Origin of the sequence: Streptomyces candidus (genome assembly GCF_014207445.1) — a bacterium.
In the GTDB taxonomy this organism is placed as follows: Bacteria; Actinomycetota; Actinomycetes; order Streptomycetales; family Streptomycetaceae; genus Streptomyces; species Streptomyces candidus.
This window is the reverse complement of sequence record NZ_JACHEM010000003.1, coordinates 393,047-449,007: the sequence shown is the minus strand read 5'-3', so window position 1 is coordinate 449,007 and position 55,961 is coordinate 393,047. Positions and strand designations below refer to the sequence as shown.

At 70.4% G+C, this 55,961-nt stretch carries 55 protein-coding genes and 1 pseudogene (2 of these 56 running past the window's edge); 31 read left to right on the top strand and 25 right to left on the bottom strand.

Going from position 1 to position 55,961, the window contains the following annotated elements; genetic code table 11:
• The 3 genes from HNQ79_RS08040 to HNQ79_RS08030 all read left to right on the top strand — a co-directional run.
• Positions 1-1,176, top strand: the 3' portion of a protein-coding gene (locus HNQ79_RS08040; protein WP_185028430.1) for a hypothetical protein. It extends 567 nt beyond the left edge of the window; 1,176 of the gene's 1,743 nt are visible here — the last part of the coding sequence; its start codon lies off the left edge, out of view; it ends in the stop codon at positions 1,174-1,176.
• Between the two features lie 301 nt (positions 1,177-1,477).
• Positions 1,478-2,689 (top strand): pyridoxal phosphate-dependent aminotransferase, encoded by a 1,212-nt coding sequence (locus tag HNQ79_RS08035; protein ID WP_185028428.1) that lies wholly within the window; start codon positions 1,478-1,480, stop codon positions 2,687-2,689.
• 106 nt (positions 2,690-2,795) lie between these two features.
• Positions 2,796-3,191 carry an SCO4983 family protein gene (locus HNQ79_RS08030; protein WP_185028426.1) on the top strand — a complete coding sequence of 132 codons (396 nt, stop codon included), beginning with the start codon at positions 2,796-2,798 and terminating at the stop codon, positions 3,189-3,191.
• A 244-nt stretch (positions 3,192-3,435) separates the two neighbouring features.
• Here the strand turns inward: HNQ79_RS08030 and HNQ79_RS08025 are convergent, their stop codons facing one another.
• Entirely contained in the window at positions 3,436-5,271 is a 1,836-nt protein-coding gene (locus HNQ79_RS08025) for a phosphoenolpyruvate carboxykinase (GTP) (protein ID WP_185028424.1), read from the bottom strand.
• A 253-nt stretch (positions 5,272-5,524) separates the two neighbouring features.
• Between HNQ79_RS08025 and trhA the strand changes: the two genes are divergently transcribed.
• Together trhA and HNQ79_RS08015 are read left to right on the top strand one after the other, a co-directional pair.
• Positions 5,525-6,205, top strand: coding sequence for a PAQR family membrane homeostasis protein TrhA (trhA, locus tag HNQ79_RS08020; RefSeq protein WP_185028421.1), 681 nt, complete (start codon positions 5,525-5,527; stop codon positions 6,203-6,205).
• 329 nt (positions 6,206-6,534) lie between these two features.
• Positions 6,535-7,173, top strand: coding sequence for an acyl-CoA-like ligand-binding transcription factor (locus HNQ79_RS08015; RefSeq protein WP_185028419.1), 639 nt, complete (start codon positions 6,535-6,537; stop codon positions 7,171-7,173).
• A gap of 39 nt (positions 7,174-7,212) precedes the next feature.
• Here HNQ79_RS08015 and HNQ79_RS08010 read toward each other — a convergent pair whose 3' ends face one another.
• From HNQ79_RS08010 to HNQ79_RS07975, 8 genes are all read right to left on the bottom strand, one after another.
• Positions 7,213-9,234, bottom strand: coding sequence for a thioredoxin domain-containing protein (locus HNQ79_RS08010; protein ID WP_185028417.1), 2,022 nt, complete (start codon positions 9,232-9,234; stop codon positions 7,213-7,215).
• A 96-nt stretch (positions 9,235-9,330) separates the two neighbouring features.
• Positions 9,331-10,371, bottom strand: a complete 1,041-nt coding sequence (locus HNQ79_RS08005) for a DMT family transporter (RefSeq protein WP_185028415.1) — start codon at positions 10,369-10,371, stop codon at positions 9,331-9,333.
• Complete coding sequence (locus HNQ79_RS08000; protein ID WP_185028413.1) at positions 10,368-11,486, bottom strand: arginine deiminase family protein; 1,119 nt, start codon at positions 11,484-11,486, stop codon at positions 10,368-10,370. The genes HNQ79_RS08005 and HNQ79_RS08000 overlap by 4 nt, the downstream gene beginning before the upstream one ends.
• Positions 11,483-12,679: an ATP-grasp domain-containing protein gene (locus HNQ79_RS07995; protein ID WP_185028411.1), complete on the bottom strand. Its 1,197-nt coding sequence runs from the start codon at positions 12,677-12,679 to the stop codon at positions 11,483-11,485. The genes HNQ79_RS08000 and HNQ79_RS07995 overlap by 4 nt, the downstream gene beginning before the upstream one ends.
• Positions 12,667-12,846: a hypothetical protein gene (locus tag HNQ79_RS07990; protein WP_185028409.1), complete on the bottom strand. Its 180-nt coding sequence runs from the start codon at positions 12,844-12,846 to the stop codon at positions 12,667-12,669. Before HNQ79_RS07990 ends, HNQ79_RS07995 begins: the two co-directional genes overlap by 13 nt.
• A 109-nt stretch (positions 12,847-12,955) precedes the next feature.
• Positions 12,956-13,291: a hypothetical protein gene (locus tag HNQ79_RS07985; protein ID WP_185028407.1), complete on the bottom strand. Its 336-nt coding sequence runs from the start codon at positions 13,289-13,291 to the stop codon at positions 12,956-12,958.
• The gene (locus HNQ79_RS07980) at positions 13,279-14,562 is read right to left on the bottom strand and encodes an ATP-grasp domain-containing protein (protein WP_185028405.1); all 1,284 of its coding nucleotides are present in this window, start codon (positions 14,560-14,562) and stop codon (positions 13,279-13,281) included. The genes HNQ79_RS07985 and HNQ79_RS07980 overlap by 13 nt, the downstream gene beginning before the upstream one ends.
• Positions 14,563-14,636: 74 nt before the next feature.
• Positions 14,637-15,326, bottom strand: a complete 690-nt coding sequence (locus HNQ79_RS07975) for an iron-containing redox enzyme family protein (protein WP_221507456.1) — start codon at positions 15,324-15,326, stop codon at positions 14,637-14,639.
• Positions 15,327-16,736: 1,410 nt separating this feature from the next.
• On the opposite strand from HNQ79_RS07975, the gene HNQ79_RS07970 reads away from it, so the two are divergent.
• From HNQ79_RS07970 to HNQ79_RS07945, 6 genes are all read left to right on the top strand, one after another.
• On the top strand, positions 16,737-17,984 hold the full coding sequence (locus tag HNQ79_RS07970; protein WP_185028403.1) for an ATP-grasp domain-containing protein: 1,248 nt from the start codon (positions 16,737-16,739) through the stop codon (positions 17,982-17,984).
• Between the two features lie 39 nt (positions 17,985-18,023).
• Entirely contained in the window at positions 18,024-19,160 is a 1,137-nt protein-coding gene (locus tag HNQ79_RS07965; protein ID WP_185028401.1) for an MFS transporter, read from the top strand.
• Positions 19,136-20,338 carry a tetratricopeptide repeat protein gene (locus HNQ79_RS07960; protein WP_185028399.1) on the top strand — a complete coding sequence of 401 codons (1,203 nt, stop codon included), beginning with the start codon at positions 19,136-19,138 and terminating at the stop codon, positions 20,336-20,338. The genes HNQ79_RS07965 and HNQ79_RS07960 overlap by 25 nt, the downstream gene beginning before the upstream one ends.
• Before the next feature lie 17 nt (positions 20,339-20,355).
• Entirely contained in the window at positions 20,356-21,405 is a 1,050-nt protein-coding gene (locus HNQ79_RS07955) for a class I SAM-dependent methyltransferase (protein WP_229923324.1), read from the top strand.
• On the top strand, positions 21,406-22,629 hold the full coding sequence (locus tag HNQ79_RS07950; RefSeq protein ID WP_185028397.1) for an acyl-CoA dehydrogenase family protein: 1,224 nt from the start codon (positions 21,406-21,408) through the stop codon (positions 22,627-22,629).
• A gap of 280 nt (positions 22,630-22,909) precedes the next feature.
• On the top strand, positions 22,910-23,422 hold the full coding sequence (locus HNQ79_RS07945) for a flavin reductase family protein (RefSeq protein ID WP_229923325.1): 513 nt from the start codon (positions 22,910-22,912) through the stop codon (positions 23,420-23,422).
• Between the two features lie 284 nt (positions 23,423-23,706).
• Here HNQ79_RS07945 and HNQ79_RS34935 read toward each other — a convergent pair.
• From HNQ79_RS34935 to mca, 3 genes and pseudogenes are all read right to left on the bottom strand, one after another.
• Positions 23,707-23,821 (bottom strand): annotated as a pseudogene (locus tag HNQ79_RS34935) (DUF255 domain-containing protein); the annotation flags it as partial.
• A 238-nt stretch (positions 23,822-24,059) separates the two neighbouring features.
• A complete protein-coding gene (locus HNQ79_RS07940; protein ID WP_221507520.1) occupies positions 24,060-24,359 on the bottom strand; it encodes a hypothetical protein in 300 nt (99 codons plus the stop codon).
• Between the two features lie 18 nt (positions 24,360-24,377).
• On the bottom strand, positions 24,378-25,259 hold the full coding sequence (mca, locus tag HNQ79_RS07935; RefSeq protein ID WP_185028393.1) for a mycothiol conjugate amidase Mca: 882 nt from the start codon (positions 25,257-25,259) through the stop codon (positions 24,378-24,380).
• Between the two features lie 122 nt (positions 25,260-25,381).
• Between mca and HNQ79_RS07930 the strand changes: the two genes are divergently transcribed.
• Both HNQ79_RS07930 and greA read left to right on the top strand, forming a co-directional pair.
• A complete protein-coding gene (locus HNQ79_RS07930) occupies positions 25,382-25,810 on the top strand; it encodes a DUF4307 domain-containing protein (RefSeq protein WP_185028391.1) in 429 nt (142 codons plus the stop codon).
• A 176-nt stretch (positions 25,811-25,986) separates the two neighbouring features.
• Complete coding sequence (greA, locus tag HNQ79_RS07925; RefSeq protein ID WP_185028389.1) at positions 25,987-26,484, top strand: transcription elongation factor GreA; 498 nt, start codon at positions 25,987-25,989, stop codon at positions 26,482-26,484.
• Between the two features lie 89 nt (positions 26,485-26,573).
• Here greA and HNQ79_RS07920 read toward each other — a convergent pair whose 3' ends face one another.
• From HNQ79_RS07920 to ilvA, 3 genes are all read right to left on the bottom strand, one after another.
• Positions 26,574-27,431: an ABC transporter permease gene (locus HNQ79_RS07920; RefSeq protein WP_185028777.1), complete on the bottom strand. Its 858-nt coding sequence runs from the start codon at positions 27,429-27,431 to the stop codon at positions 26,574-26,576.
• 11 nt (positions 27,432-27,442) lie between these two features.
• Positions 27,443-28,423: an ATP-binding cassette domain-containing protein gene (locus tag HNQ79_RS07915; protein ID WP_185028387.1), complete on the bottom strand. Its 981-nt coding sequence runs from the start codon at positions 28,421-28,423 to the stop codon at positions 27,443-27,445.
• 204 nt (positions 28,424-28,627) lie between these two features.
• Positions 28,628-29,869 carry a threonine ammonia-lyase gene (gene ilvA, locus HNQ79_RS07910; RefSeq protein ID WP_185028385.1) on the bottom strand — a complete coding sequence of 414 codons (1,242 nt, stop codon included), beginning with the start codon at positions 29,867-29,869 and terminating at the stop codon, positions 28,628-28,630.
• Positions 29,870-30,023: 154 nt separating this feature from the next.
• Here ilvA and HNQ79_RS07905 point away from each other — a divergent pair, with 154 nt between their 5' ends.
• The 3 genes from HNQ79_RS07905 to HNQ79_RS07895 all read left to right on the top strand — a co-directional run bounded on the left by HNQ79_RS07905 (position 30,024) and on the right by HNQ79_RS07895 (position 31,544).
• The gene (locus HNQ79_RS07905; RefSeq protein WP_185028383.1) at positions 30,024-30,527 is read left to right on the top strand and encodes a MarR family winged helix-turn-helix transcriptional regulator; all 504 of its coding nucleotides are present in this window, start codon (positions 30,024-30,026) and stop codon (positions 30,525-30,527) included.
• Positions 30,528-30,663: 136 nt separating this feature from the next.
• Positions 30,664-31,296, top strand: a complete 633-nt coding sequence (locus tag HNQ79_RS07900; protein WP_229923326.1) for a sigma factor-like helix-turn-helix DNA-binding protein — start codon at positions 30,664-30,666, stop codon at positions 31,294-31,296.
• On the top strand, positions 31,293-31,544 hold the full coding sequence (locus HNQ79_RS07895; RefSeq protein WP_185028378.1) for a hypothetical protein: 252 nt from the start codon (positions 31,293-31,295) through the stop codon (positions 31,542-31,544). The genes HNQ79_RS07900 and HNQ79_RS07895 overlap by 4 nt, the downstream gene beginning before the upstream one ends.
• A gap of 31 nt (positions 31,545-31,575) precedes the next feature.
• Here HNQ79_RS07895 and HNQ79_RS07890 read toward each other — a convergent pair whose 3' ends face one another.
• Complete coding sequence (locus HNQ79_RS07890) at positions 31,576-32,736, bottom strand: cystathionine gamma-synthase (protein ID WP_185028376.1); 1,161 nt, start codon at positions 32,734-32,736, stop codon at positions 31,576-31,578.
• Positions 32,737-32,960: 224 nt separating this feature from the next.
• On the opposite strand from HNQ79_RS07890, the gene HNQ79_RS07885 reads away from it, so the two are divergent.
• Both HNQ79_RS07885 and msrA read left to right on the top strand, forming a co-directional pair.
• Positions 32,961-34,064: a hypothetical protein gene (locus HNQ79_RS07885; protein ID WP_185028374.1), complete on the top strand. Its 1,104-nt coding sequence runs from the start codon at positions 32,961-32,963 to the stop codon at positions 34,062-34,064.
• A 152-nt stretch (positions 34,065-34,216) separates the two neighbouring features.
• Positions 34,217-34,912, top strand: a complete 696-nt coding sequence (msrA, locus tag HNQ79_RS07880) for a peptide-methionine (S)-S-oxide reductase MsrA (protein ID WP_185028372.1) — start codon at positions 34,217-34,219, stop codon at positions 34,910-34,912.
• Positions 34,913-35,056: 144 nt separating this feature from the next.
• Here the strand turns inward: msrA and HNQ79_RS07875 are convergent, their stop codons facing one another.
• On the bottom strand, positions 35,057-35,404 hold the full coding sequence (locus HNQ79_RS07875; protein WP_185028370.1) for a DUF1330 domain-containing protein: 348 nt from the start codon (positions 35,402-35,404) through the stop codon (positions 35,057-35,059).
• A 100-nt stretch (positions 35,405-35,504) separates the two neighbouring features.
• On the opposite strand from HNQ79_RS07875, the gene HNQ79_RS07870 reads away from it, so the two are divergent.
• Complete coding sequence (locus HNQ79_RS07870; protein ID WP_229923327.1) at positions 35,505-35,984, top strand: GNAT family N-acetyltransferase; 480 nt, start codon at positions 35,505-35,507, stop codon at positions 35,982-35,984.
• Positions 35,985-36,172: 188 nt separating this feature from the next.
• Here the strand turns inward: HNQ79_RS07870 and HNQ79_RS07865 are convergent, their stop codons facing one another.
• Positions 36,173-37,450 carry a L,D-transpeptidase gene (locus tag HNQ79_RS07865; protein WP_185028368.1) on the bottom strand — a complete coding sequence of 426 codons (1,278 nt, stop codon included), beginning with the start codon at positions 37,448-37,450 and terminating at the stop codon, positions 36,173-36,175.
• Between the two features lie 380 nt (positions 37,451-37,830).
• On the opposite strand from HNQ79_RS07865, the gene HNQ79_RS07860 reads away from it, so the two are divergent.
• Entirely contained in the window at positions 37,831-38,226 is a 396-nt protein-coding gene (locus HNQ79_RS07860) for a hypothetical protein (protein ID WP_373312518.1), read from the top strand.
• 118 nt (positions 38,227-38,344) lie between these two features.
• Here HNQ79_RS07860 and hutH read toward each other — a convergent pair whose 3' ends face one another.
• The gene (gene hutH, locus HNQ79_RS07855) at positions 38,345-39,910 is read right to left on the bottom strand and encodes a histidine ammonia-lyase (protein WP_185028772.1); all 1,566 of its coding nucleotides are present in this window, start codon (positions 39,908-39,910) and stop codon (positions 38,345-38,347) included.
• A gap of 55 nt (positions 39,911-39,965) precedes the next feature.
• Here hutH and HNQ79_RS07850 point away from each other — a divergent pair, with 55 nt between their 5' ends.
• The 5 genes from HNQ79_RS07850 to HNQ79_RS07830 all read left to right on the top strand — a co-directional run bounded on the left by HNQ79_RS07850 (position 39,966) and on the right by HNQ79_RS07830 (position 42,969).
• Positions 39,966-40,376, top strand: coding sequence for a DUF2079 domain-containing protein (locus HNQ79_RS07850; protein ID WP_185028364.1), 411 nt, complete (start codon positions 39,966-39,968; stop codon positions 40,374-40,376).
• Positions 40,377-40,606: 230 nt separating this feature from the next.
• A complete protein-coding gene (locus HNQ79_RS07845) occupies positions 40,607-40,921 on the top strand; it encodes a hypothetical protein (protein ID WP_185028362.1) in 315 nt (104 codons plus the stop codon).
• A gap of 16 nt (positions 40,922-40,937) precedes the next feature.
• On the top strand, positions 40,938-41,291 hold the full coding sequence (locus HNQ79_RS07840; protein ID WP_221507454.1) for a DUF4288 domain-containing protein: 354 nt from the start codon (positions 40,938-40,940) through the stop codon (positions 41,289-41,291).
• Positions 41,292-41,437: 146 nt separating this feature from the next.
• A complete protein-coding gene (locus HNQ79_RS07835; protein WP_185028359.1) occupies positions 41,438-42,241 on the top strand; it encodes a lantibiotic immunity ABC transporter MutE/EpiE family permease subunit in 804 nt (267 codons plus the stop codon).
• 2 nt (positions 42,242-42,243) lie between these two features.
• Positions 42,244-42,969: an ABC transporter ATP-binding protein gene (locus tag HNQ79_RS07830; RefSeq protein WP_185028357.1), complete on the top strand. Its 726-nt coding sequence runs from the start codon at positions 42,244-42,246 to the stop codon at positions 42,967-42,969.
• Positions 42,970-43,124: 155 nt separating this feature from the next.
• On the opposite strand, the gene HNQ79_RS07825 is transcribed toward HNQ79_RS07830, so the two are convergent.
• From HNQ79_RS07825 to HNQ79_RS07800, 6 genes are all read right to left on the bottom strand, one after another.
• Entirely contained in the window at positions 43,125-43,838 is a 714-nt protein-coding gene (locus HNQ79_RS07825; RefSeq protein ID WP_185028356.1) for a helix-turn-helix transcriptional regulator, read from the bottom strand.
• Positions 43,839-44,070: 232 nt separating this feature from the next.
• Positions 44,071-45,009: an ABC transporter ATP-binding protein gene (locus HNQ79_RS07820; protein WP_185028354.1), complete on the bottom strand. Its 939-nt coding sequence runs from the start codon at positions 45,007-45,009 to the stop codon at positions 44,071-44,073.
• On the bottom strand, positions 45,006-45,800 hold the full coding sequence (locus tag HNQ79_RS07815; RefSeq protein ID WP_185028352.1) for a hypothetical protein: 795 nt from the start codon (positions 45,798-45,800) through the stop codon (positions 45,006-45,008). The genes HNQ79_RS07820 and HNQ79_RS07815 overlap by 4 nt, the downstream gene beginning before the upstream one ends.
• Entirely contained in the window at positions 45,800-46,459 is a 660-nt protein-coding gene (locus HNQ79_RS07810; protein ID WP_221507453.1) for a hypothetical protein, read from the bottom strand. Before HNQ79_RS07810 ends, HNQ79_RS07815 begins: the two co-directional genes overlap by 1 nt.
• 119 nt (positions 46,460-46,578) lie before the next feature.
• Positions 46,579-47,496, bottom strand: a complete 918-nt coding sequence (locus HNQ79_RS07805) for an anti-sigma factor family protein (RefSeq protein WP_185028350.1) — start codon at positions 47,494-47,496, stop codon at positions 46,579-46,581.
• The gene (locus HNQ79_RS07800) at positions 47,493-48,050 is read right to left on the bottom strand and encodes an RNA polymerase sigma factor (protein ID WP_185028348.1); all 558 of its coding nucleotides are present in this window, start codon (positions 48,048-48,050) and stop codon (positions 47,493-47,495) included. The genes HNQ79_RS07805 and HNQ79_RS07800 overlap by 4 nt, the downstream gene beginning before the upstream one ends.
• A gap of 207 nt (positions 48,051-48,257) precedes the next feature.
• On the opposite strand from HNQ79_RS07800, the gene HNQ79_RS07795 reads away from it, so the two are divergent.
• The 6 genes from HNQ79_RS07795 to HNQ79_RS07770 all read left to right on the top strand — a co-directional run.
• A complete protein-coding gene (locus tag HNQ79_RS07795) occupies positions 48,258-48,431 on the top strand; it encodes a gallidermin family lantibiotic (protein ID WP_185028346.1) in 174 nt (57 codons plus the stop codon).
• Between the two features lie 79 nt (positions 48,432-48,510).
• On the top strand, positions 48,511-51,717 hold the full coding sequence (locus tag HNQ79_RS07790) for a lantibiotic dehydratase (protein ID WP_229923328.1): 3,207 nt from the start codon (positions 48,511-48,513) through the stop codon (positions 51,715-51,717).
• Positions 51,714-53,096, top strand: coding sequence for a lanthionine synthetase C family protein (locus HNQ79_RS07785; protein ID WP_185028341.1), 1,383 nt, complete (start codon positions 51,714-51,716; stop codon positions 53,094-53,096). The genes HNQ79_RS07790 and HNQ79_RS07785 overlap by 4 nt, the downstream gene beginning before the upstream one ends.
• A gap of 74 nt (positions 53,097-53,170) precedes the next feature.
• Positions 53,171-54,178, top strand: coding sequence for an ABC transporter ATP-binding protein (locus HNQ79_RS07780; protein ID WP_229923329.1), 1,008 nt, complete (start codon positions 53,171-53,173; stop codon positions 54,176-54,178).
• Complete coding sequence (locus HNQ79_RS07775; protein ID WP_229923330.1) at positions 54,175-54,981, top strand: ABC transporter permease; 807 nt, start codon at positions 54,175-54,177, stop codon at positions 54,979-54,981. Before HNQ79_RS07780 ends, HNQ79_RS07775 begins: the two co-directional genes overlap by 4 nt.
• On the top strand, positions 54,978-55,961 hold the 5' portion of the coding sequence (locus HNQ79_RS07770) for a DUF6895 family protein (RefSeq protein ID WP_185028337.1). Its footprint extends 291 nt past the window's final position; 984 of the gene's 1,275 nt are visible here — the first part of the coding sequence; the start codon lies at positions 54,978-54,980; its stop codon lies off the right edge, out of view. The genes HNQ79_RS07775 and HNQ79_RS07770 overlap by 4 nt, the downstream gene beginning before the upstream one ends.

The following is a 55,961-nucleotide window of genomic DNA, read 5'->3' as shown; positions in this document are numbered from 1 at the left end:
GTCCTCGCCGCCCTGGCCGCCCGCGCCGCCGCCCTCGGCACCCTGTCCACCGGGCGCACGGCCGCCGCCGCCGGACTGCTCGCGCTGCTGGCGGCGCTGACCCGCCCGGACGGGGCCGCGTGCGCGGCGGTGTACCCGGTGGCGGCGCTGCTGTTCCTGCGGCGCGGCCAGGCGCGCCGCACGCTCGGGAACGTGTGCGTGGCACTCGGCGCGTTCGCGGTGCCGTACGCCTCGTTCCTGCTGTGGCGGCACGAGACCTTCGGGCGCTGGGTGCCGAACACGGCGGTCGCCAAGGCCCAGGGAGCCCCGGAACTCGCCCAACTCGCGCACACGTCCGGATTGCTGGCGTACACGGGGTGGCTGCTGGTCCTGGCGCTCGCCGGGTGCGCCGGGCTGGTGGTCGGCCGCCCGGGGCGGGCCCGGCGGGCGCTCGTCGCCGCCCTCGTACCGCTGACGCTGCTGCTGTTCGCGTACGGGATCCTCAACCAGGACTGGATGGGCCTGTACCGCTTCGCCACCCCCGTGTGGGCGGTCGGCGCGCTCGCGGGATCGTTCGCCCTGGTCGCGGCTTGGGAGGGCGAGGGGTGGCGGGGACGCGGAGCCCTGGCGGCGGTGACGGCCGCCGCCGTGGCGCTGTCCGTCGCGGGACGGGAGGAGCCGGACGCCAGGTTCGAGGCGTCACCCACCGTCCCGATGTGCTTCGTCGTCCAGCGCTACGGCGAGACGTTCAACACGTACGCGGACCGGCTCGGCGTCGACGACGGCGTGCTGGCCCTCCCGGACCTCGGCGGAACGCTGCTGACCACCCGCCTGACCGTCCTGGACACCGCCGGGCTGACCGACCGCGCCATCGCCGACGCGCTCGCCGCCCGGAAGCCGGGCCGGGTCCGCGACCACGTGCTGCGCCGGGTGCGGCCGGCGTTCGTGCACACCCATGGCGTCTGGAGCGGGCGCATCGGCCTCACCCCGGAGGCGCTGACCGCCCACGGCTACGTACCACTGACCCTGCGGGGGGCCAACGGCGACTGGGTGCGGCGGGACGCGATGCGCGACCCGGGCGCCCTGGGACGCGTACAGGCGTGGGCGCAGGACAACGCGGAGCGGCTCGACGGACGGCAGCACCTGCGGGGCGGGGCGTCCTGCGGGGACGTACTGCGGGCGGGCCGGACGCGCTGAGGGGCGCACCCGGACGGAAGCTTCCCGGCCGTGCCCGCCCTGGGCCGGATCGTCCTGGGCGGGCTGGATCGTCCTGAGCCCTTCCGTCGGGTGCTCCCGGTGCCCGGCGTGACGTACGACACCCGGGGGCGGCCCGCCGGGCGGTTTCTTAGCCTCCCGGCGGGCCGCGCTTGGGTTTCGGCGGTCCGGAGCCGGGTGTGCTTTGCGATGGAAGACGGCGCGGGCGGGTTTCTTGGACCCCCGCGGGTGGTGCGGCCGTAAACCCCGGCAGCCCCGTACGCGCGCCCGTAAGCTCGCCGTCATGCAGGTGATCCAGTCGACGAAGCTCGCAAATGTCTGTTACGAAATCCGGGGACCGGTGCTTGAGGAGGCGATGCGGCTGGAGGCGGCCGGACACCGCATTCTCAAGCTGAACACCGGGAACCCGGCGGCCTTCGGGTTCGAGTGCCCGCCCGAGATCCTGGAGGACATGCTCCGCAACCTCGGCAGCGCGCACGGGTACGGGGACGCGAAGGGGCTGCTGTCCGCACGGCGGGCGGTGATGCAGCACTACCAGACCAAGGGCATCGACCTCGACGTCGAGGACATTTACCTTGGCAACGGCGTCTCCGAGCTGATCCAGATGTCGATGCAGGCACTGCTCGACGACGGCGACGAGGTCCTCGTACCGGCCCCCGACTATCCGCTGTGGACCGCCTCCGTCTCCCTCGCGGGCGGTACGGCCGTGCACTACCGGTGCGACGAACAGGCCGACTGGATGCCCGACCTCGCGGACATCGAGCGGAAGATCACCGATCGCACCAAGGCGCTCGTCGTCATCAACCCGAACAACCCGACGGGTGCGGTGTACGACGACGAGATGCTGCGCGGGCTCACCGAGATCGCCCGCCGCCACAACCTGATCGTCTGCTCCGACGAGATCTACGACCGGATCCTGTACGACGGCGCGACCCACACGCCGACCGCCGCGCTCGCCCCCGACCTGATGGTCCTCACCTTTAACGGGCTCTCGAAGAACTACCGGGTGGCGGGCTACCGCAGCGGCTGGCTGGCGGTCTGCGGCCCGAAGGCGCACGCCACCTCGTACATCGAGGGCCTCACCATCCTCGCCAACATGCGGCTGTGCGCCAACATGCCGTCGCAGCACGCCGTGGCGACCGCGCTGGGGGGCCGCCAGTCCATCGACGACCTGGTACTGCCGGGCGGGCGGATCCTGGAGCAGCGGAACACCGCGTACGAGCTGCTGACGCAGATCCCCGGCGTGACGTGCGTGAAGCCAAAGGGAGCGCTGTACCTCTTCCCGCGCCTGGACCCGAACGTCTACAAGATCAAGGACGACCGGCAGATGGTCCTCGACCTGCTGCGGGCCGAGAAGATCATGGTGGTGCACGGGACCGGCTTCAACTGGCCCGAGCCGGACCACTTCCGCATCGTGACGCTGCCGAACACGAAGGACCTGGCCGACGCGGTGACGCGGATCGGGAACTTCCTGGACGGCTACGGCCAGCACTGACGGGCCCGCGCGACGGCTTTACCGAGGTTTTCTCTACCCCGGACAACTTTAGACACGATCCAAGCTAGGATGGTCTCCTGACGCACGACGGCAGGAGGCCATCCCCGTGTACGAACCGATCCGCACCAAGTCGGTCCACTCCATGGCCGACGCCGACGACCGCTTCCCGCACCGCTCGCGCGAGGAGGAGCTGGACATCCAGCTCGCCGGACACCTGTCCGCACTCCTCGCGGTGACCGACGAACTCGGGCTCGGCGTCGCCGCCGACCGCATCGCCGTACAGGTCGCGCGCCTGCGCGGCGCCCCGCCCGCCCGGCACGCCGGACACCGCCGCGAGGCGCCCGCCGCCCTGCACCGCCGCGCCCACGCGCTCGCGGGCCGCGCCCTGGTCGTCGCCGCCTCCCGCGCGGACACGGCCGCCGCGATCCTCGCCGCCGAACGCATGGACGCACACCAGGCGGCCACGGCGGCCCCCGCAGCCGACGATCTCGTCGGCTCCTAGAACGGCCCCGGTCCGCGCCCGCTCACGCGCGCGGACCGGGCGCCACCCACCCGCCCCTCCGGGCAGAGCCCCGCGCGTCCGCGCCCGGACATGAGGCGACCCCCGGAGCCGTGAGGGGGCTTCGGGGGTCTCGCCGCGTCTCGTTCCGGTGATCCCACAGGTCAGGGCGGTGTCGTGACGATCCGAGTGCGGCTCTCGTGTCCCCTCCGGGTGTTCGTGCACCCGGAGGGGAGTCCGGTGGGGACTAGCCCAGGCGCTTCACCAGCGCGCGGTACTCGTCCCACAGTTCCTTGGGGGCGTGGTCGCCGAAGGTGTTGAGGTGCTCGGGGACCAGGGCGGCCTCCTCGCGCCAGACCTCCTTGTCCACGGTGAGGAGGAAGTCCAGGTCGGCCTCGGGCAGGTCCAGGCCGTCCGTGTCGAGGGACTCCTTGGTCGGCAGGATGCCGATCGGGGTCTCCACGCCGTCCGCCTTGCCCTCCAGGCGCTCCACGATCCACTTCAGGACGCGGCTGTTCTCGCCGAAGCCGGGCCACACGAACTTGCCCGCGTCGTTCTTGCGGAACCAGTTCACGTAGTAGATCTTCGGAAGCTTCGACTGGTCGGCCTTGTCCGCGCCGACCTTGACCCAGTGGCCCATGTAGTCGCCCATGTTGTAGCCGCAGAACGGCAGCATGGCGAACGGGTCGCGGCGCAGCTCGCCGACCTTGCCCTCGGCGGCGGCGGTCTTCTCGGAGGCGACGTTGGCGCCGAGGAAGACGCCGTGCTGCCAGTCGAAGGACTCGGTGACCAGCGGGACGGCGGTCGCGCGACGGCCGCCGAAGAGGATCGCCGAGATCGGGACGCCCTTGGGGTCCTCCCACTCGGGGGCGATCGTCGGGCACTGGGCGGCCGGGACGGTGAAGCGGGCGTTGGGGTGGGCGGCGGGCGTACCGGACTCCGGGGTCCAGTCGTTGCCCTTCCAGTCCGTGAGGTGGGCGGGGGCCTCTTCGGTCATGCCCTCCCACCAGACGTCGTTGTCGTCGGTGAGCGCGACGTTGGTGAAGACGGAGTTGCCCCACAGGGTCTTCATCGCGTTGGCGTTGGTGTGCTCGCCGGTGCCGGGCGCGACGCCGAAGAAGCCGGCCTCCGGGTTGATCGCGTAGAGGCGGCCGTCCTCGCCGAAGCGCATCCAGGCGATGTCGTCGCCGACGGTCTCCACGGTCCAGCCGGGGATCGTGGGCTCCAGCATGGCCAGGTTCGTCTTGCCGCACGCGGACGGGAAGGCGGCGGCGACGTACTTCGCCTCACCCTGCGGGGGCGTCAGCTTGAGGATCAGCATGTGCTCGGCGAGCCAGCCCTCGTCGCGGGCCATGACGGACGCGATGCGCAGGGCGTAGCACTTCTTGCCGAGCAGGGCGTTGCCGCCGTAGCCCGAACCGTACGACCAGATCTCGCGGTCCTCGGGGAAGTGCGAGATGTACTTGGTCGGGTTGCAGGGCCACGGGACGTCGGCCTCGCCCTCCTGGAGGGGCGCGCCCAGGGTGTGCACGGCCTTCACGAAGAAACCGTCGGTGCCCAGCTCGTCGAGGACGGCCCGGCCCATGCGGGTCATGGTGCGCATCGAGACGGCGACGTACGCCGAGTCGGTGATCTCCACGCCGATCGCGGACAGCGGCGAGCCGACCGGGCCCATGCAGAACGGGACGACGTACATCGTGCGACCGCGCATGGAGCCGCGGAAGATGCCCTCCCGGCCGTCCTTGCCCTGGAAGATCTCCCGCATCTCGGCCGGAGCCTTCCAGTGGTTGGTCGGGCCGGCGTCCTCCTCCTTCTCCGAGCAGATGAAGGTGCGGTCCTCGACACGGGCCACGTCCGAGGGGTCGGAGGCCGCGTAGTAGGAGTTGGGGCGCTTGATCTCGTCGAGCTTCTTGAACGTGCCCTTGGCGACGAGCTCCTCGCAGAGCCGCTCGTACTCCGCCTCTGACCCGTCGCACCACACGACTCGGTCGGGCTGGGTGAGGGCTGCGATCTCGTCGACCCAGGAGACGAGCTCCTGGTGCTGGGTGGGGACGGTGCCGGGAGCCGCGATGTCGCGCGCCACGATTGCTCCTAAACGAGGGAATTGTTGGTTTCTGCCCCGTGGGGGCTGCGACCCGGATGCTTCACGTGGAACTCCCTGGCGCTCATCCGGTGCCGACCGCACTCATTTGATCATCGGGGTGTTCCGCCCATATGTCCAGAGGGCCGCCCACGTGAGCATCGCCACTTCGTGACAAGTGCGCCCGTACGTGAGCATCACCACTCGCCACCCCGGGCCGTCCGGAACTTACGGACCCGTAGGTAGCATTCGGGGCATGACGCCGCATGCCGTGCCCGACCAGGTCACCGAGATCGATCCGCCCCCGATCAAACCGAGACTGCGTGGCTGGCTGCACGCCGGCATGTTCCCCGCGGTCCTGGTCGCGGGCATCGCACTGATCGTCCTCGCGGACTCCACCCGGGCCCGCGTCGCGTGCAGCGTCTTCGTGCTGACCGCCTGCCTGCTCTTCGGGGTCAGCGCCGTCTACCACCGGGGCACCTGGGGGCCGGTGGGCGAGGCGATCCTGCGCCGCCTGGACCACGCGAACATCTTCCTGATCATCGCGGGCACCTACACCCCGCTCACCGTGCTGCTGCTCCCCGCTTCGTCCGGCACCACCCTGCTCTGGGCGATCTGGGCGGCAGCCGGCGCGGGCATCGCCTTCCGTGTCTTCTGGGTCGGCGCCCCGCGCTGGCTGTACACCCCGTGCTACATCGCGATGGGCTGGGCCGCCGTCTTCTTCCTGCCCGACTTCCTGCGGGAGGGCGGCGTCGCGGTGCTGGTGCTGGTCGTGGTCGGCGGGCTGCTCTACAGCGCGGGCGGCGTGATCTACGGCCTCAAGCGCCCCAACCCGTCACCGATGTGGTTCGGTTTCCACGAGGTGTTCCACTCCCTCACCCTGGCGGCGTTCGCGGCGCACTACGTCGCGATCTCGCTGGTGGCCTATGCGGCCTGAAGGCGTGGTGGGCGCGACGCCCGCTTCCGCCCCGCGCGGTGGCCGTGGCTTCGAAGCCGCGGCCACCTGCCATGCCAGCACCCCGACGGCGGCCCCCACCACACCGAGCACCGCCCATTCCCCCCAGACCAGGAAGGCCGCCACACACAGGGCCGCCACCACTCCGGTCAGCACGTTCACGATTCTGCGCATGCTTCCTCTTTCCTCTATCACTCCGCACATCTGTCGTAATTTCACGGACGGTTCTGCTACCCACCACACATCGTGACATGCCGCACCGACAACCGACCGGCCGTCAGAAGTACGTGATCATGGCCGACAATGGCGCAATGTCCGCACCCCACCGCTCCCCCGGCACCACCGGCACCCGCCCGGGACTGCGCGAACGCAAGAAACTCCGAACCCGGCTGGACATCCGCCGGGCCACCTTCCGGCTGGTTGCCGACCAGGGCTGGGACGCCCTCACCATCGAACAGATCGCGGCGGAGGCGGACGTCTCACCGAGCACGGTCCTGCGGTACTTCCCGGTGAAGGAGGACATCGTCCTGCCGGACGGGTACGACCCCGTACTGGAGGGCGCCCTGCGCGAACGGCCCGCCTCGGAGCCCCTCCTGGAGTCCGTGCGGGCCGTGCTCACCGCGGCGATGCGCCGCTCGCTCGACGAGGAGCCGGACGAAGTGCTGCTGCGCACCCGGCTGATGCTGGAAGTGCCCGCCGTGCGCTCCCGGATGGTGGAGAGCGTGAACGTCACCAGCCGGATGCTGTGCCGGGTGGTCGCGGAGCGGACCGGACGGGACGCGGGCGAGCTGGAGGTCCGGATCTTCGCGACGGGACTGCTCGCCGCCGTGCTGGAGACCACGCTGTACTGGGCCGAACGCGGGCAGCGGGACGACCTGGTGGGGCTGGTGGACCGGATGCTTCGGACGTTCGAGGGGGGCCTCGGCCGTATCGAGGACCTCGACGGCTGAGCCCCCCGCCGCCCCGCGGGCGGCCCGCCCTCCGTCCCGTTACCGCCCCCGTACCCCCACCTGCTCCCCGAGCACCCCCGCGTCCGTCGTGGGCGCGGCGCACACGAAACGGCGGCAGACGTACGCGCCCGGCGTCGGCCGGTCCGTCAGCAGCGGGAACTCGGTGCCGTCCGAACCGAAGGCGACCACCGCGCCCGGTGCCGTGCCCAGCAGCGCCGTCCGCCACAGCTCCCGCGCCGCCGGGTCCGAGGCGGAGCCGACGACCGCCACCTCGCGCGGTCCGTCCAGCGCCGCCTCCGCGACCGCCAGGCCCCAGCCGATGAAGCGCGGGGCACGGGAACCGAGGGTCTTGACGACGCCCAGGGCGCCTTCGGCCGCTTCCCGGTGGGCGGCGGAACCGGTGTGGGCGGCGTACGAGAGGAGTGCTCCCGCCGCTGCCGTCCAGCCGGACGGGGTGGCGGTGTCGGTGGGGTCCTGCGGGCGGCGGATGAGCTTCTCGGCGTCGTCGGCCGTGTCGTACAGCGTGCCGTCCTCCCCCACGAACCGCGTCAGCACGTGGTCGAGGAGGAAGCCGGCGAAGTCCAGCCAGGCGCCCTCGCCGGTGACCGAGGCCAGGGCCAGGAAGCCCTCCGCGACGTCCGCGTAGTCCTCCAGCACACCCGCGTGAGGGCCGACCCGGCCGTCCCGGGAGGTACGGGCGAGCCGCGCGGCGTCGTCGAGGTGCACGCGTACGAGCAGGTCGGCGGCCTCCGTCGCGCGTTCGATCAGGTCGGGGCGGTCGAAGTACGCACCGGTCTCGGCGAGCGCGGCGACGGCGAGCCCGTTCCAGGCGGCGACCACCTTGTCGTCGCGGCCCGGCGCGGGGCGCTCGGCGCGCGCGGCGAGCAGGCGGGCGCGGATCGACTCGATCTGCCCGGCGTCGGCCACCGTGCCGTTGTCCTGCGGGAGCTGGAGGACGGAGGCGCCCTCCTCGAAGGTGCCCTCCTCCGTCACCCCGAAGTACGCCTGGGCGAGCCCCGCGTCGGCCTCGCCGAGCACGTCGCGCAGTTGGCCGGGCGTCCAGACGTAGTACGCGCCCTCGACGTGCCGGCCGTGCGCGTCCTCGCTGTCGGCGTCCAGCGCGGACGCGAAGCCGCCCTCGCCGGTGCGCAGTTCCCGGACCATGAAGTCGGCGGTTTCCAGGGCGACGCGGCGGGCGAGGTCGGAGCCGGTGGCGCGCCAGAGGTGGGCGTAGACACGGCACAGGAGCGCGTTGTCGTACAGCATCTTCTCGAAGTGGGGCACGACCCACTCCCGGTCCACCGAGTACCGGGCGAAGCCGCCGCCCAGCTGGTCGTAGATGCCGCCGCGCGCCATCGCCTCGCACGAGTCGGACGCCATCTGCAACGCGCCCTCGGAGCCCGTGCGGGCGGCGTGCCGGAGGAGGAATTCCAGCGCCATGGACGGCGGGAACTTGGGGGCGCCCCCGAAGCCGCCGCGCACCGCGTCGTACTCCCGGGTCAGGCCGAGGAGGGCCGCCGCGAGGTCCTGCTCGCCGGGCAGCTCGGAGGTAGCGAGGGCCAGGGAGCGCTCGCCCAGATCCTTGACGATCTTTCCGGCGACCTCGTCGACCTCCGCCCGCCGGTCCGTCCACGCGGTCCGTACGCCCTCCAGGACCTGCGGGAACGACGGCATCCCGTGCTTGGGCGAGGGCGGGAAGTACGTTCCGAAGTAGAAGGGCTCGGCGTCCGGGGTGAGGAAGACGCTCATCGGCCAGCCGCCCTGCCCGGTGGCGGCCTGCACAGCCTCCATGTAGACCGCGTCGACATCGGGCCGCTCCTCGCGGTCGACCTTGATGTTCACGAAGTGCTCGTTCATGTACGCCCCGACACTGTCGTCCTCGAAGGACTCGTGCGCCATGACGTGACACCAGTGGCAGGCGCTGTAGCCGATGCTCAGGAACACGGGGACATCGCGCCGCCGGGCCTCTTCGAACGCGTCGGTCCCCCAGGGCCACCAGTCAACGGGGTTGTCGGCGTGCTGGAGCAGGTAGGGCGACTGCGAGTCAGCCAGTCGGTTCATGCCGACATCGTCGCACGACCCGGACCGCCCAGCCCGCTCCGTGCTCCGCATCGCGGTCGGGCACGCGAGGGCGCAGGCTCGTCCGACACGACGCACTCACCCATCGTCCGGCCGGCCGTCGGCCCTCACCTGCGGACTCGGGTCCGGACTCGCCGGACGCCGCGACTGTTCCGCAGGACCGAGCCGCTGCTCCTCTTCGGTGGTGGCGGACGAGGGCACGGCGCGGCCCAGGTCCGCACGCTGGAAGCAGTAGAGCGCGAGCAGCATGACGGCACCGCCCAGGAACTGGAGCGGGCCCATTCCCTCGTCGAGGATCAGCCACGCCAGGGCGGCGGCCACGACGGGACGCAGCAGTCCTGACATGGATGCGAGGGCCGGGTCCACGGTGCGCAGCGCATAGGTCATCAGCCCGTGCCCGAGCAGCTGGCAGACGAGCGCGTAGCCGAAGATCAGTGCGTATCCCGAGGCGCTCTTCGGCAGCAGGGGATCGCTCGTCAGCATCGCCACCGGTGCCAGCATCACCATGATCACCAGCGAGTTGGTGAGCATGATGACGCTCGTGGGGATGCGTTCGCGCAGGCGTTTGGTCATGAGGAGGAACACGGCGTACAGCGCCGCGGACGTCAGAGCGAGTCCGTCGCCGAAGGCGTGCAGGCTGCTCGGCGCCTGGTCCCCCCCGCCCGCCACGACGAGCGTGCCCCCGGCCACCGCGACGACCACCGCCACCAGCTTCATCAGGCCGACGCGCTCGCGGTACACCAGCCGGGCGAAGAGCAGCACGAACACGGGCGAAGCATTCATCAGGAACGCGGCGTTGGCCACCGAGGTGTAGCTGACCGCCCACTGATTGGCCAGCAGATCGAGCCCGGAGACGATGCTGACCAGCACGAGCAGTCCCATGTCCCGGCCCCGTATGTCCCGCACCCGCACAGCAGCGCTCCGCGGTGCGAGAACCGCCCCGATCATCATCGACGCGGCCAGCATGCGCAGCATGAGCGTCGCGGTGGGGTCCACCTCGCTCAGGCGCACGAAGATGAAGGCCGAGCCGATCCCCACGACGCTGCCCCCGAGGGCGAGTTTCCCCCGAATGCGCTCCGTCCGTGTGGGAGTCGGAGTCGTCTCCGGCGCCTTCGTCATGAGGTCCCGCTCTCCTCTTCCGGAACACGAACGGTGTTGAGTGCGCAGTGAATGCTTCCGAAGAGCTTGTGGTGGTTGTCGAAGGGCACGCTCACCACCTCGATCCCCCGCGGCTCCAGGAGTGGCGCCAGTTCCTTGTGCGCGGCCGTCGAGGTGAGGACGGTCTGCCCGTCGGGGAGGAAGAAGCTGTTGGCGGCGAAGAGGAGCCGTTGCGCGGCCGAGAGGGGGATGACCTCCACGCCTGTCGCGTGCAGCGCCTCGCGCAGGGTTTTCGCGGCGGCGCCGGGTTCGTCCGGGTCCCGATGGACGACGGCCGACACCTCGACGTCGTCGAGCCGGTCCTCGGCCACGAGGGCGGTGTCGTGGCCGAGGGCCAGCCAGTGGTCGAGGTGGAACTCCTCGGGGCGCCGGCGTCCGTCATGCACGCTGATGACGGCCCGCTCCCCGGTCAGCAGCAGCCGGCGGAGCCGGTCCATCGCCTCGGGGCTGCTCCGGAACCCCCCGCTGAGCACGGCGACGCGTGGCGAGACCGCGGCGTCCCCGCCCTCCAGCCAGTGGCCTTCCTCGGTCGTGAGCTCGGCAGGCCTGCCCCGGAGCTGCTCGAGGACCGTCCTGACGACCCCGGTCTCCCGCGCCCGGTCCTGCCGGCGCAGCCGGCCGAGCGCCACCGCGTCCCCCAGGTCGACGTAGTGGTCGCGGGGGAACATCAAGCCGAACAGGGGACGGATCTCGTAGGACTCGTAGGAGGCGTCGGGGCTGATCTCGGCGAGCTGGGGATCGGCGTACGTGCGCAGGTGCGGTTGGCGGATCACGATGTCCGCCAGGTCGTCGCCGCTCCAGCTGTCGAAGGCCGCCCGGATGCCGGGCCGGCGACCCGGGTCGTCGGTGCCGACCGCGGCAGCGGCGAGAGCGACGAGCGCCTCCCGGGGGGCGCCGGTCAAGAGCTGACGGACGCTCAGGCACTCGGCTCCGCGGCTGACCAGGACCTCCTTCAGCGCGGCCGACTCCGCGGCGGCGCACCCCGGGTCGTACGGCGGGTCCTCGCCCATGAACAGCGCCATCTCCGCGGGCATGACCTCGCCCGGGTCCTGCATCAAGAAGACGATACGGCTCATCGTCCCTCCTCCGTCAGCACGTAGCGGTAGGTCCGCAGCGTCTCGTCGACCGCGTCGGTGATGTGTTTCGCGGACGGCGCGCGGTAGCGGAACCGCCCGAGGAGCTTCTCGTAGCCACCGGCGCCGTCGAAGCGGTGGCCCGGCTCGGGCAGTACCTCGGCGTACAGGCACTCCACTCGTTCCAGCACGCTCTGCCGCGACGCCAGGGTCAGCCCCGCCGGTTCCGGGAGCATGAGGAATCCCGCGTGCTCCCGGGGGACGCCCTGGGGCAGCGTCCGCGGAGTCTGCGACAGGACGACGCGGAGCCAGTCGCCCACAAGGTCCACCCCGTAGACATCGTGCAGGACGAACGGTATCTCGCCGCCACCGACTCGCGCTCCGACTTCGAGGAAGACGGGCCCGTCGTCGCTCTCGATGACCTCCAGGTGGAACGGTCCGTCGCGCAGGTCCAGCGCGTCCAGGCACCGGCCGGCGAACTCACCGATGAGGTCCGCCTTCTCGTCGAGGCGCACCACGGAGGCAAGCGGCTCGCCGCGGGAGAACCCGTAGCAGGTGCCGACGTACTGGGAGCTGAGCTGGAAGCACGTGCGGCCCCGGTGGCGCAGGCCGTCGACGTGCCAGATCGGCCCGGAGACGTGCTCCTCTGCCTCGTACTCGGCCAGGTCGAGGCCGGCGAGTGCCGCGGCGGGGTCGGTGCCGGGCTCGATCACGACGACTCCGCTGGAGGCCGCACCGGCGCGCGGCTTGGCCACCATCGCTCCCCCGCAGGTACGGGCGAACTCCACGGCCTGCGCGACCGACGTGACGGCGGTGAACTGCGGAACCCGCAGCCCTGCCTCGGCGACGGCTTCCTTCATACGGGGCTTGTCCCGGAACAGTTGGGTGGCCTGCACCCCGGGACCGGGCACGTTCAGCTGCTCACGGACGGCGGCAGCGGTCAGCAGGTCGAACTCGGACTGGGCGAACACGGCGTCGAAGGGACCGGCTTCCCGGTGGCACCGCTCGGCGGCCCGGAGCACCTCCTGCTCGTCGCCGAGCGAGGACAGCACCTCCAGGTGGCGGTGGCTGGACCGCCGGGCCATGGGCACGTGTGCCGGAACCGTCACGTAGGAGACCTCATGCTCCTGGTGGTCGATGTACCGGTCGTACTCCGCGAAGCTGTCGCTGTGCCGGTTGAGAATCAGAAGCCGCATGCCACGGTCCCTCCCGTCGCTTTCCCCATCGGGGCGTCCACCCGGGCCACTGCGGCTTCGTCCGCCGCGCGACCACGGTGGCGCGCGAGGCGCGTGCGGTGCTGGATGTCCTTGCTGTAGCGGTAGGGCTCGTCCCGGCCCTCCGGCACGGCCCAATGGGTGGACATGCGCATGCGTTCCCTAACGTGTTCGGTGGGGGGTGGTGCTGTCCGCGGGTGCCCGCGGAAGGGCGCCCGCACAGAGCTGACGGGCCGCCGGCCTCGCGTGCGTTCGTGATCAGGCCCGCTCGACGACCTGCCGGTGGCCGTAGCGGCATTGCCGACCAGCCCCCGAGCCCACGGTGGCGCAAGCGAGCCGATGCCGGTGGAGGACGGTCTCGCCCGGCCGACGTCCCCGGCTGCGGCCATGACAGGTGTCCGGGCACTCCGCGCCCTGACACGGAACCGGGGCGTCATGGACGTCCTCGGCAGCCTCGACGCGTCCGCGTCCCGGCGGGACCGTCGGGAGGTGATCCGCGAGCGCCACACCGCTGCCCCGATGCCGGGCGTGGCCGAGGTACTCGCCGTGTCCGGCGAAATCGTCGCTGCAGCGGTCGGCGATCAGGATGCCCATGCTGCGGCGCTCCTCACGGACTGCTCGACGTGCGTATCCACTTGTGCGAGGGCGGCGTCCAGCGCCGCCCGGTCGTCGGCCACGAGGACAGCGTGTCCGAAGCGGTCGCGGAAGTCGGTGGCGGGCCGCAGGGCGGCTCCCGCCGCATGGCTGACCGAGGCGTCTCGGCACCCGGTGACGGCGGACATCCGCCGGACGAGCCGACCCGGGTCGCCGAGAACAGCCGGGTGCGGGACGCTGAAGAAGCGCACGCCGGCAACACGTGGCCGTCTGCCCGCATCCGGTGGTGTGACGGGCAGCCCGGCCAGGGCCTGGATCATCGCTCGTGGCAGGTCGAATCCGTACGAGGCCGCGACCAGTTCCGGAATCCGGTCACCGCCCAGGCGCGCGGCCACCTCGATCACTACGGGGCCCGACGAAGTCAGCCGCGCCTCAAGGTGGAAGACCCCGACGTGCAGGCCGAGGGCCTGGACGGCGGCTCGGGTGACCCGCTCCACCTCGGCCCGTGCCGCCGGTTCGAGCCCGGCATCCACGATGTGCCCGACCTCGACGAAGTGCGGTTCGGCACCCAGTTGCTTCTCGGTCACGGCCACGACACGGACGGTGCCCTCCGCGACGTATCCCTCGACACTGACTTCGGGACCCGTCACATACGACTCCACGAGGAGCCGGCCACCGATGCTGAGTCCCATGTCGTCGATGGGGTCGCGGCGGGACAGCTCCACCTGGTCGCACAGCTCGCCGAAGTCTTCGACGCGGCGCACCCGGAGGCTGCCGCAGCCGTTGACAGGCTTGACGACCGCGGGGAATCCCACCTTGCGGGCCACGTCCTGGAGTACGGCGTTGTCGGCGCGCTCGACGGCGAGCGGGACGCCGTAGGCCACCCGTACGCCATGGGCCGCGAGCGCTTGTTTCATTCTGCGTTTGTCTCGCAGCAGTTCGGCCGACCGAGGGGTGATTCCCGGAACGCCGAGGCGCTGCGCCACAGCGGAGGCGGTGGATATGGAGTACTCGAACCCCGGTACCACCGCGGCGACTTGGGTTCGCCGCGCCAGGGCGGCGGCCATGTCGGCCACCGCCCCGACCGACCGTGTGTCCACCTGGACGTGGGCTGCCGTACCCGCCGCGATGGCATCCCGTACCGCGGTGGGCAGCTCATGCGCAGCCCGACGGTCACCTATGTGGACACCGAATCCGAGCCCGAGCGCTGCCGGGATGAGGTCGACGCCGGACGACTCCGGTTCGAGTATCAGGACGGTCCCGTCGGGCACTGCGGATCCTTACGGTCGACATGGCATGACACGGCGATGCGGACACCGTGAACGGTGCAGGATTTCGCGGCGACTCAGGCCTTGCGGCCGGCCGTGGTCTCGTAGAGCTCGGTGAAGTAGAGCGCGATCAGGTCGATGAAGTTGACCAGGTGCCGTTCCGCGTCGTCGAGGGAACCCCAGCCCTTGATGGCTCGGTCCACCGTGCCCCACATCAGCTCGTCGTGGTCGTGGGACTCGTCGTAGTCGATGTGCGCCTGGGAGCCCTTGACCTTCTCCAGACCGTAGATCTCGGCCGCGTGCTTGGTGATGCCCGGGTTGTAGCGGTCCGAGTACCACTCGACGAACCAGTTCCAGACCGTGGTCGGGAGCGGTCCTTCCTGGTTGATGGAGAAGTACATGTACCCCATGAGGTATTCGGTCGACGGCATGGGACGGGTCGCGTCCACGTCTTCCTTGCTGAGACCGAATTCTTTCAGGTCGCGCAGGAACATCCCCTCGTGGTTGTTCTCTTCGGAGAGATACCTCGCGAGTGTCGCAGCAAGCCGGTGGTCCTTGTAGCCCACTTTGTACAGACCGTAGGCATCCACCTCGTTGTTGAGGCGAATGCGCAGTACGGTCTCGACGAGGTGACGACGGTAGTAGTCCGGGTCCGACCATTCGGCGGCGTGGAATTCACGTGCCTTCGGAACCTTCTCGAAGAGCCGCTCCATTCCTTCAGCGGCAAGCTTTTCGAGGCGTTCGCGTGACATATAAGTGCCTTTCATCGCTCGATGGTGAGAGTTCCTGACACCCTCGGCGCGCCAGAGATGGCGCTGGCGCCTTCCGCAGCAGGGCGCGTCGTTCCGGCAAGCGCGACTTCGACCCTCGGCTCGATACCTCGTGGACGGTTCGAGTTTCCTCTTGCACGCCCTGGGAGCGGTGCCATCAGTTGCCTCACTCCGGGAGTCGGACACTCGGCCGAGATGAAGAAGCGTTTCGGCGTGCGGTGCGGTCGGCACTCCTGCTGCCCACCGCGTGATCGGGAGCTTGAGCTGGTAGCACGTGAGGTCATGTCGTGGCGGTCGTCGTGGAGTTGACCTTTGTGGGGATGCAGATGTCTCGCGCCCGGACTCCACTCCGAGCGGCGTGCTCACCACCGGCATAAGACCACTCATCCGAGGACTCACACGGAGGATCGTTCCTAATGTGACCCAGATCACAAGTGCACCGCGCGTCGCGCGCGCCAGCGATCCTGCCTCATGGCTGGCCCCGTGAACTCCCTTTCAGAAAGCGCCACTTACCTCCAGCGAGCAGGGAGGATCCACCGGCGGTCCGTACCTCAGGCAGCCGCCGCTCTACAGACACTGACCACGGAGGCAGCCGGATGCGTGGTGCACGGGGACGTCGCCCCGGGCACGTACTCCACCCGCACTTCGAAGTCCGTGACGGCGGCCGTGGATGCGGCCCAGGTGGTCGGGCTGCGGCCGCGATGCTCCCGACAGTGGTCTCGTACCGGCGGCGGTGAGCCGCGATCCGGAGCGGCCCGGCCCCCAGGCGAGCGGGCCGGTACGCAGGGCTTTCGAGCCGCAGACCTCGTTGCCGGGCCAGTGGGCTCACGGGCGGAGGCGGCGGTCGGCCAGGCGGTGAAGGTTCGATGAACTCCCCTGTAATGCAATGTCGTTGCTTCGCATCGCGCGCCGCCTCGAGAGACGACTACTCACCTCCGCGAACCCCTGTTCGGCCTCACGCACAGGAACGGCCCGGACGCGGGGCACACCCGGCAGCAACACCGTCGACAGCAGCCGTGGCTTCTTTTCCGCGCGGCCGGGACCGAGAATCCCGCCGGGGATGTCGTCCAGGACTTCGCAGCGCCATCTCGCCGACCCCGCGCGGAACCGGCCTTCGACGAGGCCGGGCAGGACGGGAAGGGCACAGCGACCGCCGGCAGGAGGGCGCTGGAGCAGAGTTCACCTTCCACACCAGGACCACCCTCGCCTGCCCACAGGCGACCCGCGCCGGACGACGGCCCTGACGTCGGCGAGGCGGTCGGGCACCCCCACCGACCCCGCCTCGACGCCCTCGGACACGTCCATATCCATCGGTCCAACAGGACGGTGACGCAAGGAAGTTAGGGGCCCGCTCCACCCATCAGAACGCCCGTTGACACCCGTTGAAGCACGTCCTACCGTGACCGCATGGTTTCAGCAAGATCATATGTCCTCCTCTTAGGGCTCGGTACGCGCTATTTTTTGCGCGAGCGATCGTTCTCGGGCGCGAAGGATGCAAGTTCCCTGCCTGTGTGGGCAACAGCGGTCGATCCGCAGCGATCTCCGCAGCGCTTCTTCGATCAACTGATAGCGGCGGACGACGGCTACGCCGATTCCGTGCTCGCGGCGGTGGCCGAATGGAAACAGCGCGGCTGGGACCTGGCGGCAGTGGTGCCTATCAACGACTGGGGTGTGCCGACAGCGAGTGCCGTCGCGAAGGAATACGGGTTGCCGGGACTCTCCGCCGATTCCGCACACGCCACCCGCGACAAGTACGCGATGAAGGCCCGCTTCGAGGCGGCGGATCTGCCGACCCCGCGCTCCATCGCCGTCACCTCCGAGGAAGAGATGCTCGCGGCGGCCGCGGAGATCGGGTACCCGGTCGTGCTCAAGCCCGCCGACTTCAGCGGCAGTGGCGGGGTCAGCCTCGCCCATACTCGTGCTGAGGCGAGTGCCGCGTTCGCGGCCTCGGTGGAACACATCGAGCGCCACCGCGATGATTTCCCCATCGAGGGCACCCACTACCTGGTTGAGCAGTACGTGGACTCCCAGGAAGAAGTCTCCGTCGAGGTGCTCTGCCACGGCGATCGGCGCATGACGCTCACGGTGACCGAAAAGTACCTTTCGGAACCTCCTGTGTTCGCTGAGGTCGGGCACCTCGTACCCAGTCACCGTACGGGCGATACGGCGCTGAAGACTTTGGCGGAGAAAGCGTGCGAGGCCCTCGGGATCGATCGCGGGATCGCGCACGTCGAGGTCAAATTCGACAGCAAGGGCACTCCGTGGCTCATTGAGGCGGCGGCTCGTCCCGGCGGTGACGGCATCATGGACCAGATGGAACGTGCCTACGGGTACAACCCCTACACCCTGCACGTGGCCTCTTACCTGGGGATTGATCCTTTTCCTCTGGTGCGGAGCGAGCCCACCCGCAGCAGCGCCGTTGCCTTCCTGAAGGCACAGCCAGGGAAGATCACTTCGGTAAGGATTCCGGAGGAACTTCCCGAGAGCGTGGTTTCCGTCTACGTGTCCAAGAAGCCCGGTGACGTCGCGAAGCCTGTCGCGGACTGGACCACCCGGGACGGCGTGGTCGAAATCGTCTGGGACGAAGTTTTCACCGAGCGCACCATGATGCCTGTCAAAATCGCGGATACGCTCTCCGACGAAATTTTCGGTTGATCAGAGATTGGGCGCATGAGGAAAGTCTTGCCAGCATCTATGATCCGCTATACCGTCGTTTCGACCGCTTACCGGCTCTTCGCTGGCATCTTCCTCGTTGTGATCAACTGGCAGATCGCGACGGCAGAAGGCGGGGGCTACTGGCGGTTGGTCATTTCGACGCTGCTGTCGTATTTGCCGGCACTGGCGGTACCGCTCCTGCTCCGCCGCGTCAAGATAACGGGGCAGCGCCTTTCTGTGCTGTCCCTGCTTTATGTGGCCATGATTTCCTTCGTGGTCAGTTTCCTCGTCGAGAACCCCACCGCGCTGGTCGTGGCAAATCTCTTCATGTGGATCGGATTCTTCGCCCTGGAGGCGAGCTGGGAAAGCTGGTTCAACGAGGAGAAGCGGCGTCAGGACGTGTCGTGGGCCAGCTCCGTCACCATGTCGGGCAACCAGGCGGCCCTGATGATCGGGCCGCTGATGGCCCCCGTGATCATCGAAGTGGTGGGCACCCGCGGCATCGTCCAGGCGTTGACGGCGGGCTTTGCACTGGTTGCGGCGCTCAGTTGGCCGAGGGTGGGTGCCGCTGCGGTCACTGACACGGAGGCCGAAGCCGTGGCGGAAGCCGACGCAGGACCCCCGGCGAAGCCTCGGGCCCCGCTCCGTCTGATCGCCACGTTCGCGCTCATCTGGCCGGTGTTGGGCGCGTTCAACTTGATGCTGCCGCTCCAGGTCAGCGACCGGGGCGCGGGCCTTGTCACGGTCGCCATCGTCGACGCCTGCCTGGGCATCGGCGTCATCGCCGCAGGGGTGATTTCGGCCCGCACGAAGCTGTCTTCCGCAACACTCTCGAAGCTGGTGATTGCCTGCGCCGTACTGGGCGGGGTGTTGTGGGCGCTGCCGACGGGTGGAACCACCGTGGTCGCGATGGCGCTCTCCACCTTCGCGCTGGGGGCCGGCTTCGGCGCACTGCGCATTGCCCTGCGGGAGTACACCGCTACCCACTACGACTCCGCCGTTACCGGTCAAGCGGTCGCCATCGGTAATGCCACGGCGATTCCCATCTTGGCCGTCGTCTTCCTGGTCTTCGGTGCGGCGCAATCGCTGGTGTGGATCGCACCGTTCCTGCTCGTCATCGTAATGTCGTGCTCATTGCAAGGATTGCGGACATGGAAAGCATCGTTGAAGATCTAGTCGCCCTCCGCCTCGACCCTCGCACCGTTCGGAACACTGACCCGCACCACGGCCTCATGGTTGCCGCCGAAGGCGTCACCAATATGGAGGCAGCGCGATTCCGTGAGGCCATCGACATTCTCGAAGCGATGCCCCCTCGCTCCCTCGACCCCGAGTTCCGCACCACGCGCGAGGCCGTGTTGAGCTGGGCCCGCGGAGATCTGCCGAGTGCCCGCGAGATGCTGGCGAGCAGCCTGCAGACCTCCAGTGGGGGGCATGCACTGCTCACCGGCTTCCTGGCACATATGGCCGATTTCTTCCTGGGTGACAGTGAGGGAATGCTGGAGACGGGCCGCAGCCTCATCGAGCTGCGCTCCACGATGACCCGCCGCGCCGCCGGCCTCAGCGACGGCCTCCTCGCCTTCGCTCTGGAGGAATGCGGGGAATTCTCCGACGCGATCTCCTCCGCTGAGCGTGCGATGAGCATTAATCCTGATGACATCTACGCGCTGCACGCCAAGGTGCACGTGTTACAGAGGCTCCGCGACAACAAAGCGGCGAAAGAGTCCATCTCCCGTTACTCCAACGGCTGGGGAGCGGCGGAGCCGATGCGCATCCACATGTGGTGGCACTTCGCCATAGGGCTGCTCGGTGAGGGTGAACTGGATGAGGCTCTGCGCTGCTACCAGCTGGAGGTGCGCCGCAAGTCAAGGGCGGGAGCCTGGGAAGACCTCGATGCGGTCGCGCTGCTGTGGCGGCTGGAAATGCTGGGAGGACAGGAGTTCTCCGAGATGCTGGCGCCCCAGTGGTTGACGCTCGCGGACGCCTGGGCCGCCTATGCGGCGGACCCCAATTACGTCTTCAACGATCTGCACGCCGCGATGGCGTTCGCGAAGGCGGAAGACTACCGACTCTTCGACAGGATCGTGGCTTCCTGCCGCGCTCGAGAGACGCCGGAGTTCTTCCACTCGGTGTGCCGGCCGCTCTTCGAGGGCATCGCAGCCTTCGCGCAGCGGGACTACGCGACCTCCGCACGGGTCATGCGCGTCGCCCTAGAGCGGCAGCAGTTGTCCATCGGCGGCAGCAAGGTACAGCAGAACATCTTCCATTGGACCCGGGATGCGGCCGATACCTATCTCCGGGACAGCAACCCCAGCGAGCTCTTCAGCTCTCACATCCACGCACGAACGGGGAGATGAACACAATGACGCATCACATGACCGCCACCATCGACGAAAACGAAGTCGTGCAGCTCGACTATCCGGAGCCCGCGTCGCTGACGGTCAAACAGGGCAGGCTCGGTTTCTACTGTCTGCCCGACGGTGGTTATTCCGAGGAGGAGTTGCGCGAAGGCGTGACGGTCATCGGCGTCGGCGAGAAAATAAGCATTGCGGCGGGCGACAAGCTCTTGCTGACGGCTGCGCAACCGCATACGGAGTACAGCAGCGAAAGCACGGCGGAGCCGAAGCAACGCAGCATCCCGGCGGACTACCCGATTGTCTCCGCGATGTGCAATTACGTCACGGAGAAGGGCTACTACTTCGGCTACGAAGACCGCTACGCGAAGGTTTACGAGCGCGGCGCGTCATCTTGGGAGGGAACGTCCGAGAACGCGAGCCTGCGCGAGATCCTTGCACGGCACCCGGAGATCTTCGAGGGTGACATCGTGGACCTGGGAACAGGGGAAGGGCGCGACAGCCTCTTTCTGCTGAGCAGTGGAATAGGTCGCAGTGTGACCTCCTTTGACGTGTCGCACAGCGCCCTGGAAAAAGCGCGCCAGCGGGCACGGGAAAAGGGCCTGCCCGCCGATGTATTCATTGAGAAGGACATCATCTTCCTGCGCGATGTAGCGGCGGAGTCCTTCGATCTGGCCCTCAACATGGGTGCACTGCACATGCTCGACCGGGCGGAGGACCGGGCGCGTCACATCGCCCGTGTCTTCGACGTCCTGCGCCCCGGTGGACACTTCGTCGTCGACCACTGTGCCTCGGACTGGGGCCGTGGCTTCCACACCATCAAGAACTACGACAGCGTCGCTGCCGACCTGGTGCCGGGGCGCACCATCACCCGCTACGTCGAGATCGAAGGCGAGCGCAAGCCCATCGACCTCGAGGTGCTGCACTACTCCGAGCGTTCCCCGGAATCGCTGCTCTCCGAGTTGACCGCCGCGGGCTTCGAGGAGTTCACACGCCTCGACACCGACACGGAAGCCTTCGGCAACTCCACACTGCAAGTAGTGCGGAAGCCCAGGAAGGATGCTCAGTAAATGACACCCGGACTCCCCCCCACCACATCGGCCGAAGCGAATGTGCTGGCGCTGGTGAAAGAGCTGACTGAGGGCGCGGTCGCGCGTGATCGTCACCGCGAGCTGCCGCGGGAGCAGGTGCGTGCTGTAGCCGACGCAGGCTTCAGTCGGCTGCGCATACCGAAGGAATGGGGCGGTGACGGGCTCACGATTCCTGAGTGGGGAGACGTACTCGTCGAGCTGGCGGCGGCCGATCCCAACATCTTGCAGATCTTCCGCGGCCACATCGCCTTCGTGGAGGATGTCGTACACCGGCCCGACGAGGAGTACCGGAAGCGGTGGCTGCCCCGACTTCTTGACGGGCAGGTGGTGGGCAACGCCTGGGCGGAGGCGGGTCCGGTCGCGATGGGGAAGAAGAACACGCTCTTCACCCGGCAGGACGACGAGATGACGGTCTCCGGGAAGAAGCACTACACCACCGGCTCCATTTTCGCGGACTGGGCGGATGTATCCGGAATCCACGAGGGGCAGAGCGTAGCTGGATTCGTCTCGATGCATCAACCGGGCATCACCGTTCACGACGACTGGGACGGATTCGGCCAACGCACCACCGGCACGGGCACGGTGATCTTCGACAAGGCGCGTGTCGACCCACGCGATGTCTCTCCCTTCGAGGATCGCATTCGCTATCAGACGCCGCTTTACCAGTGGATATTGCTCGTCGTGCAAGCAGGTATTGCGATCGCCGTTGAGCGAGACATCACAGAAGCCGTGCGAAACCGTCAGCGCAACTATTCGCACAGTTCCGCCCTTCTGGCGAAGGACGACCCGAATATCCAGTCGCTCGTGGGGGAAATCTCCTCCATAGCCTACACAGCGCGGGCGCTGACCCGCGGAGTGGCGGAGGCCTTGCAGCGGGCCTCGGAGACGGGGGTTGCCGGGCGGGATTCGGAGGAGGATCGTGAGGCGAATCTTGTGGCGGAAATCCGCTCCGAGCAGGCGCAGGTGATGCTTTCCGAGTTGGTACCGCGCTCGGCAACCCTGCTGTTCAACGCGCTGGGTGCCTCGGCGACGAGTGCCGGTCGCGATCTCGACCGGCACTGGCGCAACTCAAGGACGGTCGCCAGCCACAACCCGGTGATGTTCAAGCAGCGGGCCATTGGGGACTGGCTTCTCAACGGTACTCCGCCGCCCGTCGACTGGCAGGTGGGAGCTCCCGCCACAGAGAAGACGCCTTCGAGTTGACATCGAAGAACCCGTTGGCACCCTCCCCAGGGTTCGACGATCGCGGCGGCCCCAGCGCGGCAGCAGCCGATCAGCTGGGACGTGTCACGGCAGGGGCGACGGGCACAGCGCCCCTGCCGTGCTTCGGCACCTCCGCACCCGCCAACTCCCCTTCCAGGGCGCCCATTCCACCATCCCCGCCCGCTACTCCCTGACCTGCACAGACAGCGCCACGATCAAGACTCACAGCTGCCACCCCACACGATCGCCACTGCCGGCCGCGTCATGCAAGAAGGGAACTGTGTTCGTGACCGCATCACCCGTAGTGACCTCGCAGGAATTTCGTGCCGCCATGGCCCGGTTCACATCGGGAATCGCCATTGTGACAACGACTGACAGAAATGGCACAGATCACGGCTTCACTGCGAGTTCCTTCACCTCTGTTTCCCTCGATCCTCCGCTGGTGCTGGTCTGCATAGCCCGGAGCGCACGCTGTCACCCGGTGTTTCGGCAGGAACACCGCTTCGGAGTCAGCATTCTCGCTTCCGGCCAGGGGACGTTGGCGCAACGCTTCGCGAGCTCGTCGGACGACAAGTTCCAGGATGTAGCTGTCACGCGCACCGACCATGGGACGCCCCTGATTCATGGCGCGTTGTGCACCCTCGAATGTGAGACGAACGCGCAATACGACTCGGGAGACCACACGATTCTGGTGGGGCGGGTGGCGGAGGCGGTATGCGGAGACGGCAGCCCGCTCGTCTGGTACGGCAGGGGCTTCCACTCGCTCGCTGCGTTGAGCCACGCGCTGGCTTAGCGTGTCCCTACTGCCGGGGAACCGCACCGGAGGAAGGCCCGGAAAGCGGCCTCAGCAGATCTTTCGGACGTCGATGCGCACCGACGCCGCGACACCGGCAAGAGAAAACCCGATTTCCTCGCCGAGCCGGCCCGGCAGGGCAGGGCACCACCGTGGCGCACTCGCCGCCCTTCGGTGCCTGGTAGGGCCGGGCCCATCCCGAGACACCGCCGTCGCGCGGACCGGGCACCACGAACCGGACCGGACGTTGTCCTGCCACTGGCACCAGCGGTGAGCAGGAGGAGTCCCCCGCTCAGCAGCGCCGGCACCGCCCGCCTGCGCGCCTCCTCGAAGTCCTCGGCGGACCAGGGCCATCGTCGACCGGATGTCCGCGTGCGGGAGGAGGCGGGGGCGTCTCATGGTCCGGGCGCTCGCCCGCCGCGTCCATGCGCCAGGTTCTCGCCATGCGGGAGCGCCGGTGCCCGCACTCGCCCTCGCCGAGGCGCCCCGAGCGGGCCGCACGCCACCGCCCGACGGCGCCGTCGAAGGCCGGGCGGCCGGCGGCCGGGGAGTCGACCGCCGACCGGCCGGACAGTGGCCCGGCTCGCGTGCGGTTCGTGCTGCCGGCAGCCCCTGCTTCCGGTGGCCGGGCGGGGCGCTAATTCTTCTTGCCGGGGCCCCGGTCCGGTCCCCCGGACCGGGAACCGGACGGCTCGGCCGGGGCGGTCCCCGCCGCCGCCTTCTTCGCCCCGCCCTCGCCGCCCTCGGGTCCCGCGACCGGAGCGCCCGGGTCCGGCGCCTCCTGGAAGGAGACCTTCCCCATGTGCCGGTTCATCGACTTCATCAGCGCCCACACACCGACCGCCAGCGCTGCGAACACGAGGAAGCCGAGGACTCCCGGCGTCACCTTGTTCTTGTCGAAGGTGTCGTCGGCGGCGAGCGACACGAGCTGAGTCATTGCCTGGGAAACGTTCACCTAGGCATTGTCGCGGATGCCCGCAAAGAGGTCGCTCTCGGGGAGGGACGTGGGCACCAGGGACTTCGCGAGCTCGTAGTCCTCGGTCGGCCAGACCTCCTTCTGGAGGTCCATCGGGATGCGGAACCAGCCGCCGTCCGGGTCGATCTGCGTGGCGTGCGCGATGAGCGCCTTGTCCCGGATCTCGAAGAACTCGGAGGCGGGCACGAAGGTGGTCAGCGTGCGCTCGTCGCGCTGGAACTCCTCCCAGCGCTTGAGCCAGTCCCCGTACGGCGACTCCATGCCGCGCGACAGCAGCGCCTCGTGCAGGGCGACGGTGCGCGGCTTGTTGAAGCCCTGGTTGTAGTAGAGCTTCATCGGCTGCCAGACCGGGCCGAACTCCTCCTCCGGGTACGCCGCCGCGTCGGCCGCCCCGTCGAAGGCCACCATCGTGATCTTGTGGGTCATGATGTGGTCGGGGTGCGGGTAGCCGCCGTTCTCGTCGTACGTGGTGACGACCTGGGGGCGGAAGGCGCGGATGGACCTCACCAGGCGGCCGGCCGCCTCGTCGACGTCCTCCAGGGCGAAGCAGCCCTCGGGCAGCGGCGGCAGCGGGTCGCCCTCGGGCAGGCCCGAGTCGACGAAGCCGAGCCACTCCTGCTTGACGCCGAGGATCTCGCGGGCCTCGGCCATCTCCTTGGCGCGCACCTCGTGGATGTGCTCCTCGATGTACTTGTCGCCCTGGAGCTTCGGATTGAGGATGGAGCCGCGCTCCCCGCCGGTGCAGGTCACGACGTGCACGTCCACCCCCTCGGACACGTACTTCGCCATCGTGGCGGCACCCTTGCTCGACTCGTCGTCGGGGTGGGCGTGCACGGCCATCAAGCGCAGCTGCTCAGTCAAGACTCTCGATCCTCGTGTGATCCGGCGCCCTCGGTGATCCGGCGCAATGGTGCGGCTTCTATATTGACCGAACCGGGGGCGGAAAATATTCCTGGATTCCCGCACGGCCGGAGGAACACATCATGAACGCGGTAGGCGACAGCGCTCCCGGCGCTCCCGAGGGCCGTTACGGCCGCTCAGCGTCCGCCGACGCCCGCACGGACCGCAAGCTGAAGATCACGGGCGCCGTGCTGGGGACGCTGCTGCTCGCGCTGGTCGGCTGGATCGGGTACGGCTACATCACCAAGCAGCAGATCAGCGCCGAGCTGATCAAGTTCGACCTGAAGTCCTCGGACACCGAGGTGCGGGTCCACCTGGAGATCCGCAAGGGTGCCGACGTCACCGGGACGTGCACGGTGCGCGCGCTGGCCCGCAGCGGCGCCGAGGTCGGCCGCAAGGACGTACGCATCGACCAGCGGGGCCAGAGCCGGATCGACGAGATCTATCCGATCCGCACGACGACGAAGGCGACCAGCGCGGAACTGCTGAGCTGCACCGCCGACAGGCAGTGACGCGGCCCTCCCCGAAGCGGGCTTGAACGCTCTGAGCTGCGATGATGCGCCTGTTACGGTTTTTCTCCTCCCCTCGGGGGGAACGAATTGTTAGGCTCGTGGTTTCGCCCGCCCGTGGAGGCACATCCTTCTGGGGTAGGGCGATGCTTTGTTATCCGTAACTTCGAGGAGCACCTGTGACCCAGACCAGCGACGACGTCACCTGGCTGACCCAGGAGTCGTACAACAAGCTCGTGGAAGAGCTGGAGTACCTGTCGGGTCCGGCGCGCGGTGAGATCACTGCGAAGATCGCGGCGGCCCGTGAGGAGGGCGACCTCCGTGAGAACGGCGGGTACCACGCGGCCAAGGAGGAGCAGGGCAAGCAGGAGCTCCGCATCCGTCAGCTGAAGCAGCTCCTGGAGCGCGCGAAGGTCGGCGAGGCCCCGGCGAAGAGCGGCGAGGCGGCGCCCGGCATGGTCGTCAAGATCGCGTTCGACGGCGACGAGAACGACACGATGACGTTCCTGCTCGCCTCGCGGGAGTACCCGACCTCCGACATCGAGACGTTCTCGCCGCAGTCCCCGCTGGGCACCGGCGTGATCGGCAAGAAGGTCGGCGAGGACGCCGAGTACGAGCTGCCGAACGGCAAGAAGGCCATGGTGCGGATCCTGGAGGCGACGCCGTACCAGGGCTGACGTCCCCCGCGTACCCGCGTCGCCCGTACGTACGCGAGTGCCCCCGGCCGCCAGTGGCAGCCGGGGGCACTCGCGCGTGCGGTTACGGGTCAGACGGTCGCCGAGCGGTACTTGCGGACCGCCAGGGTCCGGAAGACCAGGATGATCAGTACCGACCAGATCAGCGAGGCCAGGACCGGGTGTTCCATCGGCCAGGCTCCCGTGACGGAGACCGGCCGGCCCTCGATGGTGTTGCCGAAGAGCTCCCGGGCCGCCTGCACCGTCGCACTGAACGGGTTCCACTCGGCGACGTGCTGGAGGAACGACGGCATCCCGTCGACCGGCACGAAGGCGTTCGAGATGAAGGTCAGCGGGAAGAGCCAGATCAGACCGCCCGAGGTGGCCGCCTCCGGGGTCCGTACGGACAGGCCGATGAGTGCGCCGATCCAGGAGAACGCGTACCCGAGGAGGAGCAGCAGGGCGAAGCCCGCCAGCACCTTGGGGATGGCCTCGTGGGCTCGCCAGCCGATCAGCAGGGCGACCGCGGCCAGCACGACCAGCGTGAGCGCCGTCTGCACGAGGTCGGCGAGGGTGCGGCCGGTGAGGACCGCGCCGCGCGCCATGGGCAGCGACCGGAAGCGGTCGATGAGGCCCTTGTGCATGTCGTCGGCGATGCCCGCTCCCGCGCCGGCGGTCGCGAAGGTGACCGTCTGCGCGAAGATGCCCGCCATCAGGAAGTCCTTGTAGGCCTGCTTGAGATTCCCCGCGTCGGCCCCCGGAATGTTGATCGAGCCGCCGAACACGTAGGTGAACAGCACCACGAACATGATCGGCTGGATCAGCCCGAAGATGACCATCTCCGGAATGCGCATCATCCGGATCAGGTTCCGCTTGGCGATGGTCAGCGAGTCGGTGACCGACTGGGCGAGCCCGCCCCTGGCCACGGGCGCCAGCGACTTGGCCGGCATGGTCTCGGTGCTCACTTCTTGCCCACCTCCTCGGCGTTCTCCGTCTCGTCGACCTCGGCGGCGTGCCCCGTCAGGGAGATGAACACGTCGTCGAGGGTGGGGCGCCGCAGCCCGATGTCGTCGATCTCGACCCCCCGTGCGTCGAGTTCGCGGATGACCTCGGCGAGGAGCTTGGCGCCGCCGGTGACCGGGACGGTCAGCTTGCGGGTGTGCTGCTCGACCTTGGTGTCGCCCTTGCCGAAGCCGCGCAGGACCTCGTCCGCGATCACGATGTGGTCGCGCGCGTGGACGACGACCTCGATGCGTTCGCCGCCGGTACGGGCCTTGAGCTGGTCGGAGGTGCCACGCTCGATGACCTTGCCGTGGTCGATGACGCAGATGTCGTGCGCGAGGTGGTCGGCCTCCTCCAGGTACTGGGTGGTGAGCAGGAGGGTGGTGCCGCCGGCCACCAACTCCTGGATGACCTCCCAGAGTTGCTGCCGGTTGCGCGGGTCGAGTCCGGTGGTCGGCTCGTCCATGAACATGACCGGCGGGGAGACCACGAGGGCCGCCGCGAGGTCGAGCCGGCGGCGCATGCCGCCGGAGTACGTCTTGGCCGTACGGTCGGCGGCCTCGGAGAGGTTGAAGCGCTCCAGGAGTTCGTCCGCGCGGACCTTGGACGCCTTCTTGGACATCTGGTAGAGCTGCCCGACCATCTGGAGGTTCTCGCGGCCGGTGAGATATTCGTCGACGGCGGCGAACTGGCCGGACAGGCCGATCGAGCGCCGTACCTCGTTGGGATGCTTCAGTACGTCGATGCCCGCCACGAACGCCTGGCCGCTGTCGGGCCGGAGCAGGGTGGTCAGGACGCGGACGGCCGTGGTCTTGCCCGCGCCGTTGGGCCCGAGCAGCCCCAGCACGGTGCCCTCGGGGACGTCGAGATCGACGCCTCCCAGGGCTTTGACGTCGCCGAAGGTCTTGACCAGACCCTCGGCATAGATGGCGCCTGGCATAGGGGGTCCCCCAGTTGTCGGGTGGTTCCTCACGCGAAATATTGGATTTGCCGGTTGTGCACCGCCCGGCGAGCACAGGGAGCGGAAGCGCCGCCCGGGGCAGCGCGCGGCACACCCTAACGCGATACATCGCGTCGCGGAAAGGGATTTACGGGGTTCGCGGGAGCCCCCGGGGGCTCGTGCGGACCGCCCGTACGCCCACCCCTACGACACGACCCGGTACCCGGCCTCGCGCAGTGCGCCGCGCACCTCCGCGCAGTGCTCCGGACCCTTCGTCTCCAGCTGCACCTCCACCTCCACCTCGGTGAGTCCCAGCCGCGGATCGGTCCGTGCGTGGCTCACGTCGACGACGTTAGCGTCCACCACTGACAACACCCCCAGAAGATTCGCGAGCGCCCCCGGACGGTCCGTCAAACGCAACCGCAGCGACAGATAACGGCCCGCTGCGGCCATACCGTGCCGCAGGGTCCGCTGCATCAGAAGCGGATCGACGTTCCCGCCCGACAGAACCGCCACCACCGGACCCTCGAAGGACTCCGGCCGGCTCAGCAGCGCGGCCACCGGGCTCGCCCCGGCCGGCTCCACGACCAGCTTGGCGCGCTCCAGGCACAGCAGCAGCGCGCTGGACAGCTCGTCCTCGCTCACCGTCCGCACCTCGTCGACCAGTTCCTCGACCAGCGCGAACGGCACGTCCCCCGGCCGGCCGACCTTGATGCCGTCGGCCATCGTCTGCACCGATTCCAGCGCCACCGGCCGCCCGGCCGCGAGCGACGGCGGGTAACTGGCCGCGCCCTCGGCCTGCACGCCCACGATCCGTACGTCCGGCCGCAGCACCTTCACCGCGACCGCCACGCCCGCGGCCAGCCCGCCCCCGCCCACGCCGACCACGATGGTGCGCACCTCGGGGCACTGCTCCAGGATCTCCAGCCCCACCGTGCCCTGCCCCGCGATCACGTCCGGGTGGTCGAAGGGATGGATGAAGACGGCACCGGTCCGACGGGCGTACTGCTGCGCCGCGGCCAGCGTCTCGTCGACGACCTGCCCGTGCAGCCTCACCTCCGCGCCGTACTCCCGGGTGGCCGCCACCTTCGGGAGGGGCGCGCCGACCGGCATGAACACGGTGGACCGCACGCCGAGCAGCGAAGAGGCCAGGGCGACGCCCTGTGCGTGGTTGCCCGCGCTGGCCGCGACCACCCCGGCCGCCCGCTCCTCCGGGGACAGCCCGGCGATGCGGATGTACGCGCCGCGCAGCTTGAAGGAACCGGTGCGCTGGAGGTTCTCGCACTTGAGGTGGACGGGCGAACCGACCAGATGCGTGAGGTGCCGGCTGCCCTCCATGGGGGTGCACCTGGCAACGCCGGCGAGCATCTTCTGCGCGCCGCGCACGTCGTCGAGGATGAGGCCGGGGGCGGGGACACGGACGTGGCCGAGGGTGCGGAAGCTCATGCGGCAAGTCTGGCAGCCACGGACCGGGCGGGCGCTCGCGGTCCGGCGCACTCCTGTCCCCGGCCACCGGTTCACGCAGCGCCGGTACGTGTCCGGCAAGGTCCGCGTACCCTTGCCCCACCAACCTGACCACCGTACGAAGAGAGCCCGAGCCATGCCCCCCACCCAGGACATGACGAGCGAACCGGCCGCCGGTCTCCTCGATGCGCTTCAGCACGAGGTGGCCGTCTTCGCCCGGCGTGCGGAACAGACCCGCCTCGGCGGCCTCGGCCAGGTCCGCAACTCGATGGACCGTGCCGCCTACCTGCTGCTCAACCGTCTCGACCAGGAAGGCCCGATGGGCGTCAAGGCGCTCGCCGCGGGCATGGGCATCGACTCCTCGACCGTGACCCGCCAGGTCGCGCCGCTCGTCGACGGCGGCCTGGTGAAGCGCGCCTCGCACCCCGAGGACGGCCGGGCCGTCGTACTCCAGCTCTCCCCGCGCGGACAGGCCCGGCTGGACGAGGTGCGGTCCTCGCGGCGCCAGCTGATGGCCCAGGTGACGGACGGCTGGAGCGAGGACGAGCGGGAGGCGTTCACGACGCTGCTGACCCGCTTCAACTCGGCGCTCTCCGCCCGCCAGTCGGCACATCTGATCGAGAACCCCACGGACGGCTGACACCCCCGCCCGGCCACCACCCGCGGTCGGTGCGCCACTCGCCCGCGACGCCTCTCGCGAAGCACCTCGTACCGGCCTCTTGACCTCGCCCCCGCCCTGTCCTCATATGAGACGCACGGGCGGACGGGAGGCCACGGTGCGCGAGCGCGAAGCGGCCAGGCGGCGGTGCCACGAGGCGGAGTTCGAGGCCTTCGTCGCGGGCGCCGCGGGCCGGCTCCTGCACACCGCCACCCTGCTCACGGCCGAGCCGGCGGCAGCCAACCCGCGCGCCCAGCAGCTCCTCGCCGCCGCCCTGGCCAGCACGTACGCCCACTGGGCGGGGCTGCGCGGCGAGGATCCGTACGACCGCACCCGCCAGGACCTCGTCGCCCGCTTCGCGCGCGGCGCCTGGCGCGACTGGCACCTGTGGCGACTCCGGCAGCGTCTGCACCTGCTGCACCGGCGCCCGGACGTCGCCCCGCTGGAGACCGTCACCCCGCGGGAACGACTGGTCATGGTGCTGCGGCTGTACGAAGGGGTCGCGGAGGAACAGACCGCCGCCCAGCTCGGCCTGCCCCTCCAGCGTGTCCGGACACTCTGCAACCGGGCCGTCTCCCAGCTGTACGAAGCCCACCTGGACGCCCGGACGAAGCCGCGGCAGAGCCCGCCGGAGCCGCAGCAGCCCCACGGAACGCGCGGCCCGCGCGGAAACCCGGTCGCGTCGCACCCCAAGGGCCCGCAGGACCCTCAGCCGGACGCCCGCGCTCCCCGCGCGGTGGTGGCACCGTGACGCCGCGCCGGGAGGAGGACCAGGTGCGCCGCCTCCTCGCGGAGGCCGCGCACCCGCCCGTACCCGCGGACCTGCTCCCCCGGGCGACGGCCCGCGGCCTGCGCAGGCGCCGTCGGCGGCGGGTGCTGCGACGGACCCTGTGGACGCTGGCGGCGGCACTGCTGGTGGCGTTCCTGGTGTGGGCGACGGTCACCCAGCCGTGGCTCGGCCCGCCCGCGGACATCGCACCGCCGGTGGGGGGCGTCTGAGCGTCACCGGCCGGGCCCCCGCCCCGTCCCCCTACGCGAGCGCCTGCTTCAGGTCCGCGAGGAGGTCGTCGCCCGATTCGATACCGACCGACAGACGCACCAGATCGCCCGGCACCTCCAGCGCGGACCCGGCCACCGACGCGTGCGTCATCCGGCCCGGGTGCTCGATCAGCGACTCGACACCGCCCAGCGACTCCCCGAGAGTGAACAGCTGCGCCCTGTTGCAGACCTCCACCGCGGCCTCCTCGCCGGCCTTCAGCCGGAAGGACACCATGCCGCCGAAGGCCTTCATCTGCTTGGCGGCGACCTCGTGCCCCGCGTGCTCGGGCAGTCCCGGGTAGAGCACCTGGGAGACGGCGGGGTGCGCGGTCAGCATGTCCGCGATCCGTGTCGCGTTCTCGCTGTGCCGGTCCATGCGGACGGCGAGGGTCTTGATGCCGCGCAGCACCAGCCACGCGTCGAACGGCCCGGCGACGGCACCCATGGCGTTCTGGTGGAACACCAGCTCCTCCGCGAGAGCGGCGTCGTCGGTGACGAGCGCGCCGCCCACCACGTCCGAGTGGCCGCCCATGTACTTGGTCGTCGAGTGCACGACGACGTCCGCGCCGAGCGCGATCGGCTGCTGGAGGTAGGGACTGGCGAAGGTGTTGTCGACGACGAGCCGTGCCCCCGCCGCGTGGGCGACCTCGGCGACGGCCGCGATGTCGGTGATCCCGAGAAGCGGGTTGGACGGCGTCTCCACCCACACCGCCTTCGTACGCGGGGTGAGCGCGGCCCGTACCGCGGCCGCGTCGGAGGTGTCGGCCACCGACCACTCCACGCCCCACCGCGAGACGACCTTCGCGAACAGCCGGAAGGTCCCGCCGTACGCGTCGTTCGGGATCACCACGTGGTCGCCGGGCGACAGCAGCGTGCGCAGCAGGCAGTCCTCGGCCGCCAGCCCGGAGGCGAACGCGAGCCCGCGCCGGCCGCCCTCCAGCGCGGCCAGGTTCTCCTCCAGGGCGGTACGGGTCGGGTTGGCGCTGCGGCTGTACTCGTAGCCGCCGCGCAGCCCGCCCACCCCGTCCTGCTTGTACGTCGACACCTGGTAGATCGGCGGCACGACGGCGCCGGTCAGGGGGTCGGCGGTGTTCCCGGCGTGGATGGCGAGGGTCTCGAAAGCGCGCTCGTGGCTGCTCTGCTCATGAGTCATGGGGCCGAGGGTAGTTCGCCTTCCGGTACTCCGTGTCCGCCCCACGCTCCTGCGGGCGACCCCACGCCCCCACGTGGCCGGTCCCGGCCCTGCACCGTCCGCGCCCTCCCCTCCCCCGCAGTCCGCGTCTCCCCCGCAGTCCGCGTCTCCCCCGCTCCCCTGCGGTCCTGCCCTCCGCGCTCCCTCGCGGTCCGTTGCCCGCCGCCGTCCGGGACAATGGCCGTATGGAGATTCTCTGGTTCCTGATCGCGGCGCTCATGCTGGGCGCCGCCCTCGGTCCGTTCCTGCTGCGCAGGCGCGGCGGCATCCGGCTGGCCGCGCCGGGTTCGCCCGACGCGGCGGATCCGGAGGAGTACGGCTTCGTACGGCAGGAAGCACTCGACGTACGCCTGCCCGGCCCCGACCAGGACCTCCTCGACGTACTGGACGTGGTGCAGCGCACCCAGGACTGGCGGGCCGCCGCCCAGCTCCTCGCCGGGACGCCCAAGGAGGGCGAACTGCGCTGGCAGCGGGTCCAGTCCTTCGCGGGCGCGGCCTCTCTGGAGCTGGCCCAGCGTCCGGGCGAGGGCGGCCGGTGGCTGCGCGCCTGGCGGGCGGATTCGCCGAAGGACGCGGGCGGCGCGCAGGTGCACGCGGAGTTCCTGGTGCAGCAGGCCTGGCGGTCGTCCGCCGCCGGAAAGGACGACTTCCGGATCATCCTCGAAGAGGCCCGCGAGCTGTGTGCCCAGGCCGCGCTCCTCGCCCCCGGCGACCCCGTCCCGTACCTCACCGAGCTGTCCGTCGCCCGGGGGCTGGGCTACCCCCGCCCCGAGTTCGACCGGCTCTGGGCAAAGGTCCTGGACCGCGCACCGGCACACATGGGGGCGCACCTCGTCGCGCTGCACTACCTCTCCGAGAAGTGGCACGGCTCCCGCGCCGAAGCGGACACCTTCGCCACCCACGCCGCCTCGCGCGCCCCCCGGGGCTCCCTGCTCGCCGCCCTCCCCCTCTTCTCGGTCCACGACCACCTCCCCGAGGTCGTCATGGTCAGCAGCTTCTACCAGAGCGCGGTCGTCTCCCGGGCGGTGGAGGGCGCCCTGTTCGCCGTGCACGCCGCCCGCCCGGACGATCCGATGCTCCCCCACGTACGCCACCTCCTGATCCTCTTCCTCGTCCGCTCGGAGCGCTGGGCCGAAGCGGTCAAGCAGATCGCCGCCGTCGACGGCTACGTGGGCGCCCTCCCCTGGACCCTCAACCCGGACCCGGCCGCCGACTACACCCTCCACCGCAACCTGGCGGTGGCGGGCTACGAGGCGAACGGCGGAAGCCCGGCAACGCTGCGCGGCTAGCACCGGCCGTACGCACGTGGTGCGAGGGCCGACGGGCCGACCGTACCCACGTGTTGTTCAGGAACGGCGCGCCCGCACGCGCGGTACGGGAATCCCCGCCGCGCCCGCCACGTTGTACGGGACGTCCGCCCCGCGCTCCAGGAGGAACCGCCATGCTCTTCGACCGTACGCAGCTCCCCACCCCCGAGCAGGCCCTGAAGGGCCGCGCGACCCCGGAGTTCGAGGTTCCGTCCCGCCACACGGTCCTCGGCAACCCGCTCTCCGGCCCCTACCCCTCCCACCTGGCGGTCGCGGCCTTCGGTCTGGGCTGCTTCTGGGGCGCCGAGCGGAAGTTCTGGCAGGCCGAGGGCGTCTGGACGACCCTCGTCGGCTACCAGGGCGGCAGCACCCCCAACCCGTCCTATGAGGAGGTGTGTTCGGGCCTCACCGGGCACACCGAGGTCGTCCGGGTCGTCTACGACCCCGCCGTCACCTCCTACCCGACCCTGCTGAAGCTCTTCTGGGAGTCCCACAACCCCACCCAGGGCTTCCGCCAGGGCAACGACGTGGGCACCCAGTACCGGTCCGCGATCTACCCGCACACCCCGGAGCAGGCCGTCGAGGCCGAGGCATCCCGCGCCGCGTTCCAGGAGGTCCTGACGGGTGCCGGCTTCGGCACGATCACCACGGAGATCCTCCCGGCCGCCGACAACCCCTTCTACCCTGCCGAGCCGTACCACCAGCAGTACTTGGACAAGAACCCGGACGGCTACTGCGGCATCGGCGGCACGGGCGTCACCCTGAGCGCCCCCTCCGAAACCAACTGGGGCCGCTCCTGCCCGACGGGCATCGCTTCGGCCGGCAGCTGACGCCGGTCCGAAAACCTCTTCTCCGGCGAACGCCAGGCTGAGCGACCGGCCGGCGCCTGACGTCAGGGTGTCCTCAACCGACGTCGGGCACCGCCGGAGGCCGGAGGGGAACTCCTCCGTCGGCGGACGGTGACGGGCCCCGCCTCACGCCTGGGCGTCCCGTACCTGCGCCGCCGTGGCCGTCGCGTCGTAGTTCTCCGGTACGCCCTCGACCAGGATGATGTCGCCGGGCAGGTGGCGGGTGCGCAGCGGGAGGATCTCCTGGTACTCCGGGGACTTGTACCAGGCGCGGGCCCTGTCCATGTCGGGGAAGGCGACCAGGACCGGGGCGCCGTGCCAGTCGCCCTCCAGCAGTTCGTGCTGCTCGAAGTGGACGAGGAAGCGTCCGCCGTAGGGGGCGAAAGTGCCTTGGATGCGCTCCATGTAGCGCAGGACCTCCTCGTGGAGCGGGCCGTCGGCCGGGCCGATGCGGGCGATCGCGTACGCGGTCATGGCGTCCTCTTCCGTGAGTGAAGTGGCCTTGTGGTGGCCTGGGTTCAAGAGTGCGGCGGCGGGGGGCCCGGGTCGATCACCTCGGAGGTAGGTTGGTGGAGTGGATCTTGTGAGGGGTGGGGGCGGCGGCGCGGAGTTCGTGCTGCGCCGGGCGGTTGACGGGGACGCGGAGGCCGCCGCGGAGGTGTATCTGCGGTCGTACGGCGCCGCTCTGCCGGGCGTGCGGCGGGCGCACGACGACGACGAGGTGCGGGCCTGGTTCCGCCACGTGGTGGTACCGGAGTGCGAGACCTGGGTCGCGGAGGACGCGGCGGGGGCTCTCGTCGGTGTGATGGTGCTGGACGCGGCCGGGATCGACCAGCTCTATCTGGCTCCGGAGCGGCGCGGCTGCGGGCTGGGCGATCTCTTCGTCGCGAAGGCCAAGCAACTGCGGCCGGAGGGGCTGGAGTTGTGGACGTTCCAGGTGAACGAAAGCGCCCGTCGCTTCTATCTCCGGCACGGCTTCACCGAAGCGGAGCGCACGGACGGGTCGCGCAACGAGGAGCGCAAACCGGACGTCCGGCTCGTCTGGAAGCCGTAGGGCAGGAGCCGGCGGGACGCGGCGGGCTGCGGTACGAGACCGGCCGGTGGCACAAACCCGGCCGGCGACGGTACGGAACCAGTGGTGCGTAACCGGTGGCACGACGAAGGCGGGCGCCGCCCACGTGCAGTGGGTGGCGCCCGCCTTCGTACACGCTGCGGCTCGTAGCTGCCGCGGCAGGTCTCAGATCAGACCGCGGAGCCCGCCTTCCAGGCCGCCCAGTCCAGGTTCCAGCCATTGAGGCCGTTGTCCGGCTTGATGGTCTTGTCCGGGGAGTTCTTCACGATCACCACGTCACCGACGAGCGAGTTGTTGAAGAACCACGCGCCGGGCTTGCCCGGGTCGTCCGCGCCCTTGGCGTCCTCCAGGCCGACGCAGCCGTGGCTGGTGTTGGCGGTGCCGAAGATGCCCTTGCCCCAGTAGTTGCCGTGGATGAAGGTGCCCGAGGTCGACAGCCGCATGGCGTGCGGGACGTCCTTGATGTCGTACTCGCCCTTGCCGTCGTCGTCCGTGAAGCCGACGGTCGCGCCGTCCATCCGGGTCTCCTTGAACTTCTCGGAGATCACCATCTTGCCGTTGTACGTCGGGTTCTCCGGCGAACCGGCGGAGATCGGGATGGTCTTGACGACCTTGCCGTCCTGCGTGACGGTCATCTTCTTGGTCTTGACGTCGACGGTGGAGACCTGGTTGCGGCCGATCCGGAAGGTGACCGTCTTGTCCTGGACGCCCGTGATGCCGTTCGCACCCTCGACACCGTCCAGGGCGAGCTTCATCTTGACCGTGGAGTCGGCCTTCCAGTAGTCCTGCGGCCGGAAGTCCAGGCGCTGCGAGTCGAACCAGTGGCCGACGACTTCCTGGCCGCTGCTGGAGGACACGTCGATGGCGCTCTGGACGGCCTTCTTGTTGGTGATCGGCTTGTCGAAGCGGATCGAGACCGGCATGCCCACGCCGACCTTCGAGCCGTCGTCGGGGGTGAAGTTGCCTATGAAGCTGTTCTTCGGGGAGACGGTCGTGAAGGACCGGTTCTCGTGCGCGGCGCGCTTGTCGGCGTCCTCGGCGGTCACGCTCAGCCTGTAGACCGTGGCGCGCTGCAGGCGGGTGTCCGGCTGCCAGCTGGTGCCGTCGGCGGCGATGGTGCCCTTGACCGGCTTGCCCGCCGCGTCGGTGAGCGTGACCTCGGTCAGCCTGCCGTCGGCGACGGTGACCTTGGTGTCGTTGTTGATGCCGACGTTGGTGGCACCGGCCTTGGGGACGATCTCTATTCGGGCCTTGGAGGTGTCCTTGGCGGCTGCCTCGTCGGCCTGCTCCTGCGACTTCTTGGAGGCGTCGGCGTCGGCACTGCCGCTGCCGCCGCCCTTGCCGTCGTCGCTGCAGCCCGAAAGCACCAGTACGCCGCCGAGCAGCGCGGACGCGGCTGCCAGACCCCTGCGCCGCCGCCTGCTGTTCGTGATCACACGCTTCTCCATCGTTGCCGCTTCCCCACGATCTCCCGGGGCTGCCGTCCGGGCACGGGTACCCAGGTCCCGCCCGGCCGCACTTCCCCTGTCAATGCTCTAACAACGCCCCTGGAGGCAAGGCCGTTCCACTTTGTGCGAAAGTGTGGGCAACGCCACTGCCGCGGGTGCAAGCCCGACACGTGCTCTCCTTCGACGCTACGCCGTCCCTTTTGCCCCTGGTCGGGCGGGGTCATGCACGGTGCGCGGGGTCGGAGGAGGCATCGGCGGGACGGAGACGGCAGCGCGCATGGCGGCGGAACGAAGAATTCCACCCCCACATGCCTTCCGCCGGACCGTCTGCTTTCACTAGCATCGGCGCGCACGACCAATTCGCGAGTGCCTCAAGGGGGATCGATACCGTGGCCGCACTCCGACCGCTGCTCACCGCTACCGCCGCAGGTGGGCTGCTGGCCGCACTGTGGTTCGTACCGTCGGCCAACGCGACGGTGGAAACACCGAGGCGGACCGTCCAGGCACAGGCCGCCGGTGCCGACCGGGCTCCGCAGGAACAGCCCCCGCAGCCCCCGCAGCCCCCGCAGCCCCGGCAGGCCGCGCACACCGGGGGGGACTCCGCGCCCTCCGCCGCCGGCACCGGGGCCGTCGACCCGCACCTCGCCCTCGCCGACACCGGCAGCGTGGACACCACTCCCTACCTCGTCGGCGGGACGGCGTTCCTGGGCATCGGCGCGGGGTTCGTGGCCTACTCGGCCCGGCGCCGGGGCGCGGGCGGCGGGATCCCCGCCTAGCGCAACCCGGCCGTCCGCAGGGTGAGTTCCCGCGGGCGGAGGACTCAGCACATACGGATGAGGGGCGCCGGGCATGCCGCCCGCCGCCCCTCATCCATACCTCTCGGAACTGCGGCGGCTAGGCCAGCGGGCCCGTCACCGGTTCCACCGCCGCGACCAGTGCACCGCTGCGTACGAACGCGTCCGCGGCCGCCAGGTCCGGGGCGAGGAAGCGGTCGGGGCCGGGGCCCTGTACACCGGCGGCGCGTACCGCGGCGATGACGGCCTGCGAGGCGGGTGCCGGCGTCAGCCCGTGGCGCAGTTCGATGCCGCGCGTCGCGGCGTACAGCTCGACGGCCACGATCCGGGTGAGGTTGTCGATGGTGGTCCGCAGCTTGCGCGCCGCCGACCAGCCCATGGACACGTGGTCCTCCTGCATGGCCGAGGACGGGATGGAGTCGACGGACGCCGGGTTGGCGAGCCGCTTCATCTCGCTGACCAGGGCGGCCTGGGTGTACTGGGCGATCATCAGCCCGGAGTCGACGCCGGCGTCGTCCGCGAGGAAGGCGGGGAGGCCGTGGCTGCGGTTCTTGTCGAGCAGGCGGTCGGTGCGGCGCTCGGTGATGGAGCCGAGGTCGGCGGCGGCGATGGCGAGGAAGTCCAGGACGTACGCGACGGGCGCGCCGTGGAAGTTGCCGTTGGACTCCACCCGCCCGTCGGGCAGCACCACCGGGTTGTCGACGGCCGCCGCGAGTTCCCGCTCGGCGACCGTGATCGCGTACGAGATGGTGTCCCGGCCCGCGCCCGCGACCTGTGGGGCGCACCGCACCGAGTAGGCGTCCTGGACGCGCGGGGCGTCGTCCTGGTGGTGGCCGGTCAGTCCGGAGCCCTCCAGGACGCGCAGCATGTTGTCCGCGGAGGCGCCCTGGCCCGGGTGGGGGCGGATGACGTGCAGCTCGGGCGCGAGCACCTTCTCGGTGCCCAGCAGCGCCTCCAGGCTGAGCGCGGCGGTGATGTCGGCGGAGGTGTAGAGCTTCTTGAGGTCGGCGATGGCCATGATCAGCATGCCGAGCATGCCGTCGGTGCCGTTGAGGAGGGCCAGGCCCTCCTTCTCCCTCAGCTCGACGGGGGCGATGCCGTGCGCGGCGAGCAGCTCGCCGGCGGGCCTTACCGTCCCGTCCGGGCCCTCCGCGTCGCCCTCGCCCATCAGTGCCAGCGCGCAGTGGGAGAGCGGCGCGAGGTCGCCGGAGCAGCCGAGCGAGCCGTACTCGTGCACCACGGGCGTGATCCCGGCGTTCAGTACGTCCGCCATGGTCTGCGCGACCTCGGGGCGTACGCCGGTGTGGCCGGACGCGACGGTCTTCAGCCGCAGGAACATCAGCGCCCGCACCACCTCGCGCTCGACCCGCGGGCCCATGCCGGCCGCGTGCGAGCGCACGATGTTGCGCTGGAGCTGGGCTCGCAGCTCCGGTCCGATGTGACGGGTGGCGAGTGCCCCGAACCCGGTGGAAACCCCGTACACCGGCTCGGGCTTGGCGGCGAGCGCGTCCACGATCTGACGCGCGGCGGCCAGCGCGCCGACGGCGTCGGCGGACAGCTCGACACGGGCGTTGCCCCGGGCCACGGCGATGACGTCTTCGACCGTGGTCCCGGAGGTGCTGAGCACGACGGTGGCGGGGGCGGCGGGGTTGGCCAGGGTGTGCATATCCATATTCAGGAGCGTACGTTTTGAATGCGCGGCTGTCACTAGTGGTGGGCGGGTGGAACCCTTACCGTGTGCCGACGGTACGGCGGTCCTTGAGGGGTCCGCCGCCGCACTCCTCGCGACCGCCCTGCCCCTCGCCGAGGCGGTACGCCCCGCCTTCTGGCGCGACCCGCCATCGGCCTCCGCCGCCCGGCAGGCACTCGCGCACGTCCCCGACGGAGCGAAGGTCGCCGCCACCAACCGACTCGCCCCGCACCTCACCGACCGTGCGACGGTCTACCTGCACTCCCCCGGCCGCCCGGACGCGCGGGTCGACTGGATGGTCCTGGACACGACGGACACCACGTTCTCCCACGACCCGCCGAAGGCGACACGACCCGGTTTCCACCAGGTGTACGCGGCGGGCAGCCACGTCGTCCTGCGGCGCGACGGGGCACAGGGCCGGGCGCGGGCGTCCGGGCGGTAGGCGATCCCGCCGGGGCGCCCGGGCGGGAGACGGACTTCAGGGCAGTCCCGGCTGCTCCGGCCGGCCTTCTGGCAGTCCGACTGCCGACCGACTGCCACGTCAGGTGCCAGGAGCCCCACGGCACGCGATCCGGTGGAAAGGTCTGCGGGGGCGAAGGCCGCGGTCCGGCTCTGATCCGCATCGCGGGCGTCCTGCGCATGGTCCGACTACCTTTATGTCAAGGGGTGTACATGATGCTGGCCAAGAAGATGCTCGTCTCCGGAATGCTGGCGCTGACCGTCATGGGAAGCGGTGTCACCACGGCCGTAGCGGCCGAGGCGCCGGCGGCCGATACGGCCGTGGTCCTCGTGAACCGTGACTGCAAGGCCAACAACAACCTCGACGAGATCGCCGCGAAGTTCATCTCCCGCTGCCGCAAGGCATCGATCAGGCGCGAGTTCCCGGGTACCCATCTCTCGCGGAACCTCGGTGAGATCAAGGCCGGGAAGAGCGCCAACGACAAGAAGGCGTGGAAGCTGTTGAACGACAAGCGTTTCGAGAAGTGAGCGGAGAGGAGAGGCTGTGCCTTCTTCTGAAGAAGACGTGACGGGCGCCCCGTACATTGCGATCGTGCTGATGGAGTCCTCGTCCGACAGCGCGGAGTACGTGCCCCTGTACCAGGAGGACATCGTGCTCATCCATGCGCGGGACGAGGATGCGGCGCGGCACGCGGCGGAGCAGCGGGCCCGGCGGTCGGAGAGTTCGTTCCTCAACGAGGACGGGCAGAAGATCACTTGGCGGCTGAAGACGATCGTCGACGTGCAAGAGGCGCAGGACACGGATCTGACACAGGATGCCGACCTGTACTCCCGCCACTTCCGCGATTACGTCGCGTACGAGAAATTCGAGCCTCTCCTCTCCGGCGAGGAGCTCTGACTCCGGCTCCGGCATGAATGAGGCCCGCGCGAAAGTGCGGGCCTCATTCATGTGCCCCGCGCGGAATGCATGTGCCCCGCTCTGAACCGGCACCGCCCCTCACCGCTACGTACAGGGTGAACCGACTGTGACCCGGAGGAGTCCTCATGCTGTACGACACGGCCCCCCCGCCGCTGAAGAGGCCGCGCGACAATCCCTCGCTCGTGACGGTGGTGCGTGCCGAGCTGGCGCGCAACAAGAGGGGGTTCGTGCCCTGGTACCACCTGATCGCTCCTCTCGTGATCACCATCCCCCTCTTCCTCGGGGCACTGGGCTCCTCGGAGGCGAAGGCCGGGCAGACATTCGAGGTCTTCCGCAATGTGACGCTGGAGTTCTGGGGCGTACTGGTGCCGATGACGGCCGGACTCGCCGCGGCGCTGACCGTGCGTGCCGACCAGGACGCCTGGCGACTGCTGCTGTCGTACGGAGTGCCCCGCCACCGCTACTTCGTCGGCAAGGTGGCCGCGCTCGGAGTGTTCGGCTTCGCGGCCTCCACGGTGCTGCTCGTGATGCTCTCGCTGGGCGCCCTGCTGTGCGGCAAGTTCCCCGAGGGGATGGGCGTGGTGGTCCCCGCGGTCTACCTGCCCTGGCTGGTGGGACTTTCGATGACCGCGCTGGCGGTGCTCGTCGCGGTCATGTGGGGGACGGGGCCCAGCATCGGGGTCGGGGTCGCCGGACTTCTGTGCGGGGCACTCGTCTCGGACAAGGACTTCTGGTACGCCGTCCCGTTCGCCTGGCCGATGAGGGTGGTGCTCCCGCTTGCCGGAATCGGCCCCAACGGAGTGCCGCTGCCCGAGAACAGCGCCGTACGGGACATGTCGGCCATCCCCCTGGCCGTCGTACTGGCCGTCGTACTGACCGGACTACTGCTGGTCGCGGGCAGCGCGCACATGAGCCGCAAGGAGATCTGAACATGGTGGCGACGAACGACGCCGTACTGGAAGTGCGGCAACTGCACAAGCACTACGGCACCCATCGCGCGCTCGACGGCGTGGACCTGACCGTGTCCCGAGGGGAGGTCTACGGCCTGCTCGGACCCAACGGAGCGGGGAAGACGACCCTCATGAAGGCGGTGCTGGGGCTGCAGCGTCCCACCGCCGGGACCGTTCGCCTCTTCGGCGGCGCGGTAGGGCGGGAGACGCTGGCCCAGGTCGGCGCGCTCATCGAAGTCCCAGGCCTGTGGCCGACGCTGACCGGCGACGAGACGCTGCGCCTGCACGCCAGGCTGCGCTGCGTGCCCGAGCAGTGGACGGAGCCCGCCCTGGAGCTGGTGAAGATGACCGGGGCGCGGCACCGGAAGGTCGGCGCGTACTCGCTCGGCATGCGGTGGCGGCTGGGCATCGCGGTGGCCCTGCTGGCTCGCCCGCGTCTGCTCATTCTGGACGAGCCCACCAACGGCCTCGACCCGGTGGGGATCCGGGAGATGCGGGGCATCATCAGGTCGCTTGCGGACGAGGGGGTGGCGGTACTCATCGCCAGTCACCAGCTCGCCGAGGTGGCCCAGGTGTGCGACCGGGTACAGGTGGTGGTCGCGGGACGGACGCGATATGAGGGGCTGCTGGGCGGTCTGGCGGTCGACGGCGATCTGGAGGCGGGATTCTTCCGGCTGCTGGAAACGGCGGACGCGGCGGCCTTCTGAAGCGGCGGGCGTGCCGGGCGGCCCCCGGCGGAAGCCGGGGGCCGCTGCCTCCGGGACGGTACGCCTCGCCCCTGCCGCGGCGTCCGGGGGTCCTGCGGCCGTCGAGTCCGGGGGCGGGGCCGGCGTCCGAGGGTGTGAAGGGGCGCCGTGGCGGGTCAGCCCGCCCTGGACCGCAGTCCCTCGGTGGAGGCGAGGTCCGCCGACACGAGCGTCTTCAGCTCGGACCGGTTGCCGACGCCCAGCGAGTCGTACAGCCTCCGGATGCGGCGGTACATGGACCGCTCGGAGCAGTAGTGACTGCGCGCGATCTCCGACACCGTCATGGGCGTGCAGAGCTGGCGCGCAAGATCCCGGTCCTCGGCCGAGAGCTCCGGCGTCGGCCACACGGGCGGGGGTGCGGCCGGTGCGGGGACTTGCAGGGCGGTGCCGACCGCCGCCCGGTGAGGAACGGGCTGGAGGCGGGTGGTGGCGAAGGCCCGTGCCTCGGCGTGGGCCCTGAGCCGTGCGTGCACGATGCCCACCTGTCGCCGGCCCTCGATGGCGAGGTTGAAGACGAAGTTCGCGCCGGAGCGTATGGCGTAGTAGGTGGGGTGGCCCGAGATGTCGTTCGTGACGGCGATGAGCAGGGCGAGCGGGTGCAGATTCCGCAAGGCCCGGAGTTCCTCGGTCTGGTACTCGCTGTGCACCGGCAGCAGTACCGGCAGGTCGAGGGTGCCGTCGACGGCGGCCAGTTCCTTCCCTTCGACGAAGTCGACCCGGTCCAGACATCGGTGCAGGGACGCGAAGGGTGAGTCCGGGGCGTGCGCCGTCTCGAAATGGCTCTTGAGAGCGACGTGGGCCAGTACGTGGAGGGGCTGGGACTCGTGCATGATGCTTTCCCCCGTGTGATGGAAACGTTCTTCCCGGCCGCCGCTGGTCAAGGGCGTCCGGGACGGCCTGTGAGCTGACGTATGGTCAAGTCCGCTGTGTAGTAAGGTACTTCGCGCGTACCGAGGCCATGCTGCCTGGTCGCTTCCGGCAATGAGGGTCAGGACGCCCTGTGTCCACCCCGCTTCTCGCGTCTGTTCACGGACGACGTGTGCGGTCCGCTCGGCAGCGCGCTCATCGCTCTGTCACTTCGTTCCTGCCGTCCCGATTCCGGTCTCGGGTCGAGACGCCCCGGCCTGCGGTGTCCGCAGCGAGCAGCGCGGCGTACCCGTCCTCCAGGGACGGTTCGACGGGCCGGCCCCCGGGCGGCGGGGTCGCGGTGACGACGCGGTACTCGGCGTCGCCCGCCGGGGTCGTGACGGCGCTGACCACCTGGGCGTCGGCGGGCGGGAGGCCCCCCGGGCCGTGCCCCCGGACCACGTACGTACAGCCGGCCGCCTGGCCGGCGAGCGCACCGGTGGAGCCGTGGAAGACCAGTCGGCCGGCGGCGATGACCGCCACGTGCCGGCAGGTCTGGGCCACGTCGTCGAGAAGGTGGGAGGAGAGCAGGACGGTGCGGCTGCCGCCCAGTCCGGCCAGAAGGGCACGGAACCTCATGCGTTCGTGCGGATCGAGTCCGGCGGTGGGCTCGTCCACGATGAGCACGGACGGGTTGCCGAGGAGGGCCTGGGCGATTCCGACACGACGTCGCATGCCGCCGGAGAACGCGGCGAGCCGCTCGGAGCCCCGCTCCCGCAGGCCGACCGCGTCGAGGTGCTCCTCCACCTGGCGGCGGCGCTCCTGCTTGCTGTGCATGCCTTTGAGTACGGCGATGTAGTCGAGGAACTCCCGGGCCGTGAGGTCGGGGTAGAGGTTGAGTTCCTGCGGCAGATAGCCCAGTTGGCGTTTGGCGGCGGTGAGACCCGCGGTGGTGGACAGGTCGTTCCCGCCGACCAGGACCCGGCCCGAGGTGGGACGCAGGACACCGGTGAGGATGCGCAGCAGGGTGGTCTTCCCCGCCCCGTTGGCACCGAGCAGGCCGACGGTTCCCTGGTCGATGTGCAGGTCGACGGCGTCCAGCGCGCGGCGTCCGCCGCGGTAGACCTTCGTCAGCTGCTCGGTGGTGATGTTCATGATGCTCCGTGTCGTCGGATGCGGGTGACGAGGTGGCCGAGCACGTGGCAGATCAGCGTGGCCGTCACGACGAATGCCAGGTTGAGCAGGGCGGTCGTACTGTCCGCCTCGGGGCGCAGGGCGCCTGTGCCCTCCCGGCTCGCCCACACGGCCGGGGCGTGCGCCCAGGCGACCAGCGGGTAGCCGCCCAGCGGGGACAGGAGGGTGCCGGTGGCGGTGGGTACGGGGGAGAACGACGGAGGGAAGTGACAGGCCCAGAGCCAGATCACGACCAGCAGGCCCCGCGCGACCGCCACCGGCATCAGCACCCCGAGCAGTCCGCCGAGCGCGGTGGCGAACGCGGCTGCCGGGAGCACGGCGAACAGCAGGGCCGCGACGCCCGAGCCGAGCGGGGCGGGCGTGCCGGACAGCGCCGACACGGTGCCCGCGTACAGCAGGTACAGGACGGCGACCGGGCCCAGCGCGGTCAGCAGCGGGCCGACGAGGGTCCCGGTGGTGCGGACAAGGGGTGCGCTCTGGGTGGCGGTCAGCAGCTCGGGCATTCCGCGTGCGTCCAGGGCATGGCGGAGCCGGTCGGCGAGCGCGATCCCGATGCCGAGCGTGCAGAAGGTGTTGACGAGCACCGCGGCAGCACCGGTCCGGGCGGCGGCGTCGGAATGCGCGGTGATGGTCGGCGAGGTCGCCGAGAGGAGCAGGGTGAGCAGGGCCAGAGGCAGCACCGTCACCCAGACGGTCCTGCGGCGGGCCGCCATCAGCGCCTCGTACCGGAGGGTCCATGCGAAGGAGGTCATCAGGTGCGGGGGCCCTCCGTGGTGGGTGTGCGGGGCGGTTCTCCCGCCCGTCCGGGGTCGAGTGCCCGCAACGCCCGAACGGTGAGCAGGATCCCGGCGAGCAGCGCGGGCAGGGCTTGTGCGGCGCCGGAAACGACCCGGTCGAGCAGGAGGAGCTTGGCCAGGACGAGGGCGGTGACCAGGCCCGCCGCGGGGGCGGCCGAACCGGAACGGGCCGTCGCCCAGACGGCGCCGCCGCTGAGCAGGGAGGTCAGTCCGGTCAGTTCCCAGAGCAGGACCAGCGGATCGTCGAGCGCCCGCCGGCCGGTGGCCGCCAATGCCGCCACCAGAACGATCGCCGCGCTCGCGGTGACGGCGGCGGGCCAGCAGAGGCGACGGGCGACGGTACGCGCATAGCGGGTCGGCAGGGACAGGTGCAGTTCCGGCATGCGCTCGCGTGCCACCACGGCCGCACAGGCCAGTGCCGCAGCCGCGGGCAGGGCGCAGCTCAGCACGGAACGGCCGAGCAGCAGGCCGGTGGCCGAGTCCGCCGAGCCCGCCGCGTAGGCGAGGAGAGCCGCCACGACGGGCAGGGCCAGGGCCTGCCGGCCGCAGCGATGCACTTCGTACGGCCACCACACGGCAGCACCGACCGTGGCGCCTCTCTCCTGTATCGCCATGCAACCTCTCCCGTCGGCGACGGCTCCGGAACCAAGGGGCAGCACCTTGTACGTAGCGGTGCGGGGCCCGGTGGTTCACGGCAGACGATCCGTACGTGTGGATCGGTGACCGGCTCTTGTCACTCCGGGGGCGCGAGGGGGCGGAAGGAGCGCATGACCCGTACCGCCCAGCTCAGGAGGGCGGCAGCGAGGAGCACTGTCCACACCGTGGTGGACAGCAGGGGGCCCAGAACGCCGGTGAGCGGAGTGGTGAACATCTGCTGCGGCCCGCTCAGCACTCCCAGCAGCCACACCGCACCGCCCGCCGTCGCACCGGCGGCAGGTGTGAACCGGACCGCGAGCGCAAGTGCGCAGGCAGCGGCCAGCAGGGACGGACCGAGCCAGCCGGAGACCACCCCGGTCCACCCGGCCGGATCATGCACCAGAGCGGAACAGGCCAGCGCCAGCGCCACGTCGACCCCCATCACCACGGTCAGCCGGGCCAGGAACACCGTGGCCGGCGGCACCGGCAGTGTGAAGAGCAGTTCGCTCCTGGGGTCCCGGCGTGGGGAAACCACCATCAGCGCCCCCAGCATCACCAGGAGAACCACCACGGAGCCGAACACGCCGGGCCCGAATGCGCCGGGGCCGTGGGGGGACGCCAGCACGGCGGCTCCGAGGAGGATCGCGGCGCTCAGCGGCGCCCAGCTCCGCGGCAGCAGCAGGACCTGGCGGGACACCAGCTGCCAGGTGGTCCGCCAGGCGCCCCGGGTGTCGGGCGGACGGGTGACCGGATCGGCGGCGGAGGGCGCGAGTGCGGCCGTCTCCCGGTCCAGTGGCTCGCGCAGCAGGACCTCGAACGAGGGCGGCAGCACCGTCCGTTCCTCGGCCCGGGTACGTACCGCGGCGGTGATTGTCCGCCACTGCGCCATCCGGCCCCGGCAGTCGGCGCAGGCGGCGAGGTGCGGCTCGGGGGCCGCAGGAACTGCTCCCGGCCCGCCCCGCGCGGTGCGCGTCAACCGGATCAGTGCGTCGTCCGTGAGATGTTCGGTCGTCATGGTCGCTTCGCTTCTTCCAGCCGTCCGGCGGCGAGCATGCGGCCGAGCCGCTGCCGCGCGTGGGACATCCTGCTTTTGACGGTGCCCACCGGGATGGCGAGCACGGTGGCCACTTCGGGGTACGGGAGTTCTTCGACGAGGACCAGTTCGAGGACCTCGCTGAGATGTTCCGGAAGCGCGGCCACGGCGGTCATCAGTTCGGTGCGTTCCGCGTGTTGGAGGACCTGCTCCTCCACACCGGGCGCCGGGTCCGGCACATCCCCCGCCTCGGCCAGATCGATCACCTGGAGGCGGGTACGGCGGAGCTGGTTGTGGGCCTGCCGCCTCGCCACGCCCATCACCCACCCCTTGGCCGAGGACTCGCCGCGGAACGCCGCCGCCGAGCGCCACACCGCGAGCCACGTCTCCTGGAGGATCTCCTCCGCCATCCCCTGGTCGGAGGTGAGTCTGCGGATGAGGCGGAGCACGGCGGCGGCATGCCTCTCGTAGAGGACACGCAGAGCGGCGTGGTCGCCTTGGGCAAGGTCGGCGAGCAGGTCTTCGTCCGGACGCACACCTTGTACGTATCAGGGAACGACGGGCCGGTTCACAAGTGGGGCGAAATTTCCGCGACTTGCTCTTGCGTGTCGCGCCCCTGCCAAGGGGCTGCCATTGCTGCCATTCGGGCCGGTGACGGTTGTTCGGGCGCGAACCCCCGTGATTGCGTGGCCACGGATCGCGATCAACGAGCATTCGTTCGATTCAAGCGAAGGAGCACCCTCATGGGCAGCGTCAACACGGCCACCCCGTCGAAGCAGGACGCGGACCTCTTCGACCTCGACCTTGAGATCGGCGTGGAGAAGTCGGTCGCCGGCCCGGCCATCACCAGCGTCTCCTGGTGCACCCCGGGCTGCACCAGCGACGGCGGCGGCTCCGGCTGCAGCCACTGCTGCTGACGACCGGCACGGTCATGTGAGAACCCATGGGGCGGGGCTACCCCGCCCCATGGGGCTTGACGAAGGAGAAGGGGACATCGTGGGGGAACCGTCACAGGTGCGCCGTACCCGACGAGAGAACGCTTTCGAAGCCAGGGACATCTTCCTGCACCGGGCTCCCGTGGCGCCCTGCGCAGCCCCGCTGCCCCTGCCCGCCGCGGACCCGGCCGACCTGGACGGCTGCGCCGGTCTGCTGGCCTCGGTACCGGCGGACCCTGCGCTGGCCGAAGCCGTCGACCTGGCCTCGCCCAGCCTCAGCGCGATGATCCGGCGCGTCGCCACGCGCGGCCCGGCCGGCATCAAGCCCGGCCAGTTGCGCCGCGCCGCCCTGGCGGTCCTGCGCTACGACATCCGGATGCGTACCCGGCCCACGCCCTTCGGCCTGTTCGCCGGTGTCTCCACCGGCTGCTTCGACTCGGCCGCCAAACTGGCCCGGGGCGGGGAGCACCGCACCCGCACCCACGCCGACATGCAGTGGCTCACCCGGATCGGCCACCGTCTCGAACAGGACCCGGCCGTCCTGGCGGCCCTCACCGTCCAGGCGCACCAAGCCCTGACCGTACGCGGCGACCGCCTGGTTCTCACCGCGTCCTCCGCGCAGGGCGTCCGTCTCACCGAGGGCGGCGAGACGCGCTCCACGCTCTCCCTGCGCCGCACCCCCGTCGTCGCCAGGGCCGTGGCCGACGCCGTGCTCCCGCTTCCGTACAAAGAGCTGGTCGAGCGGCTCGCCTCCGCCTTCCCCGCGGCACCCGCCGACAAGATTCGCGCGCTGATCGGCGAGCTGGTGCGCCAGGAGGTGCTCATCACCGGACTTCGGCCGCCCCTGGACGGCGGCGACCCACTCCGACACGTACTCGACCGCCTCGCGCCGGTGGAACACCCCTCCGACGAGACGTGCCGCCTCCACCGCGCACTACAGGAGCTGGACCGCCAGCGACAGGTGTACGACACGCTCGACGTCGGCGCCGGACGCGAGCAGCTCGGTCGGCTCCTCGCCACGGCACGCGGAGCGGAACCCGACGACACGCCTCTGCACATCGACACCCGTCTCGACAGCACGCTCCATCTGCCCCACACCGTCCGGAACGTGGTGGAGCGCGCCACGGAGACCATGTGGCGGCTCTCCCGTCCCAAGCTCGGCCTCTTCGCCCTGCGCAACTACCACCGCCGCTTCCTGGACGTCTACGGAGCCGACCGGCTCGTACCCGTCCTGGACCTCCTCGACGAGTCCACCGGTCTGGGCGCACCGGCCGGCTACGGGTGGCCCAACGGCGACGCCCCGCCCGTCCCGGTGCCCGACCCGCCGCGGACCGCGCGCAGGGACCGGTCCATGGCGCGCATGGTCGCGACCGCGCACAGGAAGGGACTGCGCGAGATCGTGCTCGACGACGCGGACCTCGAAGAACTCCTCCACGACACCGCCGACCCGGCGGACCTGCCCAGTTCGGCGGAGGTGACGGTGCAGGTCGTCGCCGACTCGGTACAGGCCTTGGACGACGGGGAGTTCCTGGTCTTCCTGTCGCCCTCGCCCGGCTCGCACCGGGCCGGATCGACCTTCGCCCGATTCGCCGACCTGGACCCGCAGTGGCGAACGGAGTTCACCGGTCTGCACCGCGGCAACCCTGTGCACGTCCAGAACGCCGTCGCCGTGGACCTCGCCTTCCGGACGCGCTCGGGGCGCGCCGCCAACCTCGCCCACACCGTCCCGGCCACCGGACGCCGCATCGGAGTCGGCGTGCCCGACGCACCGGGCGTCGAGGAGCTGCGCCTGGCAGACATCGGCATCGGGGCGACCCTCGACCGTCTGACCGCCGTCCACGTGCCCACCGGCCGGGAGATCGTTCCCGTACTCGGAAACATGGTGAGCGCACCGGCCCAGGCCCCCAACGCGGTCAGGCTGCTGTGGGAGATCGGGCTGGAGGGCCAGCGCGTGTGGGAGCCGTGGAACTGGGGGCCGCTGGCCGACGCCCCGTTCGTGCCGCGCATCCGTCACGGGTCGTTCGTCCTGGCCTGCGCGGTGTGGCGGTTGGACGCTCTGCGCGCGACGGCCGCCGCCTGCGCGCAGGACACCGCCGCCTGGGGCCGCGTCGTCGGCGACTGGCGCGCCGACTGGGACGTGCCCCGGCACGTACTCGCCGTGACCACCGACCAGCGGCTGCTGCTCGACCTCGACGACACCTGGCACCGCGAGGTCCTGCGCGACCAGATCCAGCGGCACCCCGACCTGATCGCCCAGGAGGTACCCGGCGAGCACGAGGGCTGGCTGGACAGCCCGCTCGCCGGGCACACCTCGGAGCTGGTCGTCCCCCTGGTCCGCCGGGAGACCGGCCGTCCGTCGCGCCGCCCGTACGCCGGACGCCACCAGCCCACCCGTACCGTGCACGGCTTGGGCGGCGAGTGGATATACCTCAAGCTGCACGGTGCCGCGCGCCTCCAGGACGACCTGCTGCGCGACCACGTCCCCGAACTGGTGTCTTTGGCCGAGCAGAAGGGTGCCGACGCCTGGTTCTTCATCCGGTACACGGACGAGGCCGGCCAGCACCTGCGTCTGCGCCTGCACGGCGACGGGCCCGAGCGGCTGTGGGGTTCGGCCGCCCCCGCGCTCGGGGCCCTCCTCGACCGCTGGCAGCAGCAGGGGCTGCTGCGCAGCCACAGTCTGGCCCAGTACGACCCGGAGAGCGAGCGTTACGGAGGCCCCGCCACCGCGCGCCTCGCCGAACGTGTCTTCCAGTACGACAGCGAGGCCGCGCTCGCTCTGCTGGCCCTGGCCAAGGACCCGTCGAACGACCACACGGTCGACTCCCTGGCCGCCCTCTCCTGCGCGGCGCTGGCCCATGCCTTCGGACCGCCGTCGCCGCAAAACCCCTTGGGGGTAGGGGACTTCGGGGACGACGCCGCGGCGGCCTGGCTCTCCATGACCGGCTCCCGCCGCGACCTGCCCGCCGCCTTCCGCACCCGCGCGGCCCACTGGCGCCGCATCATCGACCCGTACGGCGGCTGGCCCGCGCTGGACCCGGCGGGAGGACGGGCCCTGGCAGCGCTGGGCCGGCGCGACAGCGCCGTCCGGCGCCTCGCCGGTGCCGTCCGGGAAGCGGGCGCCACCCCCGAGGGCCGCGTCGTGGGCAGCCTGATGCACATGGTCTGCAACCGCCTCTTCGGCGGGCAGAGCGCCCGCGAACTGGCCGTGCTCGGTATCGCCCGAGGAGCCGTGCAGGACAACTTCCAGCGCCGGAGCCACACTTCATGAACGCCACCGCAGGTACCGCACCTACCGCACCTACCGCACTCACGGCCGAGGGCGCCGTGGCGCTGGTCGCCGACCGGCTCGCCGACCCCGAGCAGGTGGCCGAGGTCGCCTCGCGCGACGACAACCGCGACCCGGTCTACGACGCCGTCATGTGGGGCCCGCTGACCCTGGCCAACGGCCTGCCGGGCACCGCGCTCCTCTACGCCGAACTGGCCAGGTCCGACGAGTCCTGGCGGCCGGTGGCCCACCGGCATCTGGCCGCCGCCGGACGGGCGATGAACTCCGCGCCGAGCCGGGGACTCTTCTCCGGGCCCGCCGCGCTGCTGGCGGCCGCCCAGAGCTGTGCGGGGCCGGCCGGACACTACGGGGCACTGCGCCGGAAGCTCGCGGCCTGGGTCGCCGAGGACCAGCGCGAGCGGCTGCGAGTGTTCCGGCAGCGGGCAGACGGCGGCGCGACGGGCGTCGACTGGGCGGCGTACGACCTGGTCAACGGCGCGTCCGGCACCACCCGCCTGCTCCTGGACGCCGCGGCCGACCAGGCCGAGACCGGCCCGGACGTCGAGACCGCCCTCGCCGAATCGCTGCACCATCTGGTACGTCTCACCCACCCCGTCCGGGTCGACGGCCACGAGGTACCCGGCTGGTGGGTTCCGGCCGGGCTCCAGGTCAGCGAACGGGACCGGCGGACCTACCCGCGGGGGGACTTCAACCTCGGGCTCGCGCACGGGATCGCCGGACCACTCACCGTGCTCGCCTCGGCCCAGCGGGCGGGGCACCGGGTCCCCGGCTCCGCCGAGGCGGCCGAGCGGATCGCCGACTGGCTGCTCGGCTGGACACTCCGCGACGACGCGGGACCGTACTGGCCCGCCCGCGTGAGCTGGGAGGACGAACTCGCCGACGCCCGACCGCACGCCCTGTTCACCCGCACTGCCTGGTGCTACGGCACCCCGGGTGTCGCTGCCGCTCTCTTTCACGCCGGGACCGCCTTCGACCGGCCGGAATGGCGCGCAGCGGCAACGGACGCGCTGCGGGCCGCACTGCGCCGGGACGTATCCAGGTGGGCGATCGAGGGCGCCACCGTCTGCCACGGCCACGCGGGGCTGCTGCGGGTCGTCGCCCGGGTCGCCGAGGTCACCGGCGACGCCGAACTGCGCCGCGGATGCGCCCGGTTGACAGGCATGATCCTGGAGTGCGCCGACGAGGAAGCGCCCTTCGGGTTCCGCCACCTCATGCGCTTCCCGGCGGCGGCCCGGTCCCCGGTGCCGCACCGGGCCGTGAACACGGCCGGGATGCTGGAGGGAGCGGCCGGCGTGGCGCTGGCACTGCTTCCGGTAGGCGACGGGCCGTTGCCCTGGGACCGCACGCTGGGGCTGGCATGAGCCGGCCCGAGGTTCCCGGAGGCACGGCGAGAACGGCGCGAATCGGGGAACCCGAGCGAATCGAGGAGATCGACGTGTCCACCGCAGAGGCGCCGGCAGCCTTCGAACTGACCGACCTCGTCGTGCGCTACGGCAAGGTGCGCGCCGTCGACGGCGTGTCCATCAGCTCGCCGCCCGGCCGGATCACCGCACTCCTCGGCCCCAACGGGGCGGGCAAGTCCAGCCTGCTGGGAGTGCTGTCGACGGCCTCGCGACCAGCCTCGGGGCACGTCCGCGTCTTCGGACACGACGTCCTCACGGCCCCGGTGGCCGCCCGGCGCCGACTCGGCCTCGTCTTCCAGGAACGCACCCTGGACAAGGAGTTGTCCGTCGAGCGCAACCTGTGGTTCCACGCCCGCCTCTTCGGCATGCAACGCTCCGACGCCCGGGCGCGGATCGACCTCATGCTGGACCTCTTCGAACTGACCGACCGCCGACGGCAGCCGGTCGAGGACCTGTCCGGCGGCCTCGCCAGGCGCGTGGAGATCGCCCGCGCCCTGCTCCACCGGCCCAACCTGCTCATCCTCGACGAGCCCACCAACGGCCTGGACCCCACCGCCCGGGCCGCGGTCTGGGCCGACCTGCTGCGCCTGCGCGACCGGCTCGGCGTCACCGTCCTCTACTCGACCCACTACATGGACGAGGCCGAGTACGCGGACGAGATCGTCATCCTGCGCAAGGGCAGGGTCGTACGGCAGGGAAGCCTCGGAAGCCTCAAGAGCAGTCTGGATTCCTCACGCATCGTGGTGTCCTGTGCCGACGACGACGCCGCCGCCCGGCAGTTGCGCACCGCGGGCTTCGAGCCGCTGCACGAGCCCGGCGGGGTCGCCGTGCACTGCGCCGACCCCGAGTCCCGCATCGCGGACGTGGTCCGGGCCCTGGACGTGCCCGGTCTGACCGTCGCCGTCCACCACCCCTCCATGAACGATGTCTACCTGGCCGCGGCGGTGGAGCACGAGAGCCCGGGACTCGCGCCCGGCGACCACCGGGAGCAGCCGGGCCTTCCGCACGAGCACCGCCAGGAGAGGATGAGCACCCAGTGACCGCGACCATCGTTCACGACGTCGGGCCGGAGACCGTCCCGGAGGACAGCCGGCTGATCGTCGCCCTGCGCGCCGTCGGCGTCATCGCGCACCGGGATCTGCTCCGGCAGGTCAAGCGGCCGGGCATGCTCATCAGTCAGGGGGTGCAGATCCTCTTCTTCGTGCTCGTCTACGCCGTCGGCTTCAACGCCATGATCGGTTCGGTCGGCACGGTGCCGTTCAGCGCGTACGTTTTCCCCGGGATCATCGCCATCCAGGTGGTGTCGATCGGTGTCGCCTCCGGCCAGACGTACGCCTGGGACCGGGAGTACGGCGTCCTGCGCGAACTCCTGGTCGCGCCGGTCCCCCGGATCTGCCTGCCGCTGGGCAAGGTCGTCGCGGGGGCGGGCATGGTCACCGCGCAGAGCGTCGTGATGCTGGCCTTCGCGCCCCTGGCCGGGATCGCGCTGACGCCCGGCCGGTTCGCCGCCGCCGTCGGCGTCTACGCGCTGACCGCCGTGGTGTTCAGCGTCATCGGCCTGTCCCTGGCCACGGTCATCAAACGGGTACAGACCCTCCAGGCCACCGTCCAACTGGCCATGTTTCCGATGCTGTTCCTCTCCGGATCGGTCTTCAGCGCGCAGGATGCGCCCGGGTGGCTGGCCTGGATCATGCACCTCAATCCCATGTCGTACGCCGTCGACCTGGCCCGCCAGACCCTGGTGGGCAGCGGGGGGCTGCTGCCCTGGTGGGCCGACCTCGGAGTCCTGGCCGGGTTCCTGGGGGTCGTCCTGTGCGTGCTGCGGCTCAGGAGCGGCCGGTGACCTCGGCCACCCGGCCCCGGTCTCCCGGGCAGCTCGACGAGGGCGAGGCCGCCGACCTGGTGCTGTCCGGCACCCTGCGCTGGATCGAGTCCCAGGTGGAGTGGTTCGCCCCGGAACGCTGGGAGCAGCACCTGCCCCGCCGCCCCTTCCGCCCCGGTCCCCTCCTGGAACTTCTCGGCCTGGTCAGGATCCTGGAGCGCGCGGACGCCCTCCCTCCCACGGCTCCGCTGCGGACCAAGGCACTCGACCTCGCCGAACGGGCAGTCGCCGAACGGTCCTTCGAGGCAGGTCTGCGGGCAGGGGACGACTTCCTCCCCTACCACCTGAACCTGATCGCCCTGCTGGAACAGCTGGGCCGCCCCCAGCCCGCCCTCCGCACGGTGGGCCAGGCACTGCTCACGGCGGACTCGGGTGGCCTCGCCCGACCGTACAAACCGGTGTTCAACCGGCTGGAGCTCCGCTACTTCGCCGATCGCGGCGGCTTCACCGCTCCGCCCCACCTCCCCGAGGCAGGCGTACTCCACCGGCAGAGCATCGCCGCGCTGGACCCCGACGTCCTGCAACTGAGCGAGAGCGAGACCTACGCCCTCACCCATGTCGTCTTCTACGCGACGGACTTCGGCCGGAAACCCCTCCTGCTCGACGGCGACGACGCGGCAGCACGACTGCGCGAGTCCGTACGCATCCTGCTCGGCGTCCGCCTGGCCCGCGGAAGTCTGGACCTCCTGGCGGAACTGCTCGTGTGCGAGTCCGCCCTGAGGACGGGTACGGGTTCCGGTGCGGGTACGGACGAGGGTACGGCCCGGACGACGGCTGCCGCTTGGAACACCCTCACCGCCGCCGTGCGGCCGGACGGCGCCGTGCCAGGCCCGGTGCACCGGCCCGACGTCATGACCGGCCTGAGAGGGGACAAAGCGGCCGCGTACCTCTTCGGCACCTGCTACCACACGACCACCGTGGCAGCGCTCGCCGCCGCCGTG

Excerpts from the sequence above, each read along its gene's own strand:
- hutH (WP_185028772.1), bottom strand. The coding sequence starts at position 39,910 with ATGCACACCCTGGCCAACCCCGCCGCCCCCGCCACCGTCGTGCTCAGC.
- HNQ79_RS07785 (WP_185028341.1), top strand. The coding sequence starts at position 51,714 with ATGAACGCCACCGCAGGTACCGCACCTACCGCACCTACCGCACTCACG.
- HNQ79_RS07975 (WP_221507456.1), bottom strand. The coding sequence starts at position 15,326 with ATGAAAGGCACTTATATGTCACGCGAACGCCTCGAAAAGCTTGCCGCT.
- HNQ79_RS07930 (WP_185028391.1), top strand. The coding sequence starts at position 25,382 with ATGAACGCGGTAGGCGACAGCGCTCCCGGCGCTCCCGAGGGCCGTTAC.
- HNQ79_RS07965 (WP_185028401.1), top strand. The coding sequence starts at position 18,024 with ATGATCCGCTATACCGTCGTTTCGACCGCTTACCGGCTCTTCGCTGGC.
- HNQ79_RS08000 (WP_185028413.1), bottom strand. The coding sequence starts at position 11,486 with ATGAGCCGTATCGTCTTCTTGATGCAGGACCCGGGCGAGGTCATGCCC.
- HNQ79_RS07805 (WP_185028350.1), bottom strand. The coding sequence starts at position 47,496 with ATGACGACCGAACATCTCACGGACGACGCACTGATCCGGTTGACGCGC.
- HNQ79_RS07995 (WP_185028411.1), bottom strand. The coding sequence starts at position 12,679 with ATGCGGCTTCTGATTCTCAACCGGCACAGCGACAGCTTCGCGGAGTAC.
- HNQ79_RS07820 (WP_185028354.1), bottom strand. The coding sequence starts at position 45,009 with ATGAACATCACCACCGAGCAGCTGACGAAGGTCTACCGCGGCGGACGC.
- HNQ79_RS07875 (WP_185028370.1), bottom strand. The coding sequence starts at position 35,404 with ATGACCGCGTACGCGATCGCCCGCATCGGCCCGGCCGACGGCCCGCTC.
- HNQ79_RS07835 (WP_185028359.1), top strand. The coding sequence starts at position 41,438 with ATGCTGTACGACACGGCCCCCCCGCCGCTGAAGAGGCCGCGCGACAAT.
- HNQ79_RS07845 (WP_185028362.1), top strand. The coding sequence starts at position 40,607 with ATGATGCTGGCCAAGAAGATGCTCGTCTCCGGAATGCTGGCGCTGACC.
- HNQ79_RS07950 (WP_185028397.1), top strand. The coding sequence starts at position 21,406 with ATGACACCCGGACTCCCCCCCACCACATCGGCCGAAGCGAATGTGCTG.
- HNQ79_RS07815 (WP_185028352.1), bottom strand. The coding sequence starts at position 45,800 with ATGACCTCCTTCGCATGGACCCTCCGGTACGAGGCGCTGATGGCGGCC.
- HNQ79_RS07940 (WP_221507520.1), bottom strand. The coding sequence starts at position 24,359 with ATGACTCAGCTCGTGTCGCTCGCCGCCGACGACACCTTCGACAAGAAC.
- msrA (WP_185028372.1), top strand. The coding sequence starts at position 34,217 with ATGCTCTTCGACCGTACGCAGCTCCCCACCCCCGAGCAGGCCCTGAAG.
- HNQ79_RS07905 (WP_185028383.1), top strand. The coding sequence starts at position 30,024 with ATGCCCCCCACCCAGGACATGACGAGCGAACCGGCCGCCGGTCTCCTC.
- HNQ79_RS07810 (WP_221507453.1), bottom strand. The coding sequence starts at position 46,459 with ATGGCGATACAGGAGAGAGGCGCCACGGTCGGTGCTGCCGTGTGGTGG.
- HNQ79_RS08015 (WP_185028419.1), top strand. The coding sequence starts at position 6,535 with ATGTCCGCACCCCACCGCTCCCCCGGCACCACCGGCACCCGCCCGGGA.
- HNQ79_RS07890 (WP_185028376.1), bottom strand. The coding sequence starts at position 32,736 with ATGACTCATGAGCAGAGCAGCCACGAGCGCGCTTTCGAGACCCTCGCC.
- HNQ79_RS07960 (WP_185028399.1), top strand. The coding sequence starts at position 19,136 with ATGGAAAGCATCGTTGAAGATCTAGTCGCCCTCCGCCTCGACCCTCGC.
- HNQ79_RS07885 (WP_185028374.1), top strand. The coding sequence starts at position 32,961 with ATGGAGATTCTCTGGTTCCTGATCGCGGCGCTCATGCTGGGCGCCGCC.
- HNQ79_RS07985 (WP_185028407.1), bottom strand. The coding sequence starts at position 13,291 with ATGGGCATCCTGATCGCCGACCGCTGCAGCGACGATTTCGCCGGACAC.
- HNQ79_RS07830 (WP_185028357.1), top strand. The coding sequence starts at position 42,244 with ATGGTGGCGACGAACGACGCCGTACTGGAAGTGCGGCAACTGCACAAG.
- HNQ79_RS07915 (WP_185028387.1), bottom strand. The coding sequence starts at position 28,423 with ATGCCAGGCGCCATCTATGCCGAGGGTCTGGTCAAGACCTTCGGCGAC.
- HNQ79_RS08005 (WP_185028415.1), bottom strand. The coding sequence starts at position 10,371 with ATGACGAAGGCGCCGGAGACGACTCCGACTCCCACACGGACGGAGCGC.
- HNQ79_RS07970 (WP_185028403.1), top strand. The coding sequence starts at position 16,737 with ATGGTTTCAGCAAGATCATATGTCCTCCTCTTAGGGCTCGGTACGCGC.
- HNQ79_RS08010 (WP_185028417.1), bottom strand. The coding sequence starts at position 9,234 with ATGAACCGACTGGCTGACTCGCAGTCGCCCTACCTGCTCCAGCACGCC.
- HNQ79_RS07920 (WP_185028777.1), bottom strand. The coding sequence starts at position 27,431 with ATGCCGGCCAAGTCGCTGGCGCCCGTGGCCAGGGGCGGGCTCGCCCAG.
- HNQ79_RS07955 (WP_229923324.1), top strand. The coding sequence starts at position 20,356 with ATGACCGCCACCATCGACGAAAACGAAGTCGTGCAGCTCGACTATCCG.
- HNQ79_RS07865 (WP_185028368.1), bottom strand. The coding sequence starts at position 37,450 with ATGGAGAAGCGTGTGATCACGAACAGCAGGCGGCGGCGCAGGGGTCTG.
- HNQ79_RS07825 (WP_185028356.1), bottom strand. The coding sequence starts at position 43,838 with ATGCACGAGTCCCAGCCCCTCCACGTACTGGCCCACGTCGCTCTCAAG.
- HNQ79_RS08035 (WP_185028428.1), top strand. The coding sequence starts at position 1,478 with ATGCAGGTGATCCAGTCGACGAAGCTCGCAAATGTCTGTTACGAAATC.
- HNQ79_RS07795 (WP_185028346.1), top strand. The coding sequence starts at position 48,258 with ATGGGCAGCGTCAACACGGCCACCCCGTCGAAGCAGGACGCGGACCTC.
- trhA (WP_185028421.1), top strand. The coding sequence starts at position 5,525 with ATGACGCCGCATGCCGTGCCCGACCAGGTCACCGAGATCGATCCGCCC.
- ilvA (WP_185028385.1), bottom strand. The coding sequence starts at position 29,869 with ATGAGCTTCCGCACCCTCGGCCACGTCCGTGTCCCCGCCCCCGGCCTC.
- HNQ79_RS07990 (WP_185028409.1), bottom strand. The coding sequence starts at position 12,846 with ATGTCCACCCATTGGGCCGTGCCGGAGGGCCGGGACGAGCCCTACCGC.